This window comes from Methylobacterium sp. FW306-05-D, from assembly GCF_058782155.1.
On record NZ_JBYSXL010000023.1, the window covers coordinates 1 to 56,251 of the forward strand.

Annotated in this window: 50 protein-coding genes and 1 tRNA gene (1 of these 51 cut by a window edge); 21 read left to right on the top strand and 30 right to left on the bottom strand. The window is 70.8% G+C overall.

Annotation, left to right across the window (positions count from 1 at the left end):
* The coding region (locus AC3WLN_RS10375) for an AprI/Inh family metalloprotease inhibitor (RefSeq protein WP_492480973.1) at positions 1-382 on the top strand (382 nt) is incomplete at its 5' end.
* 61 nt (positions 383-443) lie between these two features.
* Here the strand turns inward: AC3WLN_RS10375 and AC3WLN_RS10380 are convergent.
* Positions 444-2,153, bottom strand: a complete 1,710-nt coding sequence (locus AC3WLN_RS10380) for an outer membrane beta-barrel protein (protein WP_492480975.1) — start codon at positions 2,151-2,153, stop codon at positions 444-446.
* Between the two features lie 282 nt (positions 2,154-2,435).
* Here AC3WLN_RS10380 and AC3WLN_RS10385 point away from each other — a divergent pair, with 282 nt between their 5' ends.
* Positions 2,436-3,452 (top strand): KpsF/GutQ family sugar-phosphate isomerase, encoded by a 1,017-nt coding sequence (locus AC3WLN_RS10385; protein ID WP_492480977.1) that lies wholly within the window; start codon positions 2,436-2,438, stop codon positions 3,450-3,452.
* 4 nt (positions 3,453-3,456) lie between these two features.
* Here the strand turns inward: AC3WLN_RS10385 and AC3WLN_RS10390 are convergent, their stop codons facing one another.
* Positions 3,457-4,545 (bottom strand): glycosyltransferase family 61 protein, encoded by a 1,089-nt coding sequence (locus AC3WLN_RS10390; protein WP_492480979.1) that lies wholly within the window; start codon positions 4,543-4,545, stop codon positions 3,457-3,459.
* A gap of 171 nt (positions 4,546-4,716) precedes the next feature.
* On the opposite strand from AC3WLN_RS10390, the gene mutL reads away from it, so the two are divergent.
* The gene (gene mutL, locus AC3WLN_RS10395; protein WP_492480981.1) at positions 4,717-6,618 is read left to right on the top strand and encodes a DNA mismatch repair endonuclease MutL; all 1,902 of its coding nucleotides are present in this window, start codon (positions 4,717-4,719) and stop codon (positions 6,616-6,618) included.
* Here mutL and AC3WLN_RS10400 read toward each other — a convergent pair.
* Positions 6,615-7,226 (bottom strand): FMN-dependent NADH-azoreductase, encoded by a 612-nt coding sequence (locus tag AC3WLN_RS10400; protein WP_492480983.1) that lies wholly within the window; start codon positions 7,224-7,226, stop codon positions 6,615-6,617. The two genes, mutL and AC3WLN_RS10400, sit on opposite strands and share 4 nt — an antisense overlap.
* 76 nt (positions 7,227-7,302) lie before the next feature.
* Between AC3WLN_RS10400 and AC3WLN_RS10405 the strand changes: the two genes are divergently transcribed.
* Entirely contained in the window at positions 7,303-7,698 is a 396-nt protein-coding gene (locus tag AC3WLN_RS10405; protein ID WP_492480985.1) for a winged helix-turn-helix transcriptional regulator, read from the top strand.
* A 15-nt stretch (positions 7,699-7,713) separates the two neighbouring features.
* On the opposite strand, the gene AC3WLN_RS10410 is transcribed toward AC3WLN_RS10405, so the two are convergent.
* The 4 genes from AC3WLN_RS10410 to AC3WLN_RS10425 all read right to left on the bottom strand — a co-directional run bounded on the left by AC3WLN_RS10410 (position 7,714) and on the right by AC3WLN_RS10425 (position 12,738).
* On the bottom strand, positions 7,714-8,826 hold the full coding sequence (locus AC3WLN_RS10410) for a spore photoproduct lyase family protein (RefSeq protein ID WP_492481058.1): 1,113 nt from the start codon (positions 8,824-8,826) through the stop codon (positions 7,714-7,716).
* 89 nt (positions 8,827-8,915) lie between these two features.
* Positions 8,916-9,473 carry a 16S rRNA (guanine(966)-N(2))-methyltransferase RsmD gene (gene rsmD / locus AC3WLN_RS10415; protein WP_492480987.1) on the bottom strand — a complete coding sequence of 186 codons (558 nt, stop codon included), beginning with the start codon at positions 9,471-9,473 and terminating at the stop codon, positions 8,916-8,918.
* Positions 9,470-11,467, bottom strand: a complete 1,998-nt coding sequence (locus AC3WLN_RS10420) for a pseudouridine synthase (protein WP_492481059.1) — start codon at positions 11,465-11,467, stop codon at positions 9,470-9,472. Before AC3WLN_RS10420 ends, rsmD begins: the two co-directional genes overlap by 4 nt.
* A gap of 1,067 nt (positions 11,468-12,534) precedes the next feature.
* Complete coding sequence (locus AC3WLN_RS10425; protein ID WP_056211453.1) at positions 12,535-12,738, bottom strand: CsbD family protein; 204 nt, start codon at positions 12,736-12,738, stop codon at positions 12,535-12,537.
* A 234-nt stretch (positions 12,739-12,972) separates the two neighbouring features.
* On the opposite strand from AC3WLN_RS10425, the gene AC3WLN_RS10430 reads away from it, so the two are divergent.
* Entirely contained in the window at positions 12,973-13,440 is a 468-nt protein-coding gene (locus AC3WLN_RS10430) for a nucleoside deaminase (RefSeq protein WP_492480989.1), read from the top strand.
* A 4-nt stretch (positions 13,441-13,444) separates the two neighbouring features.
* On the opposite strand, the gene AC3WLN_RS10435 is transcribed toward AC3WLN_RS10430, so the two are convergent.
* Positions 13,445-13,765 (bottom strand): hypothetical protein, encoded by a 321-nt coding sequence (locus AC3WLN_RS10435; RefSeq protein WP_492480990.1) that lies wholly within the window; start codon positions 13,763-13,765, stop codon positions 13,445-13,447.
* 97 nt (positions 13,766-13,862) lie between these two features.
* Positions 13,863-15,353 (bottom strand): MFS transporter, encoded by a 1,491-nt coding sequence (locus AC3WLN_RS10440; RefSeq protein ID WP_492480992.1) that lies wholly within the window; start codon positions 15,351-15,353, stop codon positions 13,863-13,865.
* A gap of 131 nt (positions 15,354-15,484) precedes the next feature.
* Between AC3WLN_RS10440 and AC3WLN_RS10445 the strand changes: the two genes are divergently transcribed.
* A complete protein-coding gene (locus AC3WLN_RS10445) occupies positions 15,485-15,739 on the top strand; it encodes a hypothetical protein (protein ID WP_492480994.1) in 255 nt (84 codons plus the stop codon).
* On the opposite strand, the gene AC3WLN_RS10450 is transcribed toward AC3WLN_RS10445, so the two are convergent.
* The 6 genes from AC3WLN_RS10450 to AC3WLN_RS10475 form a co-directional block, all read right to left on the bottom strand.
* A complete protein-coding gene (locus AC3WLN_RS10450; RefSeq protein ID WP_492480996.1) occupies positions 15,723-16,805 on the bottom strand; it encodes an ABC transporter permease in 1,083 nt (360 codons plus the stop codon). The genes AC3WLN_RS10445 and AC3WLN_RS10450 overlap by 17 nt on opposite strands.
* Complete coding sequence (locus tag AC3WLN_RS10455; RefSeq protein WP_492480998.1) at positions 16,802-17,725, bottom strand: ABC transporter permease; 924 nt, start codon at positions 17,723-17,725, stop codon at positions 16,802-16,804. The genes AC3WLN_RS10450 and AC3WLN_RS10455 overlap by 4 nt, the downstream gene beginning before the upstream one ends.
* On the bottom strand, positions 17,722-19,326 hold the full coding sequence (locus tag AC3WLN_RS10460; protein ID WP_492481000.1) for a peptide ABC transporter substrate-binding protein: 1,605 nt from the start codon (positions 19,324-19,326) through the stop codon (positions 17,722-17,724). The genes AC3WLN_RS10455 and AC3WLN_RS10460 overlap by 4 nt, the downstream gene beginning before the upstream one ends.
* A gap of 4 nt (positions 19,327-19,330) precedes the next feature.
* Positions 19,331-19,765, bottom strand: coding sequence for a GlcG/HbpS family heme-binding protein (locus tag AC3WLN_RS10465; protein ID WP_492481002.1), 435 nt, complete (start codon positions 19,763-19,765; stop codon positions 19,331-19,333).
* A 68-nt stretch (positions 19,766-19,833) separates the two neighbouring features.
* Complete coding sequence (locus AC3WLN_RS10470) at positions 19,834-20,817, bottom strand: alpha/beta fold hydrolase (RefSeq protein WP_492481004.1); 984 nt, start codon at positions 20,815-20,817, stop codon at positions 19,834-19,836.
* A gap of 449 nt (positions 20,818-21,266) precedes the next feature.
* Entirely contained in the window at positions 21,267-23,141 is a 1,875-nt protein-coding gene (locus tag AC3WLN_RS10475) for an ABC-F family ATP-binding cassette domain-containing protein (protein ID WP_492481006.1), read from the bottom strand.
* Positions 23,142-23,315: 174 nt separating this feature from the next.
* On the opposite strand from AC3WLN_RS10475, the gene AC3WLN_RS10480 reads away from it, so the two are divergent.
* The 4 genes from AC3WLN_RS10480 to AC3WLN_RS10495 are packed head-to-tail and all read left to right on the top strand — an operon-like array spanning position 23,316 to position 26,761.
* Positions 23,316-24,008 carry a Crp/Fnr family transcriptional regulator gene (locus AC3WLN_RS10480; protein ID WP_055952878.1) on the top strand — a complete coding sequence of 231 codons (693 nt, stop codon included), beginning with the start codon at positions 23,316-23,318 and terminating at the stop codon, positions 24,006-24,008.
* A gap of 16 nt (positions 24,009-24,024) precedes the next feature.
* Complete coding sequence (locus tag AC3WLN_RS10485) at positions 24,025-25,107, top strand: ABC transporter ATP-binding protein (RefSeq protein ID WP_492481008.1); 1,083 nt, start codon at positions 24,025-24,027, stop codon at positions 25,105-25,107.
* Positions 25,104-25,991, top strand: a complete 888-nt coding sequence (locus tag AC3WLN_RS10490) for an ABC transporter permease (protein WP_492481010.1) — start codon at positions 25,104-25,106, stop codon at positions 25,989-25,991. The genes AC3WLN_RS10485 and AC3WLN_RS10490 overlap by 4 nt, the downstream gene beginning before the upstream one ends.
* Positions 25,988-26,761, top strand: coding sequence for an ABC transporter permease subunit (locus tag AC3WLN_RS10495; protein WP_492481012.1), 774 nt, complete (start codon positions 25,988-25,990; stop codon positions 26,759-26,761). The genes AC3WLN_RS10490 and AC3WLN_RS10495 overlap by 4 nt, the downstream gene beginning before the upstream one ends.
* Positions 26,762-26,771: 10 nt before the next feature.
* Here the strand turns inward: AC3WLN_RS10495 and AC3WLN_RS10500 are convergent, their stop codons facing one another.
* Positions 26,772-28,646 (bottom strand): AsmA family protein, encoded by a 1,875-nt coding sequence (locus AC3WLN_RS10500; protein WP_492481014.1) that lies wholly within the window; start codon positions 28,644-28,646, stop codon positions 26,772-26,774.
* A gap of 366 nt (positions 28,647-29,012) precedes the next feature.
* Between AC3WLN_RS10500 and AC3WLN_RS10505 the strand changes: the two genes are divergently transcribed.
* The 4 genes from AC3WLN_RS10505 to AC3WLN_RS10520 all read left to right on the top strand — a co-directional run bounded on the left by AC3WLN_RS10505 (position 29,013) and on the right by AC3WLN_RS10520 (position 31,229).
* Positions 29,013-29,741 (top strand): CoA transferase subunit A, encoded by a 729-nt coding sequence (locus AC3WLN_RS10505; RefSeq protein ID WP_492481016.1) that lies wholly within the window; start codon positions 29,013-29,015, stop codon positions 29,739-29,741.
* 23 nt (positions 29,742-29,764) lie between these two features.
* Entirely contained in the window at positions 29,765-30,424 is a 660-nt protein-coding gene (locus AC3WLN_RS10510) for a 3-oxoacid CoA-transferase subunit B (protein WP_492481018.1), read from the top strand.
* 154 nt (positions 30,425-30,578) lie between these two features.
* Complete coding sequence (locus AC3WLN_RS10515; protein WP_492481020.1) at positions 30,579-30,752, top strand: hypothetical protein; 174 nt, start codon at positions 30,579-30,581, stop codon at positions 30,750-30,752.
* A gap of 189 nt (positions 30,753-30,941) precedes the next feature.
* Entirely contained in the window at positions 30,942-31,229 is a 288-nt protein-coding gene (locus AC3WLN_RS10520; protein ID WP_492481022.1) for a hypothetical protein, read from the top strand.
* A 145-nt stretch (positions 31,230-31,374) separates the two neighbouring features.
* On the opposite strand, the gene AC3WLN_RS10525 is transcribed toward AC3WLN_RS10520, so the two are convergent.
* Positions 31,375-31,869, bottom strand: coding sequence for an HD domain-containing protein (locus AC3WLN_RS10525; protein WP_492481024.1), 495 nt, complete (start codon positions 31,867-31,869; stop codon positions 31,375-31,377).
* A gap of 208 nt (positions 31,870-32,077) precedes the next feature.
* Here AC3WLN_RS10525 and AC3WLN_RS10530 point away from each other — a divergent pair, with 208 nt between their 5' ends.
* Entirely contained in the window at positions 32,078-32,488 is a 411-nt protein-coding gene (locus tag AC3WLN_RS10530; protein ID WP_492481026.1) for a hypothetical protein, read from the top strand.
* Positions 32,489-32,811: 323 nt separating this feature from the next.
* Positions 32,812-33,162 carry a DUF3140 domain-containing protein gene (locus AC3WLN_RS10535; protein WP_492481028.1) on the top strand — a complete coding sequence of 117 codons (351 nt, stop codon included), beginning with the start codon at positions 32,812-32,814 and terminating at the stop codon, positions 33,160-33,162.
* 79 nt (positions 33,163-33,241) lie between these two features.
* Here AC3WLN_RS10535 and AC3WLN_RS10540 read toward each other — a convergent pair.
* Positions 33,242-33,317, bottom strand: a tRNA-Ala gene (locus tag AC3WLN_RS10540).
* Positions 33,318-33,438: 121 nt separating this feature from the next.
* Here AC3WLN_RS10540 and AC3WLN_RS10545 point away from each other — a divergent pair.
* Entirely contained in the window at positions 33,439-33,741 is a 303-nt protein-coding gene (locus AC3WLN_RS10545) for a YggT family protein (protein WP_238282964.1), read from the top strand.
* Between the two features lie 93 nt (positions 33,742-33,834).
* On the top strand, positions 33,835-34,881 hold the full coding sequence (locus tag AC3WLN_RS10550; protein ID WP_492481030.1) for a MaoC family dehydratase: 1,047 nt from the start codon (positions 33,835-33,837) through the stop codon (positions 34,879-34,881).
* Between the two features lie 175 nt (positions 34,882-35,056).
* Here the strand turns inward: AC3WLN_RS10550 and AC3WLN_RS10555 are convergent, their stop codons facing one another.
* On the bottom strand, positions 35,057-35,857 hold the full coding sequence (locus tag AC3WLN_RS10555; RefSeq protein ID WP_492481032.1) for a TSUP family transporter: 801 nt from the start codon (positions 35,855-35,857) through the stop codon (positions 35,057-35,059).
* Between the two features lie 77 nt (positions 35,858-35,934).
* Positions 35,935-36,507, bottom strand: coding sequence for a L,D-transpeptidase (locus tag AC3WLN_RS10560; RefSeq protein ID WP_492481034.1), 573 nt, complete (start codon positions 36,505-36,507; stop codon positions 35,935-35,937).
* A gap of 262 nt (positions 36,508-36,769) precedes the next feature.
* Here AC3WLN_RS10560 and AC3WLN_RS10565 point away from each other — a divergent pair, with 262 nt between their 5' ends.
* The 3 genes from AC3WLN_RS10565 to AC3WLN_RS10575 all read left to right on the top strand — a co-directional run bounded on the left by AC3WLN_RS10565 (position 36,770) and on the right by AC3WLN_RS10575 (position 42,039).
* Positions 36,770-37,201 (top strand): hypothetical protein, encoded by a 432-nt coding sequence (locus AC3WLN_RS10565; protein WP_492481036.1) that lies wholly within the window; start codon positions 36,770-36,772, stop codon positions 37,199-37,201.
* Between the two features lie 341 nt (positions 37,202-37,542).
* Positions 37,543-38,871 (top strand): efflux RND transporter periplasmic adaptor subunit, encoded by a 1,329-nt coding sequence (locus AC3WLN_RS10570; protein ID WP_492481061.1) that lies wholly within the window; start codon positions 37,543-37,545, stop codon positions 38,869-38,871.
* 3 nt (positions 38,872-38,874) lie between these two features.
* Positions 38,875-42,039 carry a multidrug efflux RND transporter permease subunit gene (locus tag AC3WLN_RS10575; protein WP_492481038.1) on the top strand — a complete coding sequence of 1,055 codons (3,165 nt, stop codon included), beginning with the start codon at positions 38,875-38,877 and terminating at the stop codon, positions 42,037-42,039.
* 107 nt (positions 42,040-42,146) lie between these two features.
* Here AC3WLN_RS10575 and AC3WLN_RS10580 read toward each other — a convergent pair whose 3' ends face one another.
* The 10 genes from AC3WLN_RS10580 to AC3WLN_RS10625 form a co-directional block, all read right to left on the bottom strand.
* A complete protein-coding gene (locus tag AC3WLN_RS10580; RefSeq protein ID WP_055952937.1) occupies positions 42,147-42,950 on the bottom strand; it encodes a succinate dehydrogenase iron-sulfur subunit in 804 nt (267 codons plus the stop codon).
* A gap of 62 nt (positions 42,951-43,012) precedes the next feature.
* On the bottom strand, positions 43,013-44,833 hold the full coding sequence (gene sdhA, locus AC3WLN_RS10585) for a succinate dehydrogenase flavoprotein subunit (protein ID WP_447675613.1): 1,821 nt from the start codon (positions 44,831-44,833) through the stop codon (positions 43,013-43,015).
* Positions 44,834-44,862: 29 nt separating this feature from the next.
* Positions 44,863-45,276, bottom strand: coding sequence for a succinate dehydrogenase, hydrophobic membrane anchor protein (gene sdhD / locus AC3WLN_RS10590; RefSeq protein WP_492481040.1), 414 nt, complete (start codon positions 45,274-45,276; stop codon positions 44,863-44,865).
* 12 nt (positions 45,277-45,288) lie between these two features.
* Complete coding sequence (gene sdhC / locus AC3WLN_RS10595; protein WP_056474844.1) at positions 45,289-45,690, bottom strand: succinate dehydrogenase, cytochrome b556 subunit; 402 nt, start codon at positions 45,688-45,690, stop codon at positions 45,289-45,291.
* Between the two features lie 165 nt (positions 45,691-45,855).
* The gene (locus AC3WLN_RS10600) at positions 45,856-47,178 is read right to left on the bottom strand and encodes an SLC13 family permease (RefSeq protein WP_492481042.1); all 1,323 of its coding nucleotides are present in this window, start codon (positions 47,176-47,178) and stop codon (positions 45,856-45,858) included.
* A 100-nt stretch (positions 47,179-47,278) separates the two neighbouring features.
* Positions 47,279-49,504 carry a glycosyltransferase family 2 protein gene (locus AC3WLN_RS10605; RefSeq protein ID WP_492481044.1) on the bottom strand — a complete coding sequence of 742 codons (2,226 nt, stop codon included), beginning with the start codon at positions 49,502-49,504 and terminating at the stop codon, positions 47,279-47,281.
* A gap of 91 nt (positions 49,505-49,595) precedes the next feature.
* Positions 49,596-51,401: an allophanate hydrolase gene (gene atzF, locus AC3WLN_RS10610; protein WP_492481046.1), complete on the bottom strand. Its 1,806-nt coding sequence runs from the start codon at positions 51,399-51,401 to the stop codon at positions 49,596-49,598.
* A 4-nt stretch (positions 51,402-51,405) separates the two neighbouring features.
* Positions 51,406-54,954, bottom strand: coding sequence for an urea carboxylase (uca, locus tag AC3WLN_RS10615; protein ID WP_492481048.1), 3,549 nt, complete (start codon positions 54,952-54,954; stop codon positions 51,406-51,408).
* Positions 54,954-55,571 (bottom strand): urea amidolyase associated protein UAAP2, encoded by a 618-nt coding sequence (locus AC3WLN_RS10620; protein ID WP_492481050.1) that lies wholly within the window; start codon positions 55,569-55,571, stop codon positions 54,954-54,956. Before AC3WLN_RS10620 ends, uca begins: the two co-directional genes overlap by 1 nt.
* Positions 55,572-55,584: 13 nt before the next feature.
* Positions 55,585-56,251: the 3' portion of an urea amidolyase associated protein UAAP1 gene (locus tag AC3WLN_RS10625; RefSeq protein ID WP_492481052.1), read on the bottom strand. It continues 155 nt past the right edge of the window; the window shows 667 of its 822 coding nt (coding positions 156-822); its start codon lies beyond the right edge, outside the window; its stop codon occupies positions 55,585-55,587.

Sequence of the window (56,251 nt, forward strand, 5' to 3'; positions counted from 1 at the left end):
GGCGCCGCCCGTCGGCGCCAACGTCGCCGTCGGCCCCGCGACGCCGGTGATCGCGCCGGAGCCGGCCCCCGTCGCGCCGCCCCCGCCGCCGGTGGTGGCCAGCGGCCGCTCCTCGGTGGTCGGCACCTGGAACGCCAAGGACGCCACCGGCGCGAGCTGCAAGGTCTCCCTGTCGAGCGCCCCCGCCCTCGACCTCTACAAGGCCAGCGCCTCGGGCTGCCCGAACAAGGACCTCTCCAAGGTCACCGCCTGGGATTACCGCGACGGCGAGGTCTATCTCTACCAGCCCGGCGGCACCGTCGCGGCCCGCCTGCGCCAGGGCGGCGGCGCGCTCGACGGCGCGCTGTCGAAATCCGGCGCGTCGCTCGCGATGGTGCGCTGAAAACCGCGCGACCTCGCCGCGACCCTCTCGGTATACCGCGGGCGAAAAACGGCCCCGTGCGTCACGGATTGACGCGCAGGCCGAGCAGGAACGTGTTGGCGTGGAAGCTCGAACCGGCCGCCGTGCTGTCGAGACGCTGGTAGATGTAGCTCCCGCGCATCGCCAGCCAGCGGTTGAAGCGATAGTCGAGCCGGGCCGTCGCGGAGAAACCGCGCTCGGTGATGTTCACCCGGTCATAGTCGTTCGACAGATAACTGAAGCCGCCGGTCAGCGAGAGATTGCGCAGGAGGTCGTGCTGGACTTCCAGCGTCGCGGTCTGTGTCAGGACACCGCTCGAACCCGGGACCGACGTCTCGGTGACGCCGGTGGCGGCATTCAGCCGGACGGTGGTGAGCGGACTCGCGCTCCAGATCACCCCCGCGCTGACGACCGGCGCCGTCAGGTCGCGCAGACTCGGGTCGACATAGCTGCGGTGCTGAAGACCGGCGGAGATTTCGCCGGTGACGAACCGGGTCAGCGCGAAGGTCGCACCGCCCGAGAGCGTAATGCCATCCGAGTCCCGCCGTATTCCCGCAGAATCCACGCGCGTATCGTAGACACGCGTATCGGCCAGGACATCCACGAACGGGGTGATGACCGGCGAGATCTCGTAACCCGCCCGCAGTTGCAGGCCGTACTGGTTTAGGTTGCGGTCGCTCTGGCGCAGGATGGTGCCGTCGGAGAGCTGCGCATCCTCGAATTCCGAGCGGTCGAGCAGGCCCCGCAGCGACACCTGCACCCGGTTGAAGCGTTCCGTGACCCCGACCGTCGTCCCGTAGCTAGCCACCAGCGGCCGGGTCGCCGTCGCGGCCGCCAAGTCGGGCGTGCCAGTGCGTTGTGTTTCCAGAAGAAATCGGCCTTCGACCTCGATCCGCGTATCGCGGTTCGCATCGATCCGCAGCCGGGTCACGCCGGTGCCGTTGGGGCGGCTCGCCCCCTGGTTATCGGGAAAATCGACGTAGCCGCCGCGCAGATCGCCGGTGAGTTCGCTCGACGACCAGTCGCTGCGGAAGCTCAACTCGCCGTCGGTCCGAAGCGCCAGCGAAGGCTTCGCCAGCCGGTTGGTGATCTGATCCGGATTGGTGTCGTAGCCGATGCTCTGCTGGATCGCCGGCAGGATCGTGAAGGTCCCGACCTTGATGCCGAGCGGCGCGTAGGCTTCGTCGATCGTGATCGGCCGGCGCAGCGCCGTCGAGAGGAAGAAGCCCGGTGTCTGCACCCCCGCGAGCGGCAGGATCGTCGGCAGCGGTACGCCGCTCACGGCATTGCGCACCACCGGCGTCAGGCGCAGGTCGTAGGGCGGCACCTGCGTGATCGACCGCACCGGTCGGACCGTGGCGCTTCCCAACCGACGCGGCGGTATCGCCCGCAGGCGCAGGATGCTGGTCAGGCCGCGGTTGTTGGCGCCGCTGCCGGCGCCCGAAGTCAGCGCGCTGCCCGAGCGGCTCCCTGAAAGGGCACGGGTCGCGAGGCCGCCCCCGCCCGTCGTCTCGCCACCGGTGGCGCTACCGCCGCTACTGAGGACGGCACTGCCGGCGGTGCTGCTTCCCCGGAGGCTCGGGCCCAGGGGCTGGACATCACCGACGCCCGCGGTCTCGGACGTGCTGCCGGCCGTGTCCGACGGAGTGGCTTGGGCATATGCCGGCTGCACCGGCAGGGTGGTGGCAGCGATCACCGCGAAGCCACCAAGGCTTCGGAAGCGCCATCCTGCGGTCGGCCCTGCGCGTGTCACGGATCGACGTCTTTCGGCTGACCTTCGCGCCGAACCCGGCGCTTCGAGACCTGGACCGCTGGCGGAAACGCGCGGCGGACGACGCCGCGGCATCCCCCCGCGAGGAGGCCTGGACGTCATGGTTAACAGGCCTACAACCGGCACGGTTAATGGGGCGTCAACGGGAGGCGACCGGTATCGGAGAGCCCGCCGGAGTCGCCATCCGACCACAATCGCTCTTCATAGGCAGTCGGCTTTCGCGGCTCACAGGTCCGCGATCTTACGAGAAGGACGTGGGGCGGTATGGCTCCAGCAGATTCCGCGCAGGCCTTGCGCCCAGCCGAAACGACGCTTTCCCCCGCGGTCGCATCGGCCTTGCGAACCATCGAGACTGAACGCGAAGGACTCGCCTGCCTGATGGAGTCCATCGGCAATGGACTCGGCACTGCGTTCACGGAGGCGGTTTCGCGTATCGCTCACGCCAGGGGGCGCGCGATCCTCACCGGCATGGGCAAGTCGGGCCATATCGGTCGCAAGATCGCCGCGACCTTGGCATCGACCGGCACACCGGCACTCTATGTCCATCCCGCCGAGGCGAGCCATGGCGACCTCGGCATGATTCAGCCCGAGGATGTCGTGGTGGCGCTGTCGTGGTCGGGTGAAACCACCGAACTCGCCGACATCATCGGCTATGCCCGGCGCTATCGCGTCGGGCTCATCGCGATCACGTCCAACCGCACGTCCACCCTGGGCCGCGAGTCCGACATCTGTCTCACGCTGCCGAAGGCGCGCGAGGCCTGCCCGAACGGTTTGGCCCCGACGACCTCCACGGCCATGCAACTCGCGCTCGGCGACGCCCTGGCCATCGCCCTTCTGGAGGCCCGAGGCTTCTCGGCGCGGGAATTCAGTATCTACCATCCCGGCGGTCGGCTCGGCGCGTCGCTGCGCCAGGTCCGCGAGGTCATGCACACCGGATCCCAATTGCCGGTCGTTCCGCGCGGAACGCCGATGCGCGCGGCCATCGCTGAGATCGATGCGAAGGGGTTCGGCTCGGTGGTCGTCGTCGAGGCTGACGGGCGCCTCGCGGGAATTCTCACCGACGGCGATCTGCGTCGGAACGTCTTCCGCAGCGACCTCGACAGCCTCGCCGTCGAAGCTTTGATGAGCGGAAAGCCTCGGACGGTATCTCCCGAGACGCTGCTGGCGAAGGCCTTGGAAATTCAGGAATCGATGAAGATCACGGCGCTGATCGTCGTCGAGAACGAAACTCCGGTCGGGCTCGTGCACTACCACGACCTGCTACGTTCGGGCGTCGCCTGAGCGCTCAGGTCCGGCGATCGAGCCAGCGCTGGACCGGCCTCCAACCCGGGATCCACTTGGCTCGCCACCGAACCGCGTCCTCCGCCGCATCGCGAGCGTCGAGGGTGTCGAAGGTCCGGACCCGCTCCAGCATCTCGGCGGCGACCGCCTGCGGATCGGGAATGGACCAGCCGAAATGGAAGCCGGGCTCGTCTCCGATCGTGCTTCCGGGAACGAAATAATAGCGGGCTCGTGTGCCGTTCAGGGCATCAAGCAGGAGGAAATTGGCGTTGACCGGCGGAGTCCAATTCAGAGCCAAGATGCGCCGCTTCGGAGCCGCGAAGACGGCGGTGTGAAACGCCGATCCCGCAGTTCCGAGCACTATCCACCGCTCGGAAAGCAGGCGGACGAGTTCGGGGAAGCGCAGGGTCTCGGGAGAGACGATGTCTACGCCCTGCCGAGCCAGGGCATCACACAGCGAGTCCTCGTTGCGTAGCCGCGAAATCCCCGACGCCAATCGCGCCTTCGACAGGTAGACGGGCCGCTTCTCCTGATCGACGGCGGACCGGTCGTAGAATGCTTCTCCGGCGAAACGGGTCAGCGTGCCGTAGATCGCGTAGGTGAAGTCCTGCTCTTTCACGCAGGGCTCGGGGATCAGCAGTTCGGGGATCCGCGTCACCTCCTGAAAGGTGACGAGATCGTCGATACCCAGATCGAAGCGATTGAGGATGTCCGCGAGGAACGGAAGCGTGGACCATTTGGCGTGCAACGCGTCCAGCGGTCCCTCCGCGTAGCAGAGCAGACGTGGCTTCGGCCCCGTCCAATTCAGCAATGGCCAGAGGCGCGCGAAGGTACCAAGCAGGAAATGGCCATAATGGGTGATCAACGGACCGATGAAGAGGGTCGGGCGATCGTCGGCCTGATCGACGACGTCCGTCAGCATCGGGTTGGCGCCGAACTCGATGATTGTCCCGGCGGCGTCACACAGCGCCCAACTCCCATCGGGAGCCGCCGGTTGATAGATGGCGTTCTTCTCGGTGCGGAGAGCCGGCAGGGTGTCGCGGTGTTCGGTACGTCCCCAGACTGTGCGGCAACGCTGAAGCTTGGGTCTCACGCGCGAACAGGTCCTCGGATCTTGATGTAAGGTGGCGTCATTCTAGGCGCCGGAACCGGCAGCCGTTCGGATCAACGCGGCAAGTCGACGATCCAGCGCGTCCGGCGCCAGCGATGAGGGGCTTCGCATGGCCTTTCGGCCGGGTCTGGGCGCACCTATAGTTGCCTCCGCATGCTCACGCCACCTCGCCCCGTCCGACGCCTCGATCCGATCCTCGTCGACCGCATCGCAGCGGGTGAGGTGGTGGAGCGACCCGCCTCGGCGGTCAAGGAACTCGTGGAGAACGCGATCGATGCGGGCGCTCGAAGCATCGAGGTTTCGATCGAGAGCGGCGGCCGACGCCTGATCCGCGTGGTCGACGACGGCGCCGGCATGGATGCCACAGACTTGGCGCTCGCCGTCGAACGGCATGCAACCTCGAAACTTCCGGGCGGCGATTTAACCTGCATCGAAACGCTCGGCTTCCGGGGTGAGGCGCTCCCCTCCATCGGTGCTGTAGCGCGCCTCACCCTCACCAGTCGTACAGCACAAGCGGACACCGGCGTGACGCTGACTGTCGATGCCGGCGTGAAGGGCGAGGTTTGGCCGGCACCGAGCGCGAAAGGCACGCGCATCGAGGTGTGTGATCTTTTCGCGGCCACGCCGGCACGCCTGAAATTCCTCAAGTCCGACAGAGCCGAAACGGCGGCGGTTGGTGACATTCTGCGTCGCCTCGCCGTCGCACAGCCGCAGATCCGTCTGGTGCTCCGCTCCGAGAGCGGAACGCCTCTTGTCTTTCCGGCCGAAGCCGATACGGGACCCTCCGCGACACTGCGCCGGCTGATAGGGGTGTTCGGTCCCGATTTCGGACCGAACGCTCTCGCCCTCGACATGGCCCGGGAGGGCTTCGCTCTTTCCGGGCATATCGGCCTACCGAGCTTCCACCGGGGGGCCGCCAATCAGATCCACTTCACGGTGAATGGCCGGCCGGTTCGCGACCGGCTTCTGCTCGGTGCGGTACGAGGCGCCTATGCCGATACCATGAGCTCCGACCGCCATCCGGTCCTCGCTCTCGCGATCCACTGCGACCCGTCACTGGTCGACGTGAACGTGCATCCGGCCAAGACGGAGGTCCGCTTCCGCGATCCAGGCCTAGTCCGTAGCCTGATCGTCAGCGCGATCCATGAGACCTTGCGCCAAGCCGGCCTGCGCGGTTCGACCACCGGTATGGCCCAGACCCTGGATGCCCTGCGTCCAGCAGGGCTTACCGCTCAGTCCGGTGCCAACACCTACCCGACCATCCTGCAGAACCACTCTCGTCACATCCCGTCCGTTTCGGCGCCGAGCCAGCACCGACCGGCGATCCCCCGGGCTTCGGCGTTTGCCGGACTGGCCGAGTCGGCACAGGCTGAGTTCGAGCGGGACGTCACGGCGCCGTCGGCGGATTACCGTCCTGAGCGGGAGCGATCGGAGGATGTCGCTCATCCGCTCGGTGCGGCGCGGGCGCAGCTGCACGAGACCTATATCGTGGCCCAGACCACGGACGGACTCGTGCTGGTCGACCAGCACGCGGCCCATGAGCGTCTGGTCTACGAGCGGCTGAAGCGGGAACGTGCGGGCGGCGGTATCGCGCGACAGGGGCTGCTGATCCCGGATGTCATCGACTTGCCTCCTGGGGACGCAGAGCGGCTCGTGGCCGTCGCGCCGGACCTCGACCGCCTCGGCTTGACGCTCGAGCCCTTCGGCAGCGGCGCAGTTCTCGTCCGGGAGGTTCCCTCCATCCTCGCTGGCGCCTCGATCCGGACCCTCGTCATCGATATCCTCGATGCACTCAGCGAAAGCGGACTGGAGGACGGAAGCCCGGACGGCACCGACGAAGGGGGGGGACCGCTCGGCCGGCGCCTGGACGCGATCCTGTCGCGGATGAGTTGCCACGGCTCGATCCGGGCGGGTCGACGCCTGCGCCCCGAGGAGATGAACGCACTCCTGCGCGAGATGGAGGCGACGCCCCTCGCCGGCACCTGCAACCATGGCCGCCCGACCTTCGTGGAACTCAAGCTCCACGATATCGAGCGGCTGTTCGGGCGCCGCTAGGCTGCGGGCAGGTTCGAGGCAGCCTGCAGGGCTCCGTCGATGGCCTTCTGCCGGGCTTCCGGGCCCAGCGCGATACCCTCGGCGACGATCACCTCGGGGTCGGTGACACCGATGAAGCTCAAGATCACCCGCAGGTAGGTTTCGGCATGCTCGGCCGCGGCGTTCGGCGTACCGGCTCCGTAGAGCCCACCGCGGGCGACGGCGACGATCACCCGCTTCTGAGGGACGAGGCCGACCGGTCCGTTCTCCGTGTATTTGAAGGTCTGGCCGGCCACGAGGATCCGGTCGATCCAAGCCTTGAGCTGCGAGGAAATCGTGAAATTGTAGAGCGGAGCGCCGATCACCACGATATCGGCCGCGAGGAATTCGGTGAGGACGGTGCGACCGAGCTCGACGTCGTGCTGGATGTCCGGTGTATTCGTGGCGTTCGGCTGCTGGCCGGCGAGATACGCTCCTGACAGGTGCGGAATAGGCGTGGCGGCAAGGTCGCGATAGCTGACCTCGAGATCAGGGTTCCCCTTCCTAAGATGCGTGACGATCGCCGCCGACACCGTGCGGCTGACGGAGTGATCGCCCAGAATGCTTCCGTCGACGTGAAGGAGTTTCATGATCGGTTCCCGGTATCAGACGTGTACCGGGCCGCTATAGAGAACCGCAGGGACGCCGGCGCAAGGAGGCACATTCGTGGAACCGGGGCACACCGAGGGAACCGTGTCGCAGCAACCGCACAACCTCGGCGATTGCCAGGCCGTCGGAACGGTGCTGTCGCGGATCGGTGACAAATGGACGATCCTCGTTGTCATGACGCTGATAGACGGTCCACGGCGTTTCAATGAATTGAAGCGGATGATCGGGGGCGTTTCGCAACGGATGCTGACATTCACGCTGCGTGGACTTGAGCGCGACGGCCTCGTTTCGCGCACCGTCTATCCAACGATTCCACCTCGCGTGGAGTATGCGCTCACCGATCTAGGTCGGTCCCTGCAGAAGCCGGTCCAGGCCCTGGGGTCCTGGGCCTTCGCGAACCTTCCGGCCATTCAGGACGCCCGCATTCGTTTCGACGGAAACGGAGAAGGCTGAGATCGCAGTCTCGTTTCAGGTCCAGTAGAGTAGCTTGGCCTGCGGAAGGTAACGCGTAAGGTTCTCGGTCATCGATAGCCGCATCGCCTGCATGAGGTCGCGCGGGTAGACATATTTAAGGGAGCCGAACTTCGTCATTTTTCGGCTGCGGTCGGTCTCCCGCATCGGCAGATCTGAACCTGGATACCAGGTCTGCAGCACCTCCTTCGATCCGGGCGTGAATCGATGGGTGATGAGTTCGGCCGTAAGATCGAGGTCCTTGACACCGGTCAGCGCCGTCGCCGCATCCCGGATCAGACCGGCATAGGCGTCCTCCCAGTCTGGCACGGGCAGGATCGGCGCGATGGTGAGGCCGACGGGATAGCCGGCCTCCGCGACGGCCCGAAGGGCCGCGAGACGGGCGTCGAGGCTGCTGGTGCCGCCCTCGTAGCGGGCCGCGGCGCGCGCATTCACCGAGAAACGGATGCGGGTGCGGCGGTGATGTGGAAGGTCCAGCAAGGACTTAACCGCCGCGAACTTCGTGGTGAAGCGCAGCTGTACCGGTGCATCCCAGGCCCCGAACCGGGTGATGGCAGCGGTGAGCGAGCCGGTCAGATGTTCGATGCCGAGGGGGTCGGTGTAGCAGGAGGCCTCGAAGGTGGTGCCTTCCTGAGCACGGGTCGGTTGGGCAGAGGTGACGGCGCCCTGGCCGAGATAGGCCGGGAGGTTGCCGAGGATGGCGTCGAGGTTGGCGTAGGCGCGCGTCACCGGGGGGCCCGAGAGCGAGCCGGCGAGGTAGCAGTATTGGCAATGGGCCGGGCAGCCCTCGGCGAGGTCGAAGCGCCAGTCGGCACTCGGCGGAATCGGCTGGAGTTTCAGCTTGGTCGGCGGGGCGACGACGATGGCGAGGGTGGCCTTGGCCTCGCGATAGGCCACGCGCGGATCTGGATTGCGCAATCCTGTCAGACGGTTGGCGAGAAGACGCTCCACCGGCAGTCCGAGGGCTTCGGCGCGGGCGACCATCGCGCGGCCGTGGTCGTATTCCAGGGCGGCGGGCGTGACGAGGACGCGGCGCGGGCGCCAGAGGCGGGCGGGGCGCGGGTCGGGAGCGACCGGCGGGGCGTCGGTTCGGGCGTCGGCGAGGACCATCCCGGGTGAACGCACCGGCCGTCGTCGGGGTCCGGAGCGCGCGCGCGGGTCGCGCCCGTATACCAGGAGGGTCGCGTCGAGGTCGTGTCTCAGGCGGCGTAGCGCGCGTAGGCGAGGGCCGTGTCGCCGTAGACCCGGCGCTCCAGTTCGGTGAAACCGGCCGGGAGCGCGACGTGGACGCTCGCGGATTCCTCGATGACCGCGAGGGCGCCGGGGGCGAGCCAGCCGCCGGCCGCCGCGCCGGCCAGGGCCGCCGGGGCGAGATCGCGGTTGTAGGGCGGGTCGCAGAACACGAGGGTGAAGGTGCCGCTGGTGCCGGCCGGGCCGAGCCGCGTGGCGTCGCGCCGGAACAGGCGGGTCGATCCTTCGGCGCCGAAGGCTTCGATGTTCTCGCGAATCAGCGCCCGGGCCTCGGCGCCCTCGTCGACCAGGAGGGCGTAGGACGCTCCGCGGGAGAGGGCCTCGAAGCTCAGCGCCCCGGTGCCGGCGAACAGGTCGAGCACCCGGGCCCCCGCGACGGCGTCGTCATAGGCATGGGCGAGGACGTTGAAGATCGCCTCGCGCAGGCGGTCCGAGGTCGGCCGGATGGCGTCGGTCTTCGGCGTGGCGAGGCGGCGACCGCGATGATCGCCGCCGACGATCCTCACCGGCTTCCACCGCGGGGCGGACGCGCGCCGCCGCCGCCGGGCTTGCCGCCGCCGGACCCGCCGCGGCTGAAGCCGCCCGGCTTGCCGAAGCCGCCGGGCTTGCCCGACCCGCCCGGCTTGCCGCCGCCCTTGAAGCCGCCGCCGGGTTTGCCGGCTCCCTTGAAACCGCCGCGATCGCCATCCGGGCGGGCGCCCTTGTGGCCGCCGCGCTCGCCGTCCTGGCGGGGGGCGCCCCCCTTGAAGCCGCCGCGCTCGGTGCCGGGGCGGTCGTTGCCGCGGAAGCCGCTGGGCTTGTCGTTGCGGAAGCCGTCGCGGGCCGGGGCGCCGCGGGAGGCCGGACGGGCGCCGCGGTCGTCGCCGCCCTCGGCGCGGTTGGGGTTGCCGCGGAAGGGGCCGCGCGGCCGGTCTTCGCTCCCGCGAGGGGGACCACGGCGCTCGGCGCCGTCCTGGCTCCCGCGAGGGGGACCACGGCGCTCGGCGCCGTCCTGGCTCCCGCGCGGCGGGCCGCGACGCTCGGCACCGTCCTGCGAGCGGAAGTTCCCACGCGGACGGTCGTCGTCCCGACGCGGCGGCCGGCCTTCGCCGCCGAAGCTGCGAGCGGGCCGGTCACCGGAGGGGCGAGGCCCCGAGGCACGATCGTCGGACTGCCGGAAGGGGCGGGCCTGCGCCTCGGCGCGGGGGGCGCGGTTCTCGCGGGGCGCGGTCTCATCGCTCCGACGGCGCACGGCGCTGTCGCGGCGATGCGGCTCGGCGGCGGCCTCCTGCGGGCTCGACTTCAGGCGCTCGACCAGCACCCGGCGCTCGCCGGTGCTGATGGCGCCGACGCGCTCGCGGCCCCGGGACGCGGCGGCCTCGCGCTCGGCCTTCGGATCGGCCCCCCGGCGCGGGATCTTCACCCGGCGCGGCGCGTCCTCGGGACGGGCTTCGTCCTCGGCGCGCCAGACGGAGCGGCGCGGACCGGCGCTGTTGCCGCCGGTGGGCACGCGGACGGGCTTGGCCGGCGCCATCGGACGGCCGCCGCCGCGCGGGCCCTCGTCGTCGTAGCCGCGCGTGTCCCGGCGCTGGGCGGCCGAGGCGCTCCGGGCGGGCTGCTTGGCCTGTTGCTTGGGCGAGCCGAAGGGCGCGATCGGCTCGCGCACCGGGCTCTCGAAATCGACGCCGGCCTGCTCCGAGAGGGCCGGGCCGAGCTGCTCCTTGAGCACCTTGGTGCGGATCTCCTCCGCGAGGCCCGCTTCGAGATCGCCGAGCTGGAACGGCCCGAAGGAGAGTCGGATCAGCCGGTTCACCGCGAGCCCGAGATGCTCGAGGATGCGCTTGACCTCGCGGTTCTTGCCCTCGCGCAGGCCGAGGGTGATCCAGAGGTTGTCGCCGGAGGCGCGGTCGAGGGTCGCCTCCACCGGGCCGTAATCCATGCCGTCGATGGTCACGCCCCGGCGCAGCTTGTCGAGCTCGGCCTGGGTGGTGTCGCCGTGGGCGCGCACGCGGTAGCGGCGCAGCCAGCCGGTATCCGGGTGGGCCACGACCTTGGCGAGGCCGCCGTCGTTGGTGAGGAGCAGGAGCCCCTCGGTGTTGATGTCGAGGCGGCCGATGGCGACGACGCGGGGCAGGTCCTCGGGCAGGTTGTCGAAAACGGTCTGGCGACCCTCGGGGTCGCGGGCCGTGGTCACCAGGCCGCGGGGCTTGTGGTAGATCCACAGGCGGGTGCGCTCGCGGGCCGGCAGCGGCTCGCCGTCGACGGTGATCCGGTCGTCGGGGGTCACGTTGATCGCCGGCGAGGTCAGCACCCGGCCGTTGAGGGTGACGCGGCCCTGCTCGATCATCGCCTCGGCGTCGCGGCGCGAGGCGATGCCGGCGCGGGCGATGGCCTTGGCGATGCGGTCGCCCTCGGGCGTGCCCTCGTCGCGGGCCGGCCCATCGGCGGCGGCCTCGGGCCTCGGCGCGGGCTTGGCCAGGGCCGTCTTGCGGCGCAGGGGCGCGTCGCCGCCCCGCGGCATGGCGGCGGGCCGGACCTTGGGCTTCTCCTCGGCCGACGGGCCGGGAATGCCGGCATCGGTCGCCGGGGCCCAGGGCTCGGGCGGGGCCGGCCTGCGTTCGGACGAACCCGGCTCGGAGCGTTCCGGCGCCGAAGCCGCGACGGGCTTCGCCATGGTGCGCTTGGCCGCAGGTTCGGCCACGGAGGGTTCCGCGGCGGATGCGGGAGCCTCCGTTGCCGAGGTCTCGGACGCAGAAGTCTTGGAGACCGAAGTCTTGGATACCTTCGCCGCCTTGGGCTCGGCCTGCTCGGCCTCGACGGGCGTGTCCTTGCCGGATTTGGCCTCGGTGGGCTTAGCCGCGGTGGACTTTGCCTTTCCAGCTTCGGCCTTCGCCTCGGTGACGGCCGCCGTGGGCGCGCGCGGCGCGGATTTCGACTTGCCGGAGGCGGCCTTCGGCGCCGTGGCCTCGGCAGGCTCGGCCTTGGACGGCTCGGCCTTGGACGGCTCGGTCTTGGAAGGCTCGGTCTTACCGGTCTCGACCTTCGCGGTCTTCGACTTGGCCGAACCAGCCTTCGCAGGCTCGCTCTTGGAGACCGCAACCTTGGCGACCGCAATCTCGGCGGCATCGTCCTTCGGGGAGGCAGCCTTGTCCTTCGAAGACTTGGAATCCGACACCTTTCCCTTTGAAGCCTTGGTCTCGGAAGACGTCGTGGCGGAGTCCGCGGCGCGCGCAGGGGCGCGCGTCTCCGCCTCGGCCTTCGCGTCCTTGGCCTTCGCGGGCTTGCGCGCCGGCGTCTCGCCCGCCGCCGCGGCGGGCGTCGTCGCGCTGCTCTTGGGTGAGGCCGTCTTCGCCGAGGCCTTTGCCTTCGAACGGGAGGTCTTGGCAGGCGCGTCCTCGGACCCGCCCATCGTATCGTCAGTCTTGTCGGTCATGCCTGCCCCATAACAGAGCAGAGGCGCGGTTGCGAGTGATCCCGCGCGCAAGGGCCGCGGGTTCGGTGAATCCCGGCGTCAAACACGAAAAAAGGCGGCTCGCGCCGCCTTTTGCCGTTCCGCTCGCCGCGGCGTCGAACGCCGGGCCGGGATGCTCAGAGCTTGCTCTTGACCGCGTCGGCGGCGTTCTTGACGCCGTCCTTGGCGTCGCCGACGGTCTTCTGGGTCTCGCCCTTCAGCTCCTGGGCCTTGCCCTCGGCCTTCAGCTTGTCGTTATCGGTCACGTTGCCGATGCCCTGCTTGACGTTGCCGACGGCCTCGTTGGCGAGACCCTTGATCTTGTCGGTGGTGCTGCTCATCGTGCGCTCCTCGTCTTCGGGTTGGCGGTCGGCGTGGGGTCCACCGTGCCGCATTGCCCACTTCAACGGCCGCGCTCCGGCGATGTTCCGCCGTTTAACATCCTCGTGATGGCGTCCCGTCCCCGGCTCGGGGCGGCGACACGGCCACCGTCGAGCCCTGTCGGACCGGCGGCCCATTGCGCCGCGGCGGCGCGGCGCTCAAGGATCGCGGATCGATCGTCAGGATTTCGCCCGATGCCAGAGACCGATCCGCCCCCCTCCGATCCCCTGAGCCTCGCCTTCGCGGCGGCGCGCCGGGCGGCGGAGGAGGGCGAGGTTCCGGTGGGGGCGGTGATCGTGCGGGACGGAGCGGTCGTCGCGGTGGCGCACAATCGTCCCCGGGCCCTGCGCGATCCGACCGCCCATGCGGAGATCCTGGCGATCCGGGCCGCCTGCCGGGCTCTGGACGACGAGCGCCTGAGCGGCTGCGACCTCTACGTCACCCTCGAACCCTGCGCCATGTGCGCGGCCGCGATCTCCTTCGCCCGCATCCGGCGCCTGTACTTCTCGGCCTCGGACCCGAAGGGCGGGGCGGTGGAGAACGGGCCGCGCTTCTTCAACCAGCCCACCTGCCACCACGGCCCGGAGGTCTATGGCGGCCTCCGGGAAGGCGAGGCCGCCGCCCTGCTGCGGGCCTTCTTCGCCGAGCGGCGCGAGGCCTGAGCGCTCAGCTGCCGCCGCCGCCCCCGCCGCCGGTGTTGCCGATCGGCTTCTGGTTCTGCTCGGCATTGCCGGAGGCGCCGGAATTGTTCGAGACGCTGGAGGCGCCGGTGGCTCCCGGGGCGATCGTGCCGATCGAGCCCGGGCCGCCATTGTCGACGCCCCCGGGCTTCACCACCGTCGCGCCGACGACCCCCGGCGCCGTCATGCGCGGCGGACCGGGCGGCTTGATCTCGGCCGGGGCATTGCCCTGGGCGAAGGCCACGGAACCGCTGGCGAGGAGGGCGCTGGTCAGGACCAGCGCGCGCGTGGTGGAGATGATCCGCATGAGGTCCTTCCGGGGATGGAGGTGACACGATCCGTGCACCACCAACCCGGACCATCCCCGGTGGTTTCAAGCTTTGCCGGCGCGAAACGCCGGGTTTTCAGGCGGCCGCCAAAGGTTTCGAAACGTCTTCCAGAGATTTCCCCTCCGCCGCCGTGCCGAAGACACCGCCGACGATGGCCGCCACCGCCATCAGGGCCGCCCCGACGAGGTAGCCGATCAGCACGTTGTCCCGCGAGCCGGTCTCCACCAGGGCACCGAACAGGAGTGGGCCGGAGACGCCGCCGATGCCGGTGCCGAGCGCGTAGAACACCGCGATGGCCAGCGCCCGGATCTCGAGCGGGAAGGTCTCCGCCACCGTGAGGTAGGCCGCGCTGGCGGCGGCGGACGCGAAGAAGAACACCACCATCCAGGCCGCGGTCTGGCCCACCGGGCCGAACACGTCGATCTTGAACAGGTAGCCGGTGACCGTGAGCAGGACCGCCGAGATGCCGTAGGTGAAGGCGATCATGGGACGGCGCCCGATGGTGTCGAACAGGCGGCCCAGCAAAAGCGGACCGAGGAAGGAGCCCAGGGCGAAGGGCAGCAGGTACCAGCCGACGTGATCGCCCGGCACGTTGTAGAACCGCTGCAGGACGAGGGCGTAGGTGAAGAACAGGGCGTTGTAGAAGAACGCCTGCGCCACCATCAGGGCGAGCCCCACCAGGGTCTGCTTGCGGTGGCCGACCAGCATGGTGCCGAACACCTCCTTGAGGGGCGTGTGGCTGCGGGTCCTCAGCTTCATGCACCTGCTCTCGTCGATGGGCGGCAGGGTGTGGCCCTCGTCGGTGAAGCGCTTCTCGATGGCGGTGACGACCCGGTCGGCCTCGGCGACGTAGCCGTGGGTGGCGAGCCAGCGCGGGCTCTCGGGAATCCAGGTGCGCAGGAGCAGGATGACGAGGCCGATGCCGCCGCCGACGAAGAAGGCGATGCGCCAGCCCCAGGCCGGGTCGATCATGCCCGGGCGCAGGACGACGATGGAGAGGAACGAGCCCATCGCGGCGCCGATCCAGAACGAGCCGTTGATCACGAGGTCGGTCCAGCCGCGCACGCGGGCGGGGACGAGCTCCTGGATCGTCGAGTTGATGGCGGTGTATTCGCCGCCGATGCCCGCGCCGGTGAGGAAGCGGAACAGGCAGAAGCTGTAGATATTCCACGACAGGCCCGTGGCGGCGGTGGCGGCGAGGTAGAGCGCCAGGGTGATGAAGAACAGCTTCTTGCGGCCGATGCGGTCCGTGAGCCAGCCGAAGCCGAGCGCTCCGGTGACGGCGCCGACGAGGTAGGAACTGGCCGCGAGACCGATGTCGAACTCGGTGAAGCTCATGGGCTCGGCCCGCAGCGCGCCCACGAGGGAGCCCGCGAGGGTGACTTCGAGGCCGTCGAGCACCCAGGTGATGCCGAGCGCCACGATGACGAGGACGTGGAAGCGTCCCCAGGGCAGGCGGTCGAGCCGGGCGGAGATGTCGGTGTCGATCACGCTGCCCATCGGGACCCGCTCCGGCGTCGATCCCGAAGTGCCGCTTCCCCGTTCCGCCACGGCCCTGGTTGCCATCGAGTCCTCGTTAACCGTGCTGTACGACAGTTGTTGGCAATCCGGCGCGACGCCCGGCGGTTCCGCCAAGCTTCGCGCAAAGGTTAAGTCATCTCGGCTGAACTCGGCGGACTCTTCCGGACGCTCCGCCGATGCCCGCCTTCCCGTTCCGCGTTTCTTCCACCCTGGTCCTCGCCCTCACCATCCTCGGACTTCCACCCGCCGCCGCCGAGGCGGGACGCGGCGCCACCGCGCGCGGGCTCGATCCCTGGCGGCTTCGACCGAGCGACGCCGTGCCCCCGGAGTCGGAGCCGGCGCGGGACGCCAAGGGGCGCCCGGTCTCGGAGATCCCGGAGGCGCGGCGCGTGGTCCGCGTGGTCTATCCCGGACTCACCGGTCCGCGCTGAGGCGTGGGTCGAGGGCCTCGGCGAGGCCGTCGCCCAGCACGTTCAGAGCGACCAGGGTGGCGACGAGGAACCCGGCCGGGGCCGCGAGCATCCAGGGCGCGGATTCGAGGGCGCGCGAGCCTTCCGCGATGAGGGCGCCCCAGCTCGTGGCCGGCTCCTGCACGCCGAGACCCAGGAAGGAGAGGAAGCTCTCCAGCAGGATCACCCGCGGCACCAGCAGGGTCGCCGCCACCGTGACCGGCCCGAGGGTGTTCGGCACGATGTGGCGCCGCAGGATCGCGGCGGCCGAGAGGCCGAGCGCCTCGGCGGCGCGCACGAAGTCGCGCTGGCGCAGGGACAGGGTCTGCGCCCGGGTGATCCGGGCCATGTCGAGCCATTCCACCGCGCCGATGGCGATCAGGATCAGCCCCAGCCCGGCCCGGAAGAACACCAGCAGCATGATCACGAAGAACACGAAGGGCAGGGCGTAGAGCACGTCGACGAACCGCATCATCACCGCGTCGACCCGGCCGCCGGCATAGCCCGCCACCGCCCCGTAGGTGACGCCGATGAGGAGGGCGACGCCGGTGGCGACGAGGCCGATCAGCAGGGAGACCCGGCCGGCGACGAGGCTGCGGCTGAGGAGGTCGCGCCCGAGCCCATCGGTGCCGAGGGGGAAGACCAGCCGCCGCACCGGCGCCTCCACCACGAGGCGGCGCCCCTCCGCCTCCCGCGCCACGACGGTGGCGGGGCCGAACAGGTCGGAGCGGGGCAGGTAGCTCAGCGCCCGCTCGTTGATCGGGTCTCGCGCCGACAGGGTGACGTGCAGCCGCCCGTCCGCGACCCGGATGTCCTCAGCCGTCACCCGCATCCGGAAGGCGAGGCGCTCCAGGGCCGGGGCGACGGCCTCGGGCCGCGGATGGGGCCGCAGCGAGGGCACCGTGCGCACGAGGTCGGGATAGATCCGCCCCGGATCGTGCCCGGTGAGCGGGGGTCCGGCGAGGCAGGCGAGGGCGACCAGCGCCAGCACGGCGAGGGCCGCCAGGGCGCCCTTATTGCGGGCGAGGCGCCCGAGGGCGCGCCTCACCGGGCCGCCCGCAGGCGCGGGTCGAGGAGGCCGGAGAGGAGGTCGGCCACGAGGTTGAGGGCGATGACGAAGAGCGCCACCAGCACCACGGTGCCCATCACCAGGGTGTAGTCGCGGTTGAGCGCCCCGTCGACGAAGTAGCGGCCGATGCCGGGCAGGCCGAAGATGGTCTCGACCACCACCGAGCCGGTCAGCAGCGAGGCCGCCGTCGGCCCGAGGATCGCCACCACCGGCAGCAGGGCCCCGCGCAGGGCGTGGCGAGCGATGCGGAGGGGCGGCAGGCCCATGGCGCGCTGGGTGCGAACCGGCTGGGCCGCCAGCACCTCCGCCAGGGCGGCCCGGGTGAGCCGGGCCAGCGCCCCGACCTGGGGCAGCGCCAGGGTGATGACCGGCAGCACGAGGTTGGCCGGCGCGCCGTTCTCCCAGCTGCCCACGGGCAGCCAGCGCAGGGTCAGGCCGAAGACGATCTGCAGCAGGGGCGCCACCACGAAGGTCGGCACCGCCAGGGTCAGGCCGGCGGTGAGGCTCACGAGGCGGTCGATGGCGCTCCCACGACGGAAGGCCGCCAGCGCGCCGAGGCCGATGCCGAGCCCGAGGGCGAGCGCCAGGGCGAGGGCGCCGAGCGTCATCGAGACCGGCAGGCCGCGGGCGAACAGCTCGCCGACAGTGAGGTCGCGGAAGGAGAACGAGGGCCCGAAATCGCCGGTGAGCAGGGCGCCGAGATAGCGCCCGTACTGGACGCCGAGGGGCTGGTCGAGGCCGTAGACCCGGGCGAGGTTGGCCATGGCGGCCGGCGGCAGGGGCCGTTCCAGGTCGAAGGGACCGCCCGGTGCGAGCCGGATCAGGAAGAAGCTCGCGGTGACCACGGCGAACAGGGTCGGGATCGCCTGGGCGAGCCGGCGCAGGACGAAGCCGATCACGCGCCCAGCCTCAGGAAGCGCGTCGGGGCGGCGTTGCGCAGGTTCGGGTGGTAGCCCGACAGGCGCGGGGCGATCAGGGCCTTCGAGCGGGTGTGCATCACCGGGATCCAGGGCAGCTCGGTGACCGCGATGGTCTCGGCCGCGTGGAGGAGATCGGCCCGCCGGGCGATGTCGCGCTCGGCCGCCGCCCGCCGCATCAGGGCGTCGTAGGCCGGGTTGCTGTAGTGGCCCGGGTTGAGCCCGTCGTTGCCGCTCTCCAGCAAGAACAGAAAATTCTGCGGGTCGGAATAGTCGGCGATCCAGGACATGCGCGCCACGTCGAAGTCGCCGCCGTCGCGCAGGTAGGCGAAATGGGTCTTGGCGTCGGTGTAGACGAAGCGGGACACGACGCCGATGCCGCGCCACATGTCGGCGATGGCGAGCGCGGTGTTGCGGTTGTTGTCGCTGGTGTTGAAGCGGTACTCGACGCGCAGGGGCCGCCGGCCCTCGCCGAAGCCGGCCGCCACCAGCAGCGCCCGGGCCTCGTCCTCGCGGTCGATCGGCAGCGCCTCGCGCCCGGCGGTCTCCGGCGGGGTGCGGTAATGGTCGAGGCCGGGCGGGCAGAGCGAATAGGCCGGGTCCATGGTCCCGCCCCAGAGTTTCTGGGCGAGGAACTCGCGATCGATGACCAGCGAGAGGGCGCGCCGCACCCGCACGTCGTCGAAGGGCGCCTTGCGGGTGTTCACCGCGAGCGCGTAGAGGCCGAGCGAGGGCCCGAGCACCACCTGGCTTCCGAAGCGCGCCTGAAGCGAGGCGATCTGGTCGCCCGGCAGGTCGGCGAGCGAATCGATCTCGCCGGCCGCGTAGCGCCGGACCGCGCTCGACAGGTCCGGCGTCGGCAGGAAGGCGACCTGCGGGATCGTCACCGTGGCGGCGGCGTGGAAATACGGGTTGCGCTCCAGGGTGATGCGGTCGTTCGGCACCACCTCCCGCAGGCGGTAGGGGCCGTTGGTCACGCTGTTGCCGGCCTTGGCGAAGGCGTCGCCGTGGCGCGCGAGCGAGGGCGGATGCACCGGCAGCGCGGTCTGGTGCGTCAGAAGTTCGAGCAGGTACGGCGTCGGCTGCTCCAGGGTCAGCACCAGGCGCCGCTCGTCCGGGTCCGCCACGCCGAGGGCCTCGGGCGGCAGCGCGCCCTGGTTGACGGCCCGCGCGTTCCTCAGGGGGAACAGGACCTCGGCGTATTTCGCCGCCGTGGCGGGGGCGAGGATGCGCCGGAGGGCGAAGACGAAGTCCCCGGCCCGGACCGGGTCGCCGTTCGACCAGCGCCCGTCGGCGCGCAGGGTGAAGTCGTAGGTCAGGCGATCCTCGGACACGGTCCAGGCGGTGGCCGCCCCCGGGATGATCGCGCCGTGATTGTCGTAGGTGAGCAGGCCCTCGTAGAGGTCGCGCAGGATATGCGCCTCGGCCACCGTCGAGGACTTGTGCGGGTCGAGGGTCTCGGGGTCCGCATCGTTGCCGCGCCGGTAGAGGTCGGCCGGCGCGGCCGCGGCCCGGCCGACGCGACCGGCGGCCAGGAGCGCCGCCCCACCGACGAGGCAGTGCCGCCGATGCGGGCGCGGCATCGCCTCAGGCGCCGGTCTGCGCGGTGAGGCCCGCCGCCTCGATGCCGGCGAGGGCGCAGAGTTCGTCGTTGTCCGAGGTGTCGCCCGAGATGCCGACCGCGCCGATCACGGCCTCGCCCCGGCGGATGAGCACCCCGCCCGGCACCGGCACGAGGGCGGCCGGGCCGACGAGGTGGCTGATTGCGGCGACGAAATAGGCCTGCTCCTCGGCCCGCTTGTGGATCGCCCGACCGCCGAGGCCGAGGGCGAGGCAGCCATTGGCCTTGCCCATGGCCACCTCGGCCCGGCGGAGCGACGTCCCGTCCTCGGCGCCCATCGCCTTGAGGGCGCCCCGCGCATCGTAGACCACCACCGCCAGCGGCTTCAGCTTGTGGGCGCGGGCGGTTTCCAGGGCGGTGGCGACGATGGTCTGCGCGGCGGCGAGGGTGAGGTCGGACATTGGGGCTCCAGGTTTTTCGAGCTGGCGTGCCCCTCGACTAACCCGGCGCGGCGCGAGCGGCCAGGGGCTCAGCGCCCCAGCCGGGTGAGGAACGCGTCGTAGCGGGCGGTGACGGCACCCAGGCGCTCGAAATGCGGGAAGGCGCCCGTTTCCAGCACGTCGATGGTCCAGTTCGGCTCGCCGCGAAAGCGGTCGGCGTGGCGGTAATCGACGAAGTCGCCCCGGGTGCCGTGGACCATCCAGACCGGCCGGTCGAGGCGGGGATAGACCCGGCCGGTCTCGGTGGCGAAGAGGTGTCCGGCCAGGAAGGAGAACGGCGCGAATTCCGCTCCGGGCTGGTGGGCCGAGATCTGGTCGTATTCGAGCAGGCCTTCGTCGATGTCGCGCGAGCCCCAGGTCTTCTCGAGGAAGAAGCGCATGCTCGGGCGGCTGACCAGGAGGTCGAACAGCGCCCGGCCCCAGAGGGGATAGGCGGCGATGGCCCGTGCCGTGTCGCTGCCGGAGGGGTCGCGGCGCTCGTAGCGCCTGTCGAACCCGGTCGGGCTGATCAGCCCGAGGCTGCGGTAATCGCCCGGCCGGTCCAGGGCGGCCCGGGCCAGGAACTCGGCCGAGAGGGAGAGCGCCACCGCGTCGATGGCGGCGCCCCCGTGCCGGTGCCGGATCTCCGCCGTCATGGCGCGGATCGCGGCCGTCATCAGCGCCGGCGTGTAGATCCGGTCGCTGCGCTCGGAGAAGCCGAAGCCCGGCAGGTCGAGGGCATAGACCGGGCGCGATCCCGCGTAGTGCCGGTAGAGCGGCCGGACCTCGTAGGCGTTGGCGGCCGCGTTGACGGAGTGGATCAGGAGCAGCGGCACGCCCTCGGCCGGCCCGTCGGCATAGAACGACAGCCCGCCCGCCTCGCCGCCGAGGCATTCCTGCCGCCCGGGCAGGGCGGGCGGCATCCGGCGATGATGGTCGATGCCGAGGCGGCTATATGCGATCCAGGCGCCGGCGGCGCCGAGCGGCAGCAGCGCCAGCAGGGACCCGAGCCGGCGGCGGTGGGCATCGGGCATCGTCGGGGTCCCCTCGGGTTGCGCGATCGGAAACGCCCTGGGGCGGGGGATGTTTCCGGGTCGGGGCTGGCGGGTTCGTCGACTCGTGACGCCGTCCGATAAGCGCTCCGGCTGTATCGAGACCACAACGCGTCCCTCTCCCCCTTACGGGGAGAGGTGAGGAGTGGGGGTGGTTCCGCCTGCCTCCGCCAGCCTCCGCCGGTCGTGGGGGGATGCGTGCGTAGCGCCCATCACCGGAAAGGCAGCCGACACCGCACCGTCATTCCGGGGCGCCGAAGGCGAGCCCGGAATCCAGAACCGCCGACAGCGTAAAGTCTTGCGCAACCTGCGTTTCTGGATCCCGGGTTCCGCTGCGCGGCCCCGGGATGACGCAGTGCTGGGCGCGGATTTTCCAACATGGGGCATTCGCGTGGACCATCGCTGGACCATGGGAAGCGGCTCGATCCCGCTCAGGCCGTGGCGCCCTCGATCTCGCCGCTGAGCTCCAGCCACTCCTCCTCGGCCGCCTCCAGGGCGGCGGCGGCGTCGGAGCGCATCTTCATCAATTCGCCGGCCTTGGCCGGGTTGGCCTGGAAGGCGGTGCCGTCGGCGAGCGCGGCGTCGATCTTGGCCATGGCGTCGGTGAGCTTCTTCATGCGGGCCTCGACGGCCTCGAGCTTCTTGCGCAGGGGGGCGAGGGCGACGCGGCGGTCGGCGTTGGAGCGGCGCTCCACCGCCTTGGCCCCGCCGGTGGAATCGGCCGCGCCCTTCTCGGCCTCGCGCTCCGGCCCGGCCAGGACGAAGCGGCGGTAATCGTCCATGTCGCCGTCGAAGGCCTTCACGCTGCCGTTGGAGACGAGCCAGAGCCGGTCGGCGCAGGCCTCCACCAGGAAGCGGTCGTGGCTCACCAGGATGACGGCGCCCTCGTAGTCGTTGATCGCCTCCACCAGGGCCTGCCGGCTCTCGATGTCGAGGTGGTTGGTCGGCTCGTCGAGGATCAGGAGGTGCGGGCCGCGGAAGGCCGCGAGCCCCATGAGCAGGCGCGCCTTCTCGCCGCCGGAGAGCTGGGAGACCGGCGTCTCCGACTTGGTGCCCGAGAAGCCGAGGCGGGCGGCCGCGGCGCGGGCCTTCGATTCCGGCACGTCCGGCATCAGGTCGCGGACATGGGCGTAGGCGCTCTCGGCCGGGCGCAGCTCGTCGAGCTGGTGCTGGGCGAAGTAGGCGACCTCCATCTTGGAGGAGCGCCGCAATTCGCCGCTCAAGGGGGGCAGGCGCCCGCCGATCAGCTTGCAGAAGGTCGACTTGCCGTTGCCGTTGGCGCCCAGCAGCGCCACCCGGTCGTCCGGGGCCAGACTCAGGTTGAGACCCGAGAGCACGATCCGGTCCGGGTAGCCGGCCTGCACCCGCTCCATGGCGACGATGGGCGGGGAGAGCGGCCGCTCCGGGCTCGGCAGGCGGAAGGCCGGCACGTCGTCCTCGATCACCGAGGCGATGATCTCCATCTTGGCGAGGCGCTTGACCCGGGACTGGGCCTGGCGCGCCTTCGTGGCCTTGGCCTTGAAGCGGTCGACGAAGCTCTGGAGATGCGCCCGCTCGGCATCCTGCTTCTGCTTCGCCTTGGCCTGGAGCACGCGCTTCTCGGCCACCTGCCGGGCGAAGCTGGTGTAGCCGCCCCGGTAGATGCTGAGCTTGCCCCGGTCGAGGTGCAGGATGTGGTCGACGCACTCGTCGAGGAGGTCGCGGTCGTGGCTGATGATCACGGCCGTGCGGGGATAGCGCTCGAGGTAGTCGTAGAGCCAGATCGTGCCCTCGATGTCGAGGTAGTTGGTCGGCTCGTCGAGAAGGAGCAGGTCGGGCTCGGAGAACAGCACGGCGGCGAGCGCCACGCGCATGCGCCAGCCGCCGGAGAAGTCCGAGCAGGGGCGGCCCTGCGCCTCCGCATCGAAGCCGAGGCCGTGCAGGATGGCCGCCGCGCGGGCCGGCGCCGAATGCGCCTCGATGTCCACGAGCCGGGTCTCGATCTCGGCCCGCCGGATGCCGTCCGCGTGCTCGGCTTCCGCCATCAGCCGGGCCCGCTCGGTGTCGGCGGCCAGCACCACCGCGTGCAGGGTCTCGGGGCCGGCCGGCGCCTCCTGGGCCACCGCGCCGATGCGCATGCCCTTGGGCATCGACACCGTGCCGCCCTCGGTGGGCAATTCGCCGAGGATCGCCTTGAACAGGGTGGTCTTGCCGGCGCCGTTGCGCCCGACGAGGCCGACGCGGGCGCGGTCCGGGATGACGAAGGTGGCGCCGTCGAGGATCAGGCGCTCGCCGATGCGGTAGGTGAGGTCGTTGACGCGGAGCATGGCGCGCTTTTGCGGGGTCGGCGCCTCACTGGCAAGCGGCCCGCGCCGCGCCCGGATCGGCGCTTGGCGCGGAGCTCGCATCCACGGCTATCGCGCGGCGGGACGGGCGGGACAGCTTGACCCAGGAATTGCACGGCGTATCGATCAGTTGCGAACGATGAGGGGGCAGGACGCGTGACCACAGGACGGCTGACGACCATCCCGTTCTTCAAGGAGCCGGGAATCGAGCTGTCCGTCTACGAGACGCGCTGCCACTGGCGCCGCTTCGACGAGAACGAGGTACTGGTCGATTACGACGACGTCTCCACCGACGTCTATTTCCTGGCCTCCGGCGAGGTGCGAATCCTCAACCGTTCGCAATCGGGCAAGGAAGTGATCCTGGGCGAGATGCGCGGCGGCGCCTTCTTCGGCGAGCTCGCGGCGCTGGACGGCATCGGCCGCTCGGCCAACGTCACCGCGCTGACCCGCGGCGAGGTCTGCGTCGTGCCCGCGCCCGTGTTCCGCCAGATCATCTTCGCCTCGGAGGCCATCGCCGACCGGCTGTTCCGGCTGCTCGCCAAGCGCGTGCGCGAGCTGAACACCCGCCTGATGGAGCACGCGCTCCTCGACCTGCGCCACCGGCTCTATGCCGAGCTGCTGCGCCTGTCCGTGCCCCGCGCCGGCGGCGACGGCGAGCGGGTGGTGACGCCGCCGCCCTATCACCACGTGCTGGCCGCCCGCATCGGCTGCCGCCGCGAGCAGGTGACGCGGGAATTCACCGTGATGGCCGCCGACGGGCTGATCGACCGCACCCGCGGCGCCCTGGTGATCCGCCGGCCCGACCTCCTCGAGGCCCGCGTGGCGGAAGCCCTGCGCGAGGACAGCTGAGGGCCCGGCCTCCGCCATGGCGTCGACGCCCGTCCCGGACCCGGCCGGCCTGCTCACCTGCGCCGGCCTCGGCAAACGCTTCGGCGCGCACGCGGCGGTGGCCGACCTCGACCTGACCCTGCAGCCCGGCGAGTTCGTCTGCCTGCTCGGCCCCTCGGGCTGCGGCAAGAGCACGCTGCTGCGCCTGATCGCCGGGTTCGAAACCCCGAGCGCGGGCACGATCCGCCTCGGCGGCGCCGACATCACCGCCGATCCGCCGCATCGCCGGCCGGTCAACATGATGTTCCAGTCCTACGCCCTGTTCCCGCACATGAGCGTGGCCGCCAACATCGCCTACGGCCTCGCCGGGCTCGGGCGCGCGGCCCGGACCGCGCGGGTGGAGGACCTCCTGCGCCTGGTGCGGCTCGACGGGTTCGGTTCGCGCCGGCCCGACACCCTGTCGGGCGGGCAGCGGCAGCGGGTGGCCCTGGCCCGGGCGCTCGCGCGCTCCCCGCAGGTGCTCCTCCTCGACGAGCCGCTGGGCGCCCTCGACCGGGCCCTGCGCGAGGAGACGCAGGGCGAGCTGCGCGCCCTGCAGCGGCGGCTCGGCACGGGCTTCGTCGTGGTCACGCACGACCCGGCCGAGGCCCTGGCGCTCGCCGACCGCATCGGGGTGATGGAGGCCGGCCGCCTCGTGCAGATCGGCGACGGGGCGAGCCTCTACGAGCGCCCGGCCAACCGCTTCGTCGCCGGGCTCCTCGGCGACGTGAACCTGATCCCGGGCCGGGTCCTGGGGCGGGAGCCCAGCGGGCTCGCCGACCTCGACACCGCCCTCGGGCCCCTGCGCGCCCTCGGCGCCGCGGAGGGGGAGGGCGTCATCGCCCTGCGGCCCGAGCGGATCGCGCTGGCCCGCGCCCCGTCCGGGGACGGACCGGGCCTGCCCGGACAGGTGGTCGAGACGACCTATCTCGGCGACCGCATCCGGCTCCAGGTCCGCATGGCCGACGGATCGGTCTGGCGGGTGAGCGCGCCCGCGGATGCGGGGAGCCCCGGCGCCGGGGAGACCGTCCACCTGTCCTATCCGCCCGAGCGGGCCTGGCTGATGCCGGCGGCGACATGAGGCGGCTGCTCCCGGTCCTGCCCGCCCTCTGGCTCACGGCGTTCGTGCTGCTGCCGGTGATCCTGACCCTGAAGATCAGCCTGTCGACGCCGGCCACCGCCCAGCCGCCCTACCTGCCGGTGCTCGACTGGAGCGCGGGCATCGAGGGCTGGGGCAGCTTCCTCGAAGCCCTCGACTTCACCAATTTCGAGACGCTGGCGAACGACACCCTCTACCGCGACGCCGCCCTGTCCTCCGTCACCCTCGCGGCCGTCGCCACCGCGATCCTGGCGCTGATCGGCACACCGGTCGCGCTCGCCATGGCGCGCGCGCCGGAGCGCTGGCAGCCGCTGCTGGTGGCGCTCCTCATCGTGCCGTTCTGGACGAGCTTCCTGATCCGGATCTACGCCTGGATCGCGATCCTGAAGCCCGAGGGCCTGCTCAGCGCCGGGCTGATGAGGCTCGGGCTGATCGCGCAGCCCCTGGAGATCCTGAACACGCAAGGCGCGGTGCTGATCGGGCTGACCTACGCCTACCTGCCCTTCATGGTACTGCCGCTCTACGCGGTGCTGGCCAAGGCGGATGCGCGCCTGCCCGAGGCCGCGGCCGATCTCGGTGCCGGACCCGCCCGGGTGTTCTGGACCGTGACGCTGCCGCTCGCCCGCCCCGGGCTGACCGCCGGGGCGCTGCTCTGCTTCGTGCCGATGGTCGGCGAGTTCATCATCCCGGACCTGCTCGGCGGCTCGGACACGCTGATGCTCGGACGCGTGCTGTGGAGCGAGTTCTTCTCCAACCGCGACTGGCCGCTCGCCTCCGCGGTGGCGATCCTCGTCCTCGTGCTGGTGGTCGGCCCGCTCATCCTGTTCCGCGAGGACGGGGCCGCCGCCCGGGAGGCCGGCCGGTGAGGGCGCTCGACCGCGTCGCCTTGAGCCTCGGGCTCGGCTTCCTCTACGCGCCGATCCTGATCCTGGTGATCTACTCCTTCAACGCCTCCGCCCTGGTCACGGTCTGGGGCGGGTTCTCGACGCGCTGGTACGGGGTGCTCCTGGCGGACGTGCCGTTGCGGGAGGCGGCCGGGGTCTCGTTCGTGGTGGCGCTGGCCTCGGCCGCGCTCGCCACATCGTTCGGGACCCTGGCGGCGCTTGCCCTCGACCGGGGCGGGCGCTTCGCCGGCCGCCGGGTCTTCACCGGGCTGATCTACGCGCCCCTGGTGATGCCGGAGGTGATCACCGGCCTGTCGCTGCTGCTGCTCTTCGTGGGCTTCGGGCTCGATCGCGGCCTCCTCACCCTGATCGTCGCGCACACCACCCTCGGGCTCGGCTTCGTGGCGGTGATCGTCGGGGCGCGCCTGCGCGGGCTCGACCGCTCGCTGGAGGAGGCGGCGGCCGATCTCGGCGCGCATCCGGGCCGGGTCTTTTCCACCGTCACCCTGCCGCTGATCGCCCCCTCCCTGGCGGCGGCCTTCCTCCTCGCCTTCACCCTGTCCCTCGACGACCTCGTCATCGCGAGCTTCGTCTCGGGGCCGGGGGCGACGACCCTGCCGATGCGGCTCTACAGCCAGGTCCGGCTCGGGGTGAATCCGGAGATCAACGCCGCCTCGACGCTCCTCGTCGGCGCCGTCACCGCCATCGTGCTCACGGCCTCGTGGCTGACCGGGCGGAAGGGCGTGGCGTGAGCCCCCGGCCTCACGGGGCGTAGGCGCGGACCCCGGCCGGAAGCGCCAGCCCGGCGGCGGGCCGGCGCAGGGGATTGGCCGGCACTATCGCCCCGCCCCGCAGGTCCGGCGCCGCGTCCGGGGCGAGACCGGTCACGTCGAGGCTGCCGAAGGGCCCCGCGATCAGGATGCGCATCGGCGGGCGCCGGTCCGGGGCCGCACCGCGGGCCGAGACCTCGGCGAGCGCGTCGCAGTGGCGGTCCGCCAGCGACACGGTCCCGCGCAGGGAGGCGGCGAGGAGGTTGCCCTCCATCGCGCCCTCGGTGATCTCGCCGATGCCGTCGCGGAAGCGCAGGCTCAGGGTCGCGCGCTCGAAGGCGGTGCGGCCCACGCGCCCGGCCGGCACGCGGCTGCGCAGGGCCGCCTCGGCGAGGTCGATGCCGACGAGGGTGCCGCCCTCCACCGACAGGGCCGCATGCCCGTCGAGGTGCTGCAGGAACCCCTGCAGGTCGGTCCCCCACCCCTCCGCCTGGAACTGGCCCTGGGCGCCGCCGAGAATCCAGTTCTCCGGCCGCAGCTCCACCGGAAGGGCGGCGAGATCGAGCCGGTCGAAGGCGCCCTGGACCTTGGCCTCGGTCACGGCCGCGTCCCCGGCCGCGGAGGCGAGGGCGAGCCGGCCCTTCAGGGTTCCGCCGCCGAGGGTGGCGCGGCCCAGGGACGCCTCGATGGCGCCGTCGCGCACCAGGACGCTGGCGGCGAGGTCCTCGGCCAGGATCGGGCCGAACCGGGCCGTGCCCGCCGAGATCCGCAGGTCGAGGTCGCCGCCCGTATAGGGCGCGAGGGCGAGGGCGCGGCTGCGCCAGTCCGGGGCGCCGGCCGGGGCGGCGGTGACGCCGAAGGTGCGCAGCAGGTCCGCCAGCAGGGGGGCGAGGTTCAGGGACTCGGCGGCCAGGGTCGCCTGCACGGCGGGCCGGTCCGGCCCGAACGCGACCGCACCGGCGCCCTCGAGCCGGTTGTCGCCGAAGGCGACGCGGACGTTGGGCAGCAGGAGCTGGCGCCCGCGAATTTCAAAGTTGCCGGTCATCCCGAAGGCGCCGACGAAGGGCGACAGGGCGACGCTGCCGCCCGCCCAGGCCAGGGTCTCGGGCAGGGAGCGGGTGTCGAACTGGCCGAGGCCCGTGAGAATCAGGCCTTCGGCGCCGACGAGGCCGCTGCCCTCCGCCGTCAGGGTCCCGCCGGACCAGCTCGCGCTCAGCGAGAATGGCGTCGTGCCGCCATCGAGGAGATCAACCACGCGCAGGCCGGAGACCGAGAAGCGCGTCGGCATCGCGCTCCACTGGAAACTGCCGAAGAGCTCGGCCTGGGCGCTCCAGAGCGGCCAGGACAGGGTCAGGTCGAGGTCGCGCGCGGTCTGGGGCGAGCCGTCGCGGGGGTCGAGCCCGATGGCGGTGGTCCGCGACAGGCTGATCCGGCGCGGATGCGCGGTGCCGTCGGCGCCGAGCCGCTGGTTGAGCAGGCGGACCGGCTCGGCCCAGCGGGTGTCGTCCTCCCCGGACGGCAGGTGCAGGGTCGCGCCGTCGAGGCCGAGCGTGCTCACCTCGAAGCGCCCGGTGAGCAGGCCGAGCAGGTTGAGCTGCAGCGAGAGCGCGCCGCCCTCGGCCAGCACCGGACCGTCGATGCGGCCGGCGGCGAGCCGGACGTCGCGGAAGCCGAGGCGGGGCAGGGGCAGCAGGGTGACCTCGGTCCGCCCGGCCGCGCTCATGGCGAGCCCGTAGGACTGGACGAATTCCCGCGCCACGTAGGCCCGCAGGCGCGGCGACGCCACCGACCAGGGCAGGCAGGCGGCCCAGACGACGGCGACGAAGGCCCCGAGGCTCAGGAGCGAGAGGAGGCGGCGCAGCGGCATTCCACTCCATCCGGTGGGTGGGACGCGCGGCGAAGCACGCGATCGACGATGGGATGGGCGCGTCCGGCCCCGGCGGCCGCGACGCGCGGAGGAACCGGCGACCTGTCCCTGATAGTCCTCGGCGCGGCGCTTGTCTCCCCGGGGCGGTCCGGGCGGCCCGCGCCATCCACGGTCCAGAGGGGCGCGGCGATCCGGGCGGCCGGGACGCGTGCCGCCCGGAGGCGGGGCACGGGCCTCTCGGACCATGGGCCGAGCGTACCGTGCCATGCAAAATGTAACCGCCGCATCGCCACAAGGGCTTGGCAGGACGCCGCTTTCGCGTGACGGTCGCGCCGACCAAGAACAGAACCACACTGGAGGGCATCCATGAAGAAGGTTTACCCCGACGCCACGGCGGCGCTGGCCGGCGTGCTGAAGGACGACATGATGATCATGTGCGGCGGCTTCGGCCTCTGCGGCATTCCCGACGCCCTGATCGACGCGATCCGCGAGTCGGGCGTGAAGGGCCTCACCGTGGTGTCGAACAATGCCGGCATCGACGGCGTCGGCCTCGGCAAGCTCCTCGAGACCCGCCAGGTCGCCAAGATGATCTCGTCCTATGTGGGCGAGAACAAGGAATTCGCCCGGCAGTACCTCGGCGGCGAGCTCGCCATCGAGTTCAACCCCCAGGGCACCCTGGCCGAGCGCATCCGCGCCGGCGGCGCCGGCATCCCGGCCTTCTACACCAAGACCGGCGTCGGTACCCTGATCGCCGAGGGCAAGGACGTGCGCGCATTCGACGGCGAGGACTACGTGATGGAGCGCGGGCTGTTCGCGGACCTCGCCATCGTCCATGCCTGGAAGGGCGACACCGAAGGCAACCTGATCTACCGGAAGACCGCGCGGAACTTCAATCCGATGATGGCCACCGCCGCGAAGATCACCGTCGCGCAGGTCGAGCACCTGGTGCAGCCCGGCGAGATCGATCCCGACACCATCGTCACCCCCGGCATCTTCGTGAAGCGCATCGTCCACGTGCCGGTGCGCGAGAAGCGCATCGAGCAGCGCACCACCCGCAAGCGCGGCGAGCCCGCCGTGCCCGCCGCCGCCGTCTGAGAGCCGAGCTAAGGAGAACCATCATGGCCTGGACCCGCGAACAGATGGCGGAGCGCGCCGCGAAGGAGCTGCAGGACGGCTTCTACGTGAACCTCGGCATCGGTATCCCGACCCTCGTGTCGAACTACATCCCGGACGGGATGTCGGTGCAGCTGCAATCCGAGAACGGCATGCTCGGCATGGGGCCCTTCCCCTACGAGGGCGAGGAGGACGCCGACCTCATCAACGCCGGCAAGCAGACGATCACCGCGCTGCCGACCACCAGCTACTTCTCGTCCTCGGATTCCTTCGGGATGATCCGCGGCGGGCACATCAACCTGTCGATCCTCGGCGCCATGCAGGTGGCCGAGAACGGCGATCTGGCCAACTGGATGATCCCCGGCAAGATGGTGAAGGGCATGGGCGGCGCCATGGACCTCGTGGCCGGCGTCAAGAAGGTGGTGGTGGTGATGGAGCACACCGCCAAGGGCAAGGACGGCTCGGAGAGCCCCAAGCTGCTGGCGGAATGCGACCTGCCGCTCACCGGCACCCGCGTGGTCGACATGGTCATCACCGATCTCGGCGTCTTCACCATCGACAAGAAGGGCGAGGACGGCATGACCCTGGTCGAGCTCGCCGAGGGCGTCACCGAGGACGAGGTCCGCGCCAAGACCACCGCCCGCTTCACCACGAAGCTCGCCTGAGCGGCGGCATCGGGTGGAGCCGATCCGCCCGGCCCCTTGCACGCCATAAGCCCGCCCGGCCCCCGCCGCGGTGGGCTTTTTTGCGATTCCGGGAGTCCCCGCCGCCCCGCGGCGCCCTACGGTAAGGCTCAGGGTCCATACGGGAGCGCACGACATGGCAGTGGTTTCAAAGACGGTGATGGCGGAGGGCAAGGCGGCCAAGCAGGCCGGCCAGCCGGATTCCGCCAATCCCTATCCGGCCGGTTCGCAGAACAGCGCCGACTGGCTCGAGGGCTACACCGACGACGAGGCCGAGCAGAACACCGACCGGGCCGAGAGCGACATCTGAGCACGCGCCGGGGGCCGGCGGCGCCGGCTCCCGGGAACGGCGCGCAAGGACATCGGCGCCGGCGCCGATCCCGAGCGAAGAGATAGAAGATCAATCTCGATACCGGTAGGGTTTCGAGAAAGAATTTGAACAATGGATCACCGACCCGCGTTGCTCGACCAGAGAACGAAATCTGGGAGACACACCATCATGTCGATCAAGACCCTTGCCTTCGCCGGCTCCATCGCCCTGGCCCTGACCGGCACCGCCTTCGCGCAGACCGCGACCGGGACCGAGCAGAACATGAACAACCCGGGCAGCGTGAAGAGCAACAGCGAGAAGTCGATGGAGCGGATGGGCGCGCCGGCCACGACCGGTTCGACCATGGCCCCGGCCGGCACCTCCGGCGGTCCGAGCACCGCGACGGTCGGCGCCCCTGGCGGCAGCACCGGCGGCAACGGCGAGACCGGCAGCGGCGCGGCGCCCAGCGGCAAGTGATCCTCGGCTGAGAGGTGATTTTCGGCCGAGATGTGATTCTCGGCGGAGATCGGATCGTTGGCCCATGGGTCGACCGGGCGGGCGTCGATCCGGCGCCCGCTTCCGAGCCCCGCAGCCCCGCTGCGGGGCTTCGTCGTGTCCGCGCCTACCCGCCCGTATAGCCGAGGGCGGCGGCGGCCCCCTTCAGGCGTTCGAAGGCCTCGGCGTAGCGCGTGCGCCGGGGCTCTCCGTCGGCCAGGGTCCGGTCGGGACTGAGATTGTCCTCGGTGTCGGACATCTTGATCAGCAGCGCCCCGAGATGGTGTTTGGCGATGAGGGTCGAGATCCGTTCGCCGTAGGGCAGGGGCTCGGCCGGCTTCGTCAGCATCACCACCATGGCGATCACGGCGTCGGAGAAGCCCTCGGCCCGCAGGGCGACCGGCGTGGTCGGGGTGTCCTCGAGGACGTCGTGCAGGATGGCGGCCTGCATCACCTCCATCGGTTCGATGGGGAGGCGGTCCACCGACTTGGCGTGGCCGGCCCGGCCGACCGCCGCGTTGGCGACCCGCTCCAGGTGGCGGATGTAGGGTTGCCCGCCCTTATCGATCTGGCCCGCATGCGCGATCATCGCGAAGCTGTGGGCCTCGAAGATGGATGCCATGCCGCGCGCTCCTCTCCGGCCTCCGCCGACCCCGTAGACCATCCTCCCGGGGAATCGGCAAGCGCGGCACGGGCGGCGCGCCGCGGCCCGGAAACGGGACGGGCCCGGCCGGTAACGTTAGCCGCCCGTTAAGCGGAACCGTCGACATCAAGGGGATGTGCCGGGCTGATCGCCCGGCCCTTCGAGTGCAGCGTGAGGACAGTGGCGTATGGGCAGCGTTCCGGCGACGATGGACAATGTGGTCCCCTTCCGACGCGCCCTCCGCCCGCAGCCGTCGGCCGCCCCGTCGGCGCCGCGCGGCGGCCTCGCGGCCCGGCGCAGCGAGCAGCGCGCCCTGATGGATTCGGTCTATGCCACGGGCAGCCTCTCGGTGGCCGCGGGCGACCGCGAGATCAAGCTGATCGCGGCCCGGCTCCAGGTCTACGGCTTCGTGCTGATCGAGGAGATCGGGGCCGACGGCACGCCCCGGCGCCTGCGCCCCTCGGAGGCGATCCGGGCCCGGACCGAGTCGCCCTGGCGCCTGTCGAAGGCGAGCTACGGCGCGGGTGCGGGCCTCGCCGTCACCATCCCGGCCATCGACGACTTCCTGTTCGACCAGCCCGCCGACCGCCCGGCCTGACCCGGCCCATCGGGCCCTCTGTGGCCGCCGGGAGACATCGGCAATTTCCTCGTCAAAGCCGTAGTTCCGATCATCGAATTCTTAGGCCGGGCGTGAGAAGAAGGATCTCGTTTCACTCCCGGCCAAACCGCCATGCTGTCCGCCTCAGAAAACATCGTCATCCAGCACCGTGAGATCGTCGCCGTCCTGGTGACGTACGGGATATTCCTGGCCGGCGTGATGGGGGTGGCCTGGCTCATCGCCTGAGGAGACGCGCCGTCGCGGAGTCGGAACCCCGCGGCCGGCGCCCCGGTTTTCCGCCCGAGATTTCGGGAGAGAACCGCATGGCAGCGAAGGCCGACGACCACGCCGAGACCTACACGGCGTTCCACGACGCGGTGAACATGACTCCGGCCAAGCTGGAGGCGTTCCTGGAGACCGACGAGAGCCAGTCGGTCGGGCAGAAGAAGGCGGGCGGCGAGGCGACGGGCCACCGCGAGGGGCGGCGCATCGTCGAACTCCTGCGCACCAAGAAGGCCGATCTCAGCGACGACGACTACGCGCACATGGCCAAGGTCGTCGGCTACGTCCACCGCCACCTGAAGCAGGGCGGACCGGACGACCGGGCCAAGGTGAAGGATTCGCCCTGGCGCCTGTCGCTGATGAACTGGGGCCACGACCCGCTCAAGGACTAGCGGCGGCGGCCCGCGCGGGCGCCGCATCCTCTCGGTCGTCTGGTTAAAACCACCGGCGGCCCCGCATGCTGGGGAAACCTGGTGGAGCTGAGCGGGATCGAACCGCTGACCTCCGCAGTGCGATTGCGGCGCTCTCCCATCTGAGCTACAGCCCCGTTCCGGGGTGGCGGCCTTTTAGGCTCGCGCACGCCGACCTGTCAATTCCAGAAATCCTGCTGCTTTGCGTGCGCGTGATGCGCCCCGCGGGCGCGGGTCACGAGGACATCGTTTCCGCGCATGAACGCCTTCATCTGGCTCTTCGACACCGTCGTGCAGCTCTACATCTACGTCCTGATCGCCAGCGCCGTCCTGAGCTGGCTCGTGGCGTTCAACGTCGTGAATGTCCGCAACCCGATCGTGTCGCAGATCGGCGAGGTGCTCTATCGCCTGACCGAGCCGGTGCTGCGCCCGATCCGCAACATCCTGCCCAACCTCGGCGGCGTCGACCTGTCGCCGATCGTGCTCGTGCTGCTGCTGCTGTTCGCCAGCCGCCTGCTGCATGAATTCGTGCCGACCCAGACCACCATCTACACGCGCTGAGCCGGCACGCGCCCAAGGGGCGGGCCGCAACGACGGCCCGCCCGACATCAAAAAACCGACGCGCCACCGCGCCGCCCTGGGGACGAGACCGTCATGAAGACCAATCCCGGCCGCTTCTTCGAGGATTACCGCCTCGGGGAGACCATCCGCCACGCCACGCCCCGCACGGTCACCCTCGGCGACGTCGCGCTCTACACCGCCCTCTACGGCCCGCGCTTCGCCGTGCAGTCCTCGGACGCCTTCGCGCGCGCCATCGGCTATCCGCGGAGCCCGCTCGACGACCTGCTGACCTTCCACGTGGTCTTCGGCAAGACCGTGCCGGACATCTCCCTAAACGCGCTCGCCAATCTCGGCTATGCGGAGGGCGGCTTCCGCCGCCCGGTCTATCCGGGCGAGACCCTCTCGACCGTCTCCGAGGTGATCGGCCTCAAGGAGAGCTCGAACCGCCAGACCGGCGTGGTCTACGTGCGCTCCACGGGCTCGGACGCCAACGGCGAGACCGTGCTCAGCTATTGCCGCTGGGTGCTGGTGAGGAAGCGCGATCCGGAAGCGGTCATCGCCCAGGAGCACGTGCCGACCTTCGCCAAGGTGGTGGACCCGGCCGACCTCGCCGGCGCCCTGCCGCCCCTCGACGCGGGCGCCTACGATTGCGAACTCGCCGGCTCGCCCCACCGCTTCGGCGACTACGTCGTCGGCGAGCGCATCGACCATGTCGACGGCATGACCGTCGAGGAGGCCGAGCACCAGATCGCCACGCGCCTCTACCAGAACACCGCCAAGGTGCATTTCGACGGCTACGCGGCCAAGGACACCCGCTTCGGCCGCCGCCTGATCTATGGCGGCGTCGTCATCTCGCTGGCCCGGGCCCTGAGCTTCAACGGCCTCGGCAACGCCTTCGCGCTGGCGGGCATCAATGCCGGCCGCCACGTGGCACCACTGTTCGCCGGAGACACGGTCTACGCCTGGAGCGAGGTGCTGGAGACCGCCGAGTTGCCCGGCCGCAGCGACATCGGGGCGCTGCGCCTGCGCACGGTCGCCACCAAGAACCAGCCCTGCGGCGGCTATCCCGACAAGGTCGGCGACGCCTACGACCCGTCGGTGATCCTCGACCTCGACTACTGGGCCTTCATGCCGCGCTGAGGGGGGCTGAACCCGGGGCCCGGCGGCCGCGATCGGCCGTCGTCGCGGGGTTCGCGAACCCGGTGGCGGCGCCGGACGATCTCGCGCAGGCCATCGGTCGGGATGCGGCCGCCGATCGCCCCCGGAAACCGGGAACCGGATGGCGGGTCGTCACGGACGGCCCCGAGATCGACGATCAGCCGCCGAACAGCCCCATCACCGTCCGGCGCAGCGGGTTGGCCGGATCGGAGAGGAGGCGCAGGGCCATCAGGCAGGCGATGGTGACGAGGAGCGGCCGGATCAGCCGGGCGCCCATGCGGATCGCGAGGCGCGAGCCGATCTGCGCGCCGAGGAAGGCGCCCACCGCCATCATCAGGCCGATCGCCCAGACCACGTGGCCGCCCAGCGCGAACAGGGCGAGGCTGCCGAGGTTGCTCGCCGCGTTGGCGAGCTTGGTGTGGGCGGTGCCCTTCACCACCCCGAGGCCGAGCAGGGTGACGAAGCCGATCATGTAGAAGGCGCCGGCGCCGGGCCCGAAGACGCCGTCGTAGAAGCCCACCGCCGGGGCCCAGGTCAGGGCGAACCAGTTCGGGGTGATCCGCGCGGCGGCGTCCTCGTTGCTCATCCGCTTGGCGGTGGCGAAGTAGATCGCGATGGCCACCAGCAGGATCGGCACCGCGGCGTCGAGGACGGCGCGCGGCAGCAGGCTCACGCAGAGCGCGCCGGCGACCGACGCGCAGCCGGCGCTGACCGCGATCTTCCAGGCGTCCGGCCAGTGGATCAGGCGGCGGCGGGCGAAGGCGAGGGTCGAGGAGACCGCGCCGGCGCTGCCCTGCAGCTTGTTCGTGGCGATCGCCGAGACGGGATCGAGGCCGGAGAGCAGCAGCGCCGGCAGGGTCAGGAGGCCGCCGCCGCCCGCGATCGCGTCGACGCAGCCGGCCGCGACCGCGACCGCGAACAGACCCGCGATCAGGCCGATATCCACCCCGAAGATCATCCCGTCCTCACGTCATGGTCCAGTGAGGACCGACTGGAGGCGGGATGGAGATCGAGAGGAGGCGCCGGAGCGGCGCCTCAGTTGCGGACGACGACCCGGGTGCCGACCTTGGCGCGGTCGTAGAGGTCGACCACGTCCTTGTTGGTCATGCGGATGCAGCCCGAGGAGACGGCGGCGCCCATGGTCTCGGGCTCGTTCGAACCGTGAATCCGATAGAGCGAGGAGCCGAGATAGAGGGCGCGCGCGCCGAGCGGATTGTCCTGGCCGCCGGCCATGAAGCGCGGCAGGTCGGGCCGGCGCGCCAGCATCTGCGACGGCGGACGCCAATCCGGCCATTCCTTCTTCATGGTCACGCGCTTCTCGCCGGACCAGGAGAAGCCCTGGCGTCCGACGCCGACGCCGTAGCGCACGGCCTGGCCGCCGCCGAGCACGTAGTAGAGCCGGCGCTGGCTCGTGGAGACCACGATGGTGCCGGGCTTCTCCGCGCCCTTCCAGGCGACGGTCTCGCGCGGGATCGCCTGCTCCTTGAAGATGTTCATGAAGTCGGCGATCGGGCCGCTGTCGAACGGATTTCCGGCGAGGGCCGGTCCGGTCGATGCGGTCAGGGCCGCCGCCAGGGCGGATGCGACGAGAGCGCGGCGCGTCTGCATGGTCTGTCCTCCAGCCGAGATCCGGCAAGGACGGGCACGGCGGCCCGCCATTCCCGGAGGCACATGGTCGGGGCGAGAGCCTTGGCGGGATGGGGCAGGGCGGTCAACCGAGCCGGGACCGAACCCGCCGGCCTGTGTGATCCTGGCAACGCCGGTCGCCCCCCCGCCGACGGCTTTCGCGGAGGCACCGGAGGGGGGATGAGCCCTGACACGATGCCGCAGGAACTTGCGGCCAAGCCCGGTCGCCCCCAGACTCGGTGCGGTGAAACCCGCAGACCTTCATAGCGCAAGCGCCGCCGATACGGCTGCACGCCGGCACGACACGGCCCCGCCCCGCGCGGCACGTCCGGTCCTGCATGCCGTCGGGGTCGTCGCGTCCGGGTTCCTGGCGCTGCTGCTCCTCGTCTGCGCCGTCCTACCCCTGCTGCGGATGGCGGGCGACGTGCCGCACGGCTTCGAGCGCCAGCCCGTCCTGTCCCAGGCGGCGCTTCCCGAGAACCGGGACCCGAACCTGCGCGTCTCCAGCGCGATGGTCGATCTCGACGACAGCTACGGCAGCGTCGCGGCCCTGCGCATCCCACAGGTGACGAAGCTCCGGGCGGATCGCCTGGCGATGCCGCGCATCCTGACCGGGCTCGCCACGCGCGCGCTCGCGCCCCTGGAACGTCCACCCAGGCTCGGCCGCCCGGCTTGAGGCCTCTGCCGCCGTCCGGCGGACGCGGGGTTCGACGTCGCTTTCTCGCGTCGAATACAACCGGTGTCGTCGGAACGCCCAGATTGTCGGCCACCCAGGCGTCATCGGACGATTCGGGTCCGGGCCTCCCACGCCGTCGCGGCGCGGGCCGAACCGCCGCACCCGCCACCCTCACCCCCGCGACCGGCCATCCGACATGGCCCGACGCTTGCCAAAGCCCCGACCGCACGCGGTGACGAAGGGGCCGGGACCTTGAACGCGGCGATGCCGGCCCGTGATGCGCGGGCCATCCGCCGGACATTCGCAGGAGCGACACGATCGTGACGTCTTTCAACCACCGCCTGTTCGGGGCCCGGCCGACCGCGCTCGCCGCGGGCGTCGTCCTGGTCGCCCTCTCGGCCTGCAATCAGAAGCAGCAGGCCGCGGGGCCGGTCCCGGGACCGGCGCCCGAGGTCAACATCGTGACCGTCCGCGAGCAGCCGATCCCCTACGTGCGGGACCTGCCCGGCCGCGTCGCGCCCCTGCGGATCGCCGAGGTGCGCTCGCGCGTGGCCGGGCTCGTGGTGAAGCGGACCTTCGAGCAGGGCAGCTTGGTCAAGGAGGGCGACCTTCTCTACAAGATCGACCCGGCTCCCTTCGAGGTCGAGCTGCAGAGCGCCGAGGCGGCGCTCGCCCGGACGGAAGCCGCGCTGGTCCTCGCGAACCAGCAGGCCGACCGCCTGGAGCAGCTGCTCTCGCGCCAGACCGCGAGCCAGGCCCAGTACGACAGCGCCTATGCGGGCCTGAAGCAGGCGGAGGCCGAGGTCGCCGGCGCCAAGGCCGCCAGGGACCGGGCCAAGCTCAACCTGAGCTGGACCGACGTCCGCGCCCCGATCTCGGGCCGCATCGGCCGGGCGCTCCTCACCGAGGGCACCCTGGTGGAGCAGGGGGGCACCGCCAACCTCGCCACCATCCAGCAGCTCGACCCGATCTACGTCGACATCACCCAGTCGGTGGGCGAACTGACCAAGCTGCGCCGGGATCTGGCCAGCGGCGAGCTCTCGCGCCTCTCGGCCGACACCGCCAACGTGCACCTGATCATGGATGACGGCTCGCTCTACGGCTCGGCCGGCAAGCTGCTGTTCTCCGATGTCACCGCCGACCCCAGCACCGGCCAGGTGACCCTGCGCGTGCTGTTCCCGAACCCCCACGACGAGCTCTTCCCCGGCATGTATGTCCGCGCCCGCATCAAGCAGGGCATCGACACCGACGCCCTCGCGGTGCCGCAGCAGGCGATCCAGCGGACCAGCGACGGCAAGGCCGAGGTCTGGGTGGTGCGCGAGGACAGCAAGGTCATGCTCCAGCCCGTGGAGGTCGGCTCCGTGGTCGGCAACCAGTGGATCATCCGCTCCGGCCTGAAGGCCGGCGACCGCGTGGTGGTGGAGGGCGTGCAGAAGATCGTCGCCGGCCAGGAGGTGAAGACCGTCGAGATCAGGACGGCCGCCGACGACAGCGAGCCGAAGCCGCGCGACACCGACACCGCTGACGCCGATGCCGACCCCAAGGCCGGGCGGCCCAAAGCCGATCCCACCAAGGGCGATCCGACCAGGGCGGAGGCCGCCAAATCCGATCCCGGCAAGTCCGACTCCGGCAGGGGCGACGGGGTCAAGCCCGTGTCGCAGGTGCGCTGACCCATGGCTCGCTTCTTCATCGACCGGCCGGTCTTCGCCTGGGTCGTCGCCCTCTTCATCATCCTGGGCGGCGTGCTCTCCCTGCCCCTGCTGCCGGTGGCGCAGTATCCCGTGATCGCGCCCCCCTCGATCGCCCTCTCCACCGCCTTCCCGGGCGCCTCGGTGGAGAGCCTCTACACCGGCACGACCCGGCTCATCGAGGATGAGCTGAACGGGGCGGCCAACATCATGAGCTTCGAGTCGACCACCGATTCCTTCGGCTCGATCAACATCACCGCGACCTTCCTGCCCGGCACCGACCCGGCGCTGGCCTCCGTCGAGGTGCAGAACCGCCTGAAGCGCGTCGAAGCCCGCCTGCCGGCGGAGGTGCGCCAGCAGGGCATCCTGGTCGAGGAGGCCTCGGCGGCGACGCTCAACATCATCACGCTGGTCTCCACCGACGGGAAGATGGACGAGATCGGGCTGGGCGACTTCCTGATCCGCAACGTCATCAACGAGATCCGCCGCGTGCCCGGCGTCGGCCGCGCGACCCTCTACTCGACCGAGCGCTCGCTGCGCGTCTGGGTCGATCCCGACAAGCTGCGCGGCCTGTCATTGACCCCCGAGGACGTCACCGACGCGATCCGCAACCAGAACATCCAGATCGCGTCCGGCGCGGTCGGCGCCCAGCCGAGCCCGAGCAAGCACCCGGTCTTCGCGCCGATCATCGTCAAGGGCCAGCTCAACACCGTGGAGGATTTCGGCGCGATCGTGCTGCGGGCGAATTCCGACGGCTCGAACGTGCGCCTGCGCGACGTGTCCCGGATCGAGCTCGGCGGCGACGCCTACCAGTTCTCCACCCGCCTCAACGGCGGCGAGGCGGCGGGCATCTCCGTGACCCTGGCCCCCGACGGCAACGCCCTCGAGACCGCCCAGGCCATCCGCGCCAAGATGGAGGAGCTGTCGCAGTTCTTCCCGCCCGGCCTGAAGTGGGACATCCCCTACGACATCACCCCGGCGGTGCAGGCCTCGATCAAGAAGGTCCTGATGACCCTGGTCGAGGCGGTGGTGCTGGTGTTCGTGGTGATGTACCTGTTCCTGCAGAACATCCGCTACACCCTGATCCCCACCATCGTCGTCCCGATCGCGCTCCTCGGCACCGTCACGGTGATGCTGCTGGCGGGGTTCTCGATCAACGTGCTCACCATGTTCGGCATGGTGCTGGCCATCGGCATCCTCGTCGACGACGCCATCGTGGTGGTGGAGAACGTCGAGCGCATCATGAACGAGGAGGGGCTCCCGCCGAAGGAGGCCACCCGCAAGGCGATGAGCCAGATCACCGGCGCCATCATCGGCATCACCCTGGTGCTCGTCGCGGTGTTCATCCCGATGGCCTTCTTCCCCGGTTCGGTGGGCATCATCTACCGGCAGTTCTCCATCGCGATGGTGACCTCGATCGGCTTCTCGGCGCTCCTCGCCCTGTCGCTGACCCCGGCGCTCTGCGCGACCCTGCTGAAGCCGATCGAGAAGGGCCACGGCCACGCCAAGGGCGGCTTCTTCGGCTGGTTCAACCGGATCGTCGACCGCGAGACGGCCCGCTACGGCCGCGGCGTCGCCGGGCTGATCAAGCGCTCCGGCAAGGTGATGATGGTCTACCTCGCCCTGCTGGTCGGGGTCGGCTTCGCCTTCCTGCGCCTGCCCGAGGGCTTCCTGCCCGTGGAGGACCAGGGCTTCTTCACGGTCGACATCCAGACGCCGCCCGGCGCCTCGTTCAACCGCACCCAGGCGGCGGTGCGCGAGGTGGAGCAGTATCTCCTGGCCCGGCCCGGGGTCGCCACCGTGACGATGCTGAACGGCTTCTCGTTCTCGGGCCAGGGCCCGAACCTGAGCCAGGCCTTCGTCACCCTGAAGCCCTGGAGCGAGCGCGACGCGGCCAATTCCGCCAGCGCCCTGGTGGCCGACACCAACGCGGCCCTCGCCGGCTACCGCGACGCCATCATCGACGCGCAGGAGCCGCCGCCGGTGGACAACCTCGGCAACGCCGCCGGCTTCTCGTTCCGCCTCCAGGACCGGGCCCAGCGCGGCTACTCGGCCCTCACGGCGGCCGAGTCGCAGCTGCTGACCCTCGCCAAGAAGAGCCCCATCCTGCAGAAGATGAAGATCGAGGGCCTGTCCCCGACGCCGCAGGCGGAGCTGATCATCGACCGCGAGAAGGCCGCCGCCCTCGGGGTGAAGTTCGAGGACATCAACAGCACCATCCAGGTCAACCTGGGCTCGGTCTACACCAACGACTTCCCCAACCAGGGCAAGATGCAGCGCGTCTACGTCCAGGCGGAACAGCTGCAGCGCATGCAGGCGCCCGACCTGCTGAACTACGGGGTGAAGAACGCCATGGGCACGATGGTGCCGATGTCGTCCTTCGCGGACCTGAAATGGGGCGTCGGCCCCTCGCAGATCGTCGGCTTCAACGGCTACCAGTCGGTCCGCTTCACCGGCGAGCCGGCCGCGGGCTACACTTCGGGCGACGCCATCGCCGAGATGGAGCGCCTGATGCAGCAATTGCCGAAGGGCTTCGGCTATGCCTGGACCGGCCAGTCGCTGCAGGAGAAGCAGGCGGGCTCGCAGGCCTCGCTGCTCCTCGGCCTCTCGATCCTGATCGTGTTCCTGTGTCTCGCCGCCCTCTACGAGAGCTGGTCGATCCCGTTCTCGGTGCTGCTCGTCATCCCGCTCGGCATCGTCGGCTCGGTGGCGGCGGTGTACCTGCGCGGCCTGCCCAACGACGTCTACTTCAAGATCGGCATCATCACGATCATCGGTCTCTCGGCCAAGAACGCGATCCTGATCGTGGAATTCGCCAAGGACCTGTGGAAGCCGGGCAAGTCGCTGGTCGACGCCACCATCGAGGCCTCGGCCCTGCGGTTCCGGCCCATCGTGATGACCTCGCTCGCCTTCATCTTCGGCGTGGTGCCGCTGGCCATCGCCACCGGCGCCGCCTCGAAGAGCCAGCAGGCGATCGGCACCGGCGTGCTCGGCGGCATGATCTCGGCCACCATCCTGGCGGTGCTGTTCGTGCCGGTGTTCTTCGTGGTGGTGATGCGGATCTTCCGCCGCAAGGACGCCACCGAGGGCATCCAGCCCGAGGCGGAGCCCGGCGCGGTGCACGTGCCCCACCACGCGCCGGCCGAGTAGGCCGGCGGTGGCCCCGGGTGCGGGCGGTCCGATCGACCGCGCGCCCCTTCTTTCGTCCAGCCTCGACCGCGGAGGCCGAGATCGGGTTCGCCGAACCGGAGTCCGGCTCAGACCTCGCGGGCGATCATCATCTTCTTGATCTCCGCGATGGCTTTCGCCGGGTTCAGGCTCTTCGGGCAGGTGTTGGCGCAGTTCATGATCGTGTGGCAGCGATACAGCCGGAAGGGATCGTGCAGGGCGTCGAGGCGCTCGCCGGTGTTCTCGTCGCGGCTGTCGATCAGCCAGCGATAGGCCTGGAGCAGGGCCGCCGGGCCGAGGAAGCGGTCGCCGTTCCACCAGTAGCTCGGGCAGGAGGTGGTGCAGCAGGCGCAGAGGATGCACTCGTAGAGGCCGTCGAGCTGGGCCCGGTCCTCCGGCGTCTGCTTCCACTCGCCCTCGGGCGCCGGCGTCTCGGTCTGGAGCCAGGGCTCGATCGAGGCGTGCTGGGCAAAGAAGTTCGTGAGATCCGGGACGAGGTCCTTCAGCACCGGCATGTGCGGCAGCGGGTAGATCCGCACCGCGCCGGTCTTCTTGCCCTTGGCGTGCTCCTGGCACTCGTCGATGCCCATGGTGCAGGCCAGCGCGTTCTGGCCCTCGATGTTCATGGCGCAGGAGCCGCAGATGCCCTCGCGGCAGGAGCGGCGGAACACCAGGGTCGAGTCGACCTTGCTCTTGATCCACAGCAGGGCGTCGAGGACCATCGGGCCGCAATCGTCCCGATCGACTTGGTAGACGTCGACGCGCGGGTTCTTCCCGTCGTCGGGATTCCAGCGGTAGATCCGGAATTCCTGGAGGTTGTTGGCCCCCTGCGGCCGAGGCCAGGTCTTGCCCTCGGTGATCTGAGAGTTCTTGGGTAGATTGAACTGAGCCATGGTTTGGCGTGCCTAAATCCGTCTCGTGAGAACCAATCCGGGGAACGACACCAGTCGTTTCCTCAGTACACGCGCGCCTTCGGCTCGATGTACTGGATCTCGTTCGACATCGTGTAGGTGTGGACCGGGCGGTAATCGATGCTGACCTGCTTGGAGGTGTCGTCCATCCAGGCCAGCGTGTGCTTCATCCACTCCTTGTCGTCGCGATCCGGGAAGTCCTCGCGGGCGTGGGCGCCGCGGCTTTCCTTCCGGTTGGCGGCCGATTCCATGGTGACGACGGCCTGACCGATCAGGTTGTCGAATTCCAGGGTCTCGAGGAGGTCGGTGTTCCAGATCAGCGAGCGGTCGTTGACGTGGATGTCCGGGATGCCGGCGGCGACCTTGTGGATCAGGGTCTTGCCCTCTTCCAGAACCTCGCCGGTGCGGAACACGGCGCAGTTATTCTGCATCGTCTTCTGCATCTCGGCCCGCAGCTGCGCCGTCGGCGTGCCGCCGCTGGCGTAGCGGAAGCGGTCGAGGCGGCCGAGGGCCTTGTCGGCGGAATCCTTCGGCAGCTCCATCTGGCGGGCGCCGGCCTCGACGATCTCGGCGCAGCGCAGGCCGGCCGCGCGGCCGAAGACCACGAGGTCGATCAGCGAGTTGGAGCCGAGGCGGTTGGCCCCGTGCACCGAGACGCAGGCGGCCTCGCCGAGCGCCATCAGGCCCGGCACCACCGTGTCGGGGTTGCCGTTCTTCAGGGTCAGCACCTCGCCGTGATAGTTCGTCGGGATGCCGCCCATGTTGTAATGGACCGTCGGCAGCACCGGGATCGGCTCCTTGGTGACGTCGACGCCGGCGAAGATCTTGGCGGATTCCGAGATGCCCGGCAGGCGCTGGTGCAGGATCGCCGGGTCGAGGTGGTCGAGGTGCAGGTAGATGTGGTCGTTGGACTTGCCGACGCCGCGACCGGCCCGGATCTCCATGGTCATCGAGCGGGAGACCACGTCGCGCGAGGCGAGGTCCTTGGCGCTCGGGGCGTAGCGCTCCATGAAGCGCTCGCCCTCGGAATTGGTCAGGTAGCCGCCCTCGCCCCGGGCGCCCTCGGTGATCAGGCAGCCGGCGCCGTAGATGCCGGTGGGGTGGAACTGTACGAACTCCATGTCCTGCAGGGGCAGGCCGGCGCGCAGCACCATGGCGTTGCCGTCACCGGTACAGGTGTGGGCGGAGGTGGCCGAGAAGTACGAGCGCCCATAGCCGCCGGTGGCCAGGATCGTCATCTGGGCGCGGAAGCGGTGGATCTCGCCGGAGGCCTGGTCGATGGCGATGACGCCGAGGCAGCGGCCCTCCTCGTCCATGATCAGGTCGAGGGCGAAGTACTCGATGAAGAAGTTGGTGTGGTTCTTCACCGCCTGGCCGTAGAGGGTGTGCAGCATGGCGTGGCCGGTGCGGTCGGCCGCCGCGCAGGTGCGCTGGGCGGTACCCTTGCCGTAATCGGTGGTCATGCCGCCGAAGGGGCGCTGGTAGATCTTGCCCTCTTCCGTGCGGGAGAAGGGCACGCCCCAGTGCTCGAGCTCGTAGACCGCGGCCGGCGCATTGCGCACGAGGTACTCGATCGCGTCCTGGTCGCCGAGCCAGTCGGAGCCCTTGACGGTGTCGTACATGTGCCAGCGCCAGTCGTCCGGGCCCATGTTGCCGAGCGAGGCCGAGATGCCGCCCTGCGCCGCCACGGTGTGCGAGCGGGTGGGGAACACCTTCGAGATGCAGGCGGTGCGCAGGCCGGCCTGGGAGCAGCCCACGGTGGCGCGAAGGCCCGCGCCGCCGGCGCCCACCACCACCACGTCGAAGGTGTGGTCGTTGATCGTGTAGGCGGGAGCGCCGTTGCCGTTGGTTCCGTTGGTGGCCATGGGCTGATCCTTCGGGTTCGGGGGGCGGGTCAGACGAGCTTGCCGAGGCCGACGCGCAGGATCGCGTACAGGCAGGCTACGGCGACGACGACCGCGTAGAAATTGTTGGCGAGCAGGCTCAGGAGCTTGAGCGTCTTGTCATGGACGTAGTCCTCGATGATGACCTGCATCCCGATCCTCATATGGGCCGTCACCGAGATGACGGCGAGGATCAGCAGGAGGGCCACCACCGGGTGCGACATCAGCGCGATGGCCTCCGGGTAGGTCCGGTTCGCCATCAGCGCGACGATGACCACGAAGGCCAGCATCAGCGGCGCGTTGGCGGCGGCGGTTAGGCGCTGGGTCCAGAAATGGCCCGCGCCGTGGCCCGAGGCCCCGAGGCCCTTCACCCGGGCACGGGGGGTGCGCATGGTGACGTTGGTGTTCTGGCGGTTGTCGACCATCGGTCGGTCTCCTCAGCGCAGGGTCAGGGCGAGGGCCCAGATCAGGACGGTCAGGATGACGGAGCCGATCAGGGTCGCGCGGGCGAGGCCCATGCGCTGGGCGCGGTCGAAGCCGTAGCCGAGGTCCCAGATGAAGTGGCGCAAGCCGCCCAGCATGTGGTGCATCAGGATCCAGGTGTAGACGAACAGCACCAGGCGGCCGACGATCGAGCCGAAGAACCAGGACACGGTGCCGTAGGCGGCCGGGCCCGAGGCGAGGGCCACGAGCCAGATCGCCACCAGGGCCGAGCCGCCGTAGAGGGCCGTGCCGGTGATGCGGTGGAACACCGACATCGCCATGGTCCAGGTCCAGCGGTAGATCTGGAGATGGGGCGAGAGCGGCTGGGCGACCGTGGGGCGGACGGTTGGAGCCATCGTGCTGAAGGTCCTCGACTGGGCGACGCACCCGGATTTGACAGGGCGCCAAGAAAAATTTGGATCGTCTCTAAAGTGCTACCGGGCACGCGCCAATGCGCAACCCCGCTTTGCCGCAGCGCACATGCGACACAGGCGCCAAATCGTCATTCGGTCGCTCCGGCCTCATGGCAACCATCCGAGCGCGCGCCACCAAAGATAATCCAGGGGTGCGACGACGAGGAGGGAGGCGAGCCCCGTGGCAAGGGTGAGCCGCGTCGCCGCCCGCAGAGGCACCTTGCCGAGGTCGAGCGCGAGGACGATCGGCGGGGCCTGATAGGGCAGGAACAGAGTCGAGTAGCCCACGACCTGGATCATCACCACGGCCATGAGGTCGAGCCCGCTCGCCCGCGCCATCTCGCCGGCGAGCGCCGTGTAGAGAGCCGGGGCGCCGTTGGCGGTGACGGCGACCGTGAGGATCGCCGCCAGCCCTGTCAGAATCCCGAAATTGTAGCCCGGCGCGTCCGGGGTCAGCGGCGCCACGTGGAGGAGGGCGTGGCCGAGGCTGGCGCCGAGGCCGGTCTCGTTCACCGTGGCGACGAGGCCCAGCAGGGCGGCGACGTAGAAGCAGGTGCGCAGATTCACCGCGCCGAAGGCCTCGGCCGGCAGCACGCCGATCCGGGGCATCAGGCAGAGGATGGCGGCGACGAGGCCGACCCAGGCCGGGGCGATGTGGTGCAGGCTGTCCGTGACCCAGAGGGCGAGGGTGCCGGCCAGGATCACGGCGAGGCGCCGGGCCTCGGGCCGCAGGGGTTCCTTCGCCAGCGCCGCCCCGTTCTCGCCGTGATCGAGCCGGTCGGGAAACAGCCACAGGATCGCCAGCACGAGCAGGGCGCCCTTCACCAGGGCCAGCACCGGCGCGTGCAGCAGCAGGTAGGGCAGGTAGGCGATGTGGAGGCCGTACTGAGTCTCGGCGGTGCCGGCCATCACAAGATTCGGCACGTTGGCGGGCAGGATCGCGGCCGAGAGGATCGGCGTGGCGAGCCCCACCGCCAGAACGGACCCGTGCCGGCCCGGGCGCCCGCTCTCGAGGCCGAAGGCGTCGCAGAGGGCGAGCACCACGGGGACGAGGAGGGCGATGCGGCCGAGATTGGACGGCATCACGAAGGCGACGGCGAAGGAGAGGGCGACGATGCCGGCGATGAAGGCCGGGTAGGAGGCCGAGAGGCGGCCCGACAGGCTTCGCGCCAGGCGGTCGCCGAGGCCCGAGCGTGTCATCGCGAGGCCCACCACCATCCCGCTGAGGACGAGCCAGAAGGCCGAGGAGGCGAAGCCCGAGAACACCGTCGCGGGAGGCGCGAGGCGAAACAGCATCGCCCCGGCGAAGAACAGCATCGCGGTGATGATCTCGGCGATGAGCCCGCTGGCCCAGAGGCCCATGCACAGGACGAGCAGGATCGCGGTCAGCACGACCGTCGCCTCCCCACCCATGAACGCCCCTGCCGGCATCGACCGATTCCGCCCCGTTCGCGAGCCGGGACAATGATCCTACCTTGGAGCTGTTCGCAATTCGGAGTTTTCCGATCCAGCCTTCGCTGCCCGCGAAGGCTCAGAAGCGCGCCGGGTCGAGTTCGAAGGTCGGGGGCAGGGCCTCGAACCACTCGCCGTAATAGGGATCGCGGGGCAGTTTCGCCGCCCAGCGATCGCGGAAGCGCTGGTGCTCGGCCGGGTCGACCGTGCGGGCCCGGTTGCGGCTCTCGTAGTGGTAGAGGCTGGCCTGAGCGCAGTAGACGCTGCGCAGGCCGCGCTCGCGCAGCCGAAGGCACAGATCGACGTCGTTGTAATTGACCGCGAAGCCCGCATCGAAGCCGCCGATGGCCTCGAAGTCGGCCCGGCGCACCATCACGCAGGCGCCCGTCACCGCGAGATAGTTGCGGCTGCCCACCGTGGAGAAGTAGTGCCCGGGATCGTCGCCCGGATAGCCGCGGCGGACATGGTCGGGGGTCGCGTCCACGATCGAGACGCCGGCATGCTGGATCTCGCCGGTCTCGAACAGGAGCTTGGGGCCGACGGCGCCGACGCCGGGGATCTGCAGTTGGGCCAGCATCGCCTCGATCCAGTCGGGGGTGATGACGGCGATGTCGTCGTTGAGGAAGACCAGCACCGTGCCGCTGGCCGCGGCCGCGCCGAGGTTCATCTTGGCGGCCACGTTGAAGACCGGCTCGGACCAGGTGACGCGCCGGGCGCCGTGGCGGGCCAGGGCCGCCTCGGTGCCGGGGCGCAGGTCGCCGTTGTCGACCACCACGAACTCGAGGTCGGGATAGGTGCTGCGGGCGGCCACGCTGTCGAGGCAGGCGGCCAGGAGATCCACGGTCCGGCCGCCGACGGTGCTGTCGCGCCCGGCGGTGGGGATCACCAGGGAGATGCGGGGACGCTCGGTCAGCTTGCGCCGCATCTCGAAGCAGCCCTTGAAGGGGCTGGAGCGGGCGAAGTCGAGTTCGCCGGTGCGCCGGGCCCGGTCCTCGAGGCCGCGGATCGCCGCGGCGACGACGTAGTCCTTGTTGTCCATGGTCTGGGCGGTGGAGCCGGGAATCGCGCGCCAGTGGTAGAGCACCTTCGGCACGTGGACGACGTTGCGGACGTGCTCGGTGTAGCGCAGGGCGAAGTCGTAATCCTGCGCCCCGTTGCATTCGTCGCGAAAGCCGCCGATCCGCGCCACGATGTCCATGCGGTAGAGCGCCAGGTGGGCGGTGTACATGCAGGCTTCGAGGGCTTCGGGCGACCAGTCCGGCTTGAAGAACGGGTCGTAGCGCACCCCGTCGACGGAGATCTTGTCCTCGTCGGAATAGATGAAATCGACGGTCTCGTCGGCGTTCAGCACGCGGACGAACTCGTAGAGCGCGTTGTCCGGGATCACGTCGTCGTGGTCCATCAGGGTCATGTAGCGGCCGGTCGCCAGCGCCATGGCGTCGTTCGAGGCAGCCGAGATGCGCCCGTTCGCAGTGCGGCGGTGCAGCTTGATCCGCGGGTCCTGGGCCGCGAAGGCCTGGAGCAGCGGCCAGATCCGCGGGTCCGGCGAGTTGTCGTCGCAGAGGCAGAGTTCCCAGTCGGGATAGGCCTGGGCCTGGACCGAGGCGATGGCGGCTTCCAGCCAGCGCCGCGGGGTCTGGTAGACCGGCATGACGATGGAGATGCGCGGGCGCAGGCGAAAGCCCTCGATCTCGGCGCGCATCGCCGCGACGCTGAGTCGGGATGGCGTCTCGACCTTGTCGATCCAGGCCGTGTAGGAGGCCGGGACCGGGCGCGGCCGGGCACTCGCCCGGAACTCCCGCCAGAGTTCGGCGGCGCCCTTCGCGCGCCAGGCGGCGCGGAGACGCGCGAGGAGGCGGGCCGGCGCGCGCTCCGCTTCGGGCAGCGTGTCCAGGAGGCGGCGGGCGGTCTCGGCCACGGCGCCGACCGGGCCGAGATAGGTCAGCGAGACCTCGCCGAGGCGGAAGCGCCCGGCGCCGCTCATCGGGTCGAGGCGCAAGCCCCGGACCCTGCGGGGCAGGTGCACGAGGTTGTCGATGCCGGCGGCATCGGCCTCCAGCGGAATGGTCAGCGTCTCGCGAAACCCCTTGCCGTCGTCAACGTAGAGGATCGGGACGAGCTTGCTCCGGTCCAGCGCCGTGAGGTCGGCGCGCAGGCGCACCCAGCCGCCGCGATGGCGCCGGCGTCCCTCCGGCGGCCAGAGCCGGAAATGCGGGTCGGACCCGGTCGCGCGCCACGTGTCCGGGGTCCCGTCCGCCTCGATCTGGCTGAAGGCGTCGAGGCGACAGCGTAGGGTGCGCGGCAAACCCGGTTCCTCTTCGAGGCCGGCTCAGGGCCTGCCGAGCCCGGGGTTTAGGGCAAGCCCGCCGGCCCTCGCAAGGGCGGCCGGGTCCGCCTCAGGCGCGGCCTGCGGCGAGGTAGGCGCGCCAGCCCCCGTGATGCGTGATCTCCGGCGCGCCCGCGACCGCATGGGCCTCGCACAGGAAGCCCGAGACGGGCTCGCCGTCGGCGAGCGCGATCTTGCCGATGCCGAGGGGTGCGGGGATCGCGGCGGTGAAGCGCCCGAAGGCCGCGGGGTCGAGGCCCCAGACCTCCACCTCCAGGCCGGGTCCCTCGAATCCGGGCTCGCGCACGAGGCCGGGCTTCGGCGGCACCGTGCCGGGCAGGGCGTAGAGCCGGTAATCCGGGGCCGTCCGGGTCGCGCGCAGGAAGGTCGCCCCGAGGTCATGGAGCTGGTGGTTGAGAGGCAGTCCGGTGAGATGGGCGCCGACCACCACCAGGGGGATCTGCCCGGAGGCGGCGGGGGCGACCCGGCTTTCCTCCGGCAGGACGCGGTCGCGGTCGACGCCCATGCCTGCGCCGAGGGCGCGATGCAGGGCATCGGCCCAGGGTGCCAGGGCCTCGTCGCTGAAGCCGGGGCCGACCAGCATCACGCCGGCCGGCAGGCCGTCCCGACGGAACCCGGCCGGGACCGCGATGGCGGCCATCCCGAGCAGGTTGGCGAAGTTGGTGTAGCGGCCGAAATGGCTGTTCCGGACGATGGGCTCCGCCGCCATCTCGGCGACCGAGTAGGTGGTCGGCGCGGTCGGCAGCAGCAGGACGTCGATCTCGGCCAGGATCGTGTCGGTCCGGCGCTTGCACGCCTCGAAGGCGTAGCGGCCCCGGAAGGCATCGACGGCGCTGTAGCCGCGCGCCGATTCGGTGATGGCGCGCACGCTCGGGTCCATCGCGGCGGCGTGGTCGGCATGGAACGCCTCGATGGCCGCCAGCCGCTCGGCGACCCAGGGGCCGTCGTAGAGCAGGGCGGCAATCTCGCGGAAGGGCGCGTAGTCGAACGGCACCGCGACGCCGCCGAGGCGCTCCAGCCGGGCGATGGCGGCGTCGTAGAGAGCCGCCGTCTCGGTATCGCCGTAGAACTCGCGCTCGGTCGGAGCGAGCACGCCGAAGCGCAGGCCCGCCGCCGGCAGCGGATGCGGGACCACCGGGCGCGAATAGGGATCGGCCGGGTCGAAGCCCTCGGCGATCCGGCGCACGGCGATGCCGTCGCCGACGGTGCTGGCGAAGACCGTGATGCAATCGAGGCTGCGGCAGGCCGGCACGAGGCCCGTGGTGCTCAGCGCTCCCGGCGTCGGCTTGATCCCGACGAGGTTGTTGAAGGCCGCCGGCACGCGGCCCGAGCCGGCGGTGTCGGTGCCGAGGCTGAAGCAGGCGAGCCCGGCCGCCACGGCCACGGCCGAGCCGGAACTCGACCCGCCGGAGACGTAGTCGGCGTTGAACACGCTGCGTGGGGCGCCGTAGGGCGAACGGGTGCCGTTGAGGCCGGTGGCGAACTGGTCGAGGTTGGTCTTGCCGGTCACGAGCGCCCCCGCCGCCTTGAGGCGGGCCACCACCTCGGCGTCCCGCTCCGGCGTATAGGCGAAGGCCGGGCAGGCGGCGGTGGTGGGCAGGCCCGCCACGTCGATGTTGTCCTTCACGGCGAAGGGCAGGCCCCAGAGGGGCAGGGAATTCGGCTCCGGATGCGCCGCCACCAGGGCGTGGGCCGCCGCGACGAGGTCGGTGCGCGACACCGGCGTGATGAAGACCGCCGGGTCCGGCGAGGCCGCCATCCGTTCGGCGACGATCTCGGCGAGGCCGACCGGGTCGAGGCGGCCGTCGGCGAAGGCCGCGCGCAGGCTCGGGATGTCCAGGATCGTGGGCAGCATGGGTTCAGGTCTCCTCGATCACCGCGACAAGGTCGCCGCCGCGCAAGGTCCGGCCGGGCTGGGCGCGGATCTCCCGCACCACACCCGCCGCCGGGGCGGCGACGGCGATTTCCATCTTCATCGATTCCAGGATCGCCACGGTCTCCCCCGCGGCGACCCGGTCGCCGGGGGCGACCAGCAGCTTCCAGACGTTGCCCGGCACCGTGGTCGGCACGCCGACGCAGCCGGCGGGCACAGCATCCTCCGTGCCGTCCGAGATCGCCTCCTCGGCCACGAAGCTGTCGAGCCCTTCCGCCTTCCAGCGCTGGCGCTCGGCCTCGTAGGCCGTCTGCTGGCGCGCCTTGGCCGCCTGGATCTCCGGGGCGTGCGCCGCGAGTTCCGAGCGATGGGCGGCGTAGGAGAAGGTCCCGTCCTCAATCCGCACCGGATAGGCCCCGTGCGGGAAGGCGGCGCGCGCCTCCGTCAGTTCGGCCGGATCGACGGGGAAGAACCGGATGCGATCGAAGGGGCGCAGGAGCCAGGGATGGCCGGGCGTGAATTCGCGGGTCGTGCGCCAGGTGTTCCACATCTGGATGGTGCGCCCGAAGAGCTGGTACCCGCCCGGCCCTTCCATGCCGTAAATGCACATGTAGGCGCCACCGATGCCGACGGCGTTCTCGGGCGTCCAGGTGCGGGCGGGGTTGTACTTCGTCGTCACGAGGCGATGGCGCGGGTCCACCGGCGTCGCCACCGGCGCCCCGAGATAGACGTCGCCGAGGCCCATGACGAGGTACTGGGCGTCGAAGATGATGTCCCGCACCGCCTGCTCGTCGTCGAGCCCGTTGATCCGGCGGATGAACTCGATGTTCGAGGGGCACCAGGGTGCGTTCGGGCGGACCAGTTCCTGGTACTTGCGCATGGCGAGGGCTGCCTGCGGGTCGTTCCAGGACAGGGGCAGGTGGACAGTCCGGCTCGCGACCGTGACGTCCTCCGCGCGGGGCAGGCCGGCCTCGATCTCCCGCAGGGTGCCGAGGAGGCGGCTCCGGGGCAGGGCCGCGCCGTCGTAGTGGATCTGCAGCGAGCGGATGCCGGGCGTGAGGTCGATGAGGCCGGCGAGCCGCGCCTCGGCCACCGCCTGCGCGAGGAGGTGGACGCGCAGCCGGATGCCGATGTCGAGCGCCATCGGGCCGTACTCGACCAGGAGGTTGTCGTCGCCCTCGCGGCGATAGGCCACCGGGACGGGACCGGATTCGTCGCGGGCCAGGATCGGCGAGCCGCGGCGGATCGCCGGCGCGACCGGGGCGACGGGTGGGTCCGTGGGCGACAGCGCGTCGTCCTCGGGGCGTTCCGCGGGCGCGAAGCGCACCCGGTCGCCCGGGCGCAGCTGGCCCATCTTCCAGAGTTCGTCGCGCGCGATCACCGCCGGGCAGACGAAGCCGCCGAGGCTGGGGCCGTCGGGCCCGAGCAGGATCGGCATGTCGCCGGTGAAGTCGATGGCGCCGATGGCGTAGGCGTTGTCGTGCAGATTGGAGGGATGCAGGCCGGCCTCGCCGCCATCGGCCCGCGCCCAGCGCGGCGTCGGCCCCATCAGGCGCACACCGGTGCGGGCGGAGTTGAAGTGCACCTCGTAGGTGGCCGAGAACAGGTCGGCGATGTCCGCCTCCTGGAAGAAGTCCGGGGCCCCGTGCGGGCCGTAGACGACGCCGAGGGTCCAGTCGTGCGTCAGGGGCGCCGGTTCCGGGGTCTCGGCCGGGACCGCGTCCGCGTCGCCGAGATGCAGCACGTCGCCGGCCTTCAGCACGCCGGTGGCGTGGCCGCCGAAGGCGCCGAGGGCGAAGGTGGCGCGCGAGCCGAGCACGACGGGCGCCGCGAACCCGCCGCGCAGGGCGAGGTAGCTGCGCTGGCCGGGGCCGGCGATCGCCCCAAGGCTCAGGGTCTGACCGGCCCGTACCGGAAAGGCGGTCCCATGGGGCTGCTCGATGCCGTCGCGTTTGACCGGCATCCGCGCCCCGCAGACCGCCACGATGGTATCGGCGTGAAAGCGCAGGGTCGGGCCGGACACCGTGAGTTCGAGGGCGCAGGTGTCGGGCGGATTGCCGACCCGGACATTGGCCTCGCGGAAGCTGCGCGCATCCATGGGGCCGCTCGGGGGTACGCCGACGTGCCACAGGCCGAGGCGGCCGGGCAGCTCCTGCAGGCTCGACTGGGCGCCGGGCAGCAGCACCTCGACGCTGCGGGGGTGGAAGGCGAAGTCGCGCAGGGCCGTGGTAGCGACGCGGCCCTCGGCAAAGAGCTCGGAGCCCGCGATGGCGCGGAGATAGTCGCGGTTGGTCTCGATGCCTGAGACCGCCGTGCCGTCCAGGGCCGCGCGCAGGGCCGCCAGGGCGGCAGGGCGGTCGGCCCCGGTGACGATGATCTTGGCGAGCATCGGATCGTAGAACGGCGTCACCTCGGTGCCGGTCTCGATCCAGCCGTCGATCCGGGCGCCTTCGGGGAAGCGTACCTCGGTGAGGAGGCCCGCGCTCGGGGCGAAATTGGCGTGCGGGATCTCGGCGTAGAGCCGCGCCTCCATGGCGGCGCCCTTGGGGACGAGGGGGCCCGCGGCGCCGATGACGTCCTCGCCGGCGGCCTGGCGGATCATCCATTCGACGAGATCGATGCCGAAGACCGCCTCGGTGACCGGATGCTCCACCTGGAGCCGGGTGTTGACTTCGAGGAAGGCGAAATCCTCGCGCACCGGATCGTAGATGAACTCCACGGTGCCGGCCGAGGCGTAGGCGACGCTGGTTCCCAGCGCCACGGCCGCCGCGTGCAGGCGCGCGCGGACCGCGTCCGGCAGGTTCGGCGCCGGTGTCTCCTCGATGACCTTCTGGTTCCGGCGCTGGAGCGAGCAGTCGCGCTCGCCGAGCGCCACCACGCGGCCCTGTCCGTCGCCGAAGATCTGCACCTCCACGTGGCGGGCGGCGCCGACGAAGCGCTCGAGATAGACCCGGGCGTCGCCGAAGCTGGCGCGCGCCGTGCGCTCCACCGCGGCGTAGTGCTCGGCCAGGTCCGCGGCGGACGCGCAGAGGCGCATGCCGATGCCGCCGCCGCCCGCCGTGCTCTTGAGCATGACCGGGTAGCCGATGGCCTCGGCCGCCGCGAGGGCCGCCGCGCAATCGGGCAGGAGGTCGGTGCCGGGCAGGAGCGGGACCCCGCTCGCCCGGGCGAGTTCGCGGGCGGTGTGCTTCAGGCCGAAAGCGGAGAGATGCTCGGGCTTCGGCCCGATGAAGACGATCCCCTCGGCCGCCAGCCGCTCGGCGAAGGCGACGTTCTCGGAGAGGAAGCCGTAGCCCGGATGCACCGCCTGCGCGCCGGTCGCCCGGCAGGCGGCGATCACCGCCTCGACGTCGAGGTAGCTCTCGGCGGCGGGGGCAGGGCCGAGGCGCACGGCCTCGTCGGCCTCCAGCACGCCGCGGGTGAAGCGGTCGGCATCGGAATAGACCGCCACCGAGGCGATGCCCAGGCGCCGGCAGGTGCGCCCGATGCGGCGCGCGATCTCGCCCCGGTTGGCGATGAGGATCTTCGCGAACATCAGCCCGCGTCCCGGATCGTGACCCGGATCGGCGTCGGGTTGAAGCCGTTGCAGGGATTGTTGATCTGCGGGCAGTTCGAGATCACGCAGATCACGTCCATCTCCGCCGTGATCTCGACGTAGTCACCCGGCGCCGAGACGCCGTCGACGATGGCGAGATCGCCGTTCTGCTCGATCGGCACGTTCATGAAGAAGTTGATGTTCGGCGGGATGTCACGCTTGGTGAGGCCGTACTTGACCACCTCCAGGGCGAAGTTCTCGCGGCAGGCATGCAGGTACTTCGTGGCGTGCCCGAAGCGGACGGTGTTGCTCTCGCAGGAGCAGGCCCCGGCCGAGGTGTCGTGGCGTCCGCAGGAATCGGCCGTGACCCGGGCCATCACCCGGCCCTCGCTGGAGACGAGGGGCGTGCCGACGGTGACGTAGGCCGCCCCCTGCATCCGCACGGTGTCCTGGGAGGAGTAGCGCTCGCCGAGGTCGTCGGCGCGGTAGAACAGGGTGTCGACCGCCTGGCAGCCGTCCGTGTCGGTGATGCGCAGGGTCTGGCCCCGGCGCACGAGGCCGGACCAGGGGGCCTGGGCCGGGACGGTGACGTCGAGGAGCGTGTTTGTGTCGGTCATGCTGCGTCCTCCCTCACTGCCCGGCCAGGGCGTTGTTCTCGAAGCCGCGCGCGGCTTCGGGCGTCGCCGTGCGGCAGAGGTCATCCGCAGCCGCGGGCGGTGCCCGGAAGCGGGTGACCGCAACGGGGTTCGGCGCGTAGTCGGGCGCCGGGTCGAGGGGGTGGGGACAGTTCGAGAGGGTAACGGTGAGGTCCATCTCGGCGCGCAGGTCGACGAAGTCGCCGCGCCGCCGGCCGGCCTCGTTCCAGGCCAGTCGCCCTTCCGGGCCGACGCTGACCGGGGCGAAGAAGCTGACCAGCGCGGGGATGTCGCGCCGGTCGAGCCCGGACTTCAGGGCGGCGAGGAGGAGGTTATCCCGGGTGTTGCGGTGGGGGCCGCCGGGATAGCGCGCGGCGTTCGCGGCGGCGTTGGAGCCGCCGGCCAGGGAATCGTGCGCGCCGCAGGAATCCTCGGTCAGCGACAGCATTACCCGGCCCATGTCGGAGAACAGCACCCGGCCCTTCTGCAGGGCGGTGGTCCACTGCACCTTCGCGGTGTCGGCGGTGTTCAGCCGCTCGGAGGGATCGGCCGCGCTCCAGGCGACCAGGGCGACGCTCGCGGGGCCGTGGTCGAGGGCGATGCGCAGGGCCTCGCCGCGGGCGAGATGCGTCGTCCAGTACCAGCCGCCCGGGATCGTCTCG

What these genes read in the sequence shown, in the direction of transcription:
- AC3WLN_RS10385 (WP_492480977.1), top strand. Translation starts at nt 2,436, where the DNA reads ATGGCTCCAGCAGATTCCGCGCAGGCCTTGCGCCCAGCCGAAACGACG.
- mutL (WP_492480981.1), top strand. Translation starts at nt 4,717, where the DNA reads ATGCTCACGCCACCTCGCCCCGTCCGACGCCTCGATCCGATCCTCGTC.
- AC3WLN_RS10400 (WP_492480983.1), bottom strand. Translation starts at nt 7,226, where the DNA reads ATGAAACTCCTTCACGTCGACGGAAGCATTCTGGGCGATCACTCCGTC.
- AC3WLN_RS10410 (WP_492481058.1), bottom strand. Translation starts at nt 8,826, where the DNA reads ATGGTCCTCGCCGACGCCCGAACCGACGCCCCGCCGGTCGCTCCCGAC.
- AC3WLN_RS10420 (WP_492481059.1), bottom strand. Translation starts at nt 11,467, where the DNA reads ATGCCGCGGGGCGGCGACGCGCCCCTGCGCCGCAAGACGGCCCTGGCC.
- AC3WLN_RS10425 (WP_056211453.1), bottom strand. Translation starts at nt 12,738, where the DNA reads ATGAGCAGCACCACCGACAAGATCAAGGGTCTCGCCAACGAGGCCGTC.
- AC3WLN_RS10430 (WP_492480989.1), top strand. Translation starts at nt 12,973, where the DNA reads ATGCCAGAGACCGATCCGCCCCCCTCCGATCCCCTGAGCCTCGCCTTC.
- AC3WLN_RS10435 (WP_492480990.1), bottom strand. Translation starts at nt 13,765, where the DNA reads ATGCGGATCATCTCCACCACGCGCGCGCTGGTCCTGACCAGCGCCCTC.
- AC3WLN_RS10440 (WP_492480992.1), bottom strand. Translation starts at nt 15,353, where the DNA reads ATGGCAACCAGGGCCGTGGCGGAACGGGGAAGCGGCACTTCGGGATCG.
- AC3WLN_RS10445 (WP_492480994.1), top strand. Translation starts at nt 15,485, where the DNA reads ATGCCCGCCTTCCCGTTCCGCGTTTCTTCCACCCTGGTCCTCGCCCTC.
- AC3WLN_RS10460 (WP_492481000.1), bottom strand. Translation starts at nt 19,326, where the DNA reads ATGCCGCGCCCGCATCGGCGGCACTGCCTCGTCGGTGGGGCGGCGCTC.
- AC3WLN_RS10465 (WP_492481002.1), bottom strand. Translation starts at nt 19,765, where the DNA reads ATGTCCGACCTCACCCTCGCCGCCGCGCAGACCATCGTCGCCACCGCC.
- AC3WLN_RS10470 (WP_492481004.1), bottom strand. Translation starts at nt 20,817, where the DNA reads ATGCCCGATGCCCACCGCCGCCGGCTCGGGTCCCTGCTGGCGCTGCTG.
- AC3WLN_RS10475 (WP_492481006.1), bottom strand. Translation starts at nt 23,141, where the DNA reads ATGCTCCGCGTCAACGACCTCACCTACCGCATCGGCGAGCGCCTGATC.
- AC3WLN_RS10485 (WP_492481008.1), top strand. Translation starts at nt 24,025, where the DNA reads ATGGCGTCGACGCCCGTCCCGGACCCGGCCGGCCTGCTCACCTGCGCC.
- AC3WLN_RS10490 (WP_492481010.1), top strand. Translation starts at nt 25,104, where the DNA reads ATGAGGCGGCTGCTCCCGGTCCTGCCCGCCCTCTGGCTCACGGCGTTC.
- AC3WLN_RS10500 (WP_492481014.1), bottom strand. Translation starts at nt 28,646, where the DNA reads ATGCCGCTGCGCCGCCTCCTCTCGCTCCTGAGCCTCGGGGCCTTCGTC.
- AC3WLN_RS10505 (WP_492481016.1), top strand. Translation starts at nt 29,013, where the DNA reads ATGAAGAAGGTTTACCCCGACGCCACGGCGGCGCTGGCCGGCGTGCTG.
- AC3WLN_RS10510 (WP_492481018.1), top strand. Translation starts at nt 29,765, where the DNA reads ATGGCCTGGACCCGCGAACAGATGGCGGAGCGCGCCGCGAAGGAGCTG.
- AC3WLN_RS10515 (WP_492481020.1), top strand. Translation starts at nt 30,579, where the DNA reads ATGGCAGTGGTTTCAAAGACGGTGATGGCGGAGGGCAAGGCGGCCAAG.
- AC3WLN_RS10520 (WP_492481022.1), top strand. Translation starts at nt 30,942, where the DNA reads ATGTCGATCAAGACCCTTGCCTTCGCCGGCTCCATCGCCCTGGCCCTG.
- AC3WLN_RS10525 (WP_492481024.1), bottom strand. Translation starts at nt 31,869, where the DNA reads ATGGCATCCATCTTCGAGGCCCACAGCTTCGCGATGATCGCGCATGCG.
- AC3WLN_RS10530 (WP_492481026.1), top strand. Translation starts at nt 32,078, where the DNA reads ATGGGCAGCGTTCCGGCGACGATGGACAATGTGGTCCCCTTCCGACGC.
- AC3WLN_RS10535 (WP_492481028.1), top strand. Translation starts at nt 32,812, where the DNA reads ATGGCAGCGAAGGCCGACGACCACGCCGAGACCTACACGGCGTTCCAC.
- AC3WLN_RS10545 (WP_238282964.1), top strand. Translation starts at nt 33,439, where the DNA reads ATGAACGCCTTCATCTGGCTCTTCGACACCGTCGTGCAGCTCTACATC.
- AC3WLN_RS10550 (WP_492481030.1), top strand. Translation starts at nt 33,835, where the DNA reads ATGAAGACCAATCCCGGCCGCTTCTTCGAGGATTACCGCCTCGGGGAG.
- AC3WLN_RS10555 (WP_492481032.1), bottom strand. Translation starts at nt 35,857, where the DNA reads ATGATCTTCGGGGTGGATATCGGCCTGATCGCGGGTCTGTTCGCGGTC.
- AC3WLN_RS10560 (WP_492481034.1), bottom strand. Translation starts at nt 36,507, where the DNA reads ATGCAGACGCGCCGCGCTCTCGTCGCATCCGCCCTGGCGGCGGCCCTG.
- AC3WLN_RS10575 (WP_492481038.1), top strand. Translation starts at nt 38,875, where the DNA reads ATGGCTCGCTTCTTCATCGACCGGCCGGTCTTCGCCTGGGTCGTCGCC.
- AC3WLN_RS10580 (WP_055952937.1), bottom strand. Translation starts at nt 42,950, where the DNA reads ATGGCTCAGTTCAATCTACCCAAGAACTCTCAGATCACCGAGGGCAAG.
- sdhA (WP_447675613.1), bottom strand. Translation starts at nt 44,833, where the DNA reads ATGGCCACCAACGGAACCAACGGCAACGGCGCTCCCGCCTACACGATC.
- sdhD (WP_492481040.1), bottom strand. Translation starts at nt 45,276, where the DNA reads ATGGTCGACAACCGCCAGAACACCAACGTCACCATGCGCACCCCCCGT.
- sdhC (WP_056474844.1), bottom strand. Translation starts at nt 45,690, where the DNA reads ATGGCTCCAACCGTCCGCCCCACGGTCGCCCAGCCGCTCTCGCCCCAT.
- AC3WLN_RS10600 (WP_492481042.1), bottom strand. Translation starts at nt 47,178, where the DNA reads ATGCCGGCAGGGGCGTTCATGGGTGGGGAGGCGACGGTCGTGCTGACC.
- atzF (WP_492481046.1), bottom strand. Translation starts at nt 51,401, where the DNA reads ATGCTGCCCACGATCCTGGACATCCCGAGCCTGCGCGCGGCCTTCGCC.
- uca (WP_492481048.1), bottom strand. Translation starts at nt 54,954, where the DNA reads ATGTTCGCGAAGATCCTCATCGCCAACCGGGGCGAGATCGCGCGCCGC.
- AC3WLN_RS10620 (WP_492481050.1), bottom strand. Translation starts at nt 55,571, where the DNA reads ATGACCGACACAAACACGCTCCTCGACGTCACCGTCCCGGCCCAGGCC.